The sequence below is a fragment of the Phenylobacterium sp. genome (assembly GCF_041919955.1).
In the GTDB taxonomy this organism is placed as follows: Bacteria; Pseudomonadota; Alphaproteobacteria; order Caulobacterales; family Caulobacteraceae; genus Phenylobacterium.
On the sequence record NZ_JAYRSU010000018.1, the window covers coordinates 55,474 to 98,662 of the forward strand.

Sequence of the window (43,189 nt, forward strand, 5' to 3'; positions counted from 1 at the left end):
TCCAGTCGGCTTCGGCGTCCGCCGCGAGCGCACGATACGGCAGGTTGAAAGGGTCGTCCCAGGCGCTGCCGGCCGCGCGCAGGCGCTGGTCGTTGAACACAGAGATCTTCCAAGGCTCGAAGTAGCCTTTTGCATTGTGCTCGTCGCCCGGCATGACGTTGTCGGGCAATTCGGCCCCGGCCAGGGCCAGGAGCTGGGCCGTCGCAGACGTGCCCGAGCGGTGCATGCCAAGCACCAGATAGGCCGCGCGCTCGGAGGTCTGTCGCATCGTCGCCTGTCCCGCCTGCCGCCCCCGCGGCCCGAAGTCCGCTCCGCTGTATGGCCGCTCGCGCCAGGCCGCAAGGGCGGGGCGGTTGATCGCCCGGGCCATCTGATGCAAACCCGGGGCTCGCGTCGCAGGAGAAAATCGCAGCATGGCCGCAACGGCCTCAACCGACAGCGTCCATCGCCTGCTGGTGGTTGCGGTGGACAGCGACTTCTATCGCCAGGTCAATGCCGATCTTAGCTACGGCGAGATCGACCCTCCGCGTCACTACGATCTCGTGGGCTGGCGTGAAGGGCGTGACCCGACGCCCTGGTTCTCGACGAACGCCTATCTGGACACGCACCCCGACGTGGCGGCCCGCGGCGAGAATCCATTTTTCCACTATCTTTCGCGCGGTTGGCGTGAGGGGCGCGAGATCGTCGCCTCAGCGCACTCGGCCGCCTATCACGCGCTTAGCGACGACGAGCGGGCGGCGCGCAAGCCGCCCAGCTTCACCAAGGATGAGCTGGCGGCTGCAGCCGCGGCGTTCGACGCCCGCTACTATCTGGCGACCAATCACGACGTGGCCGGTTCGGGCGTCGATCCGCTGGACCACTTCCTCGTCCACGGTTGGCGCGAGCGGCGCGATCCCAGCCACGACTTCTCGGTGGCGGACTATCTTGCGCTGAACCCCGACGTGGCGGCGGGCGGGGCGCATCCGTTCCTCCACTACGTGATGCAGGGGCGCAGCGAGGGGCGGGCGACCAAGGCCCATCGGGATTTCCGCGCGGCGGCCTTGGAACATGTCAAACCGTTCGCCGAGCGCCTGGCCGACTCCCGCCGCTGGGCGCGGCCGGTCGAGCTTTCGGCAGCAGAGGCGTTGGCCCGGGCCTTGGCCGCAGCCGAGCGCGGCGGTCTGCACCTGACCTTCAGCCAGGACGACTACAGTCGCTCCGTCGGCGGCTCTCAGCTCTGCGTCCAGCGGGAATCGGCCAGTTTCGCGGCGATGGGGCGCAACCATCTGCATGTCCACCCCGCCAACGGCTGGCCGACGGTGCGTAGCGGGCCGACCGACACGCCGATGGGCGTGCTGCTGAACGGCCGGTCGGTCGGAGTCTTCACGCCGTCCGCCATCGTCGAGGCGCTGAAGCACGCAAGGCCGGACGGTCCAGGCAGTTTCGCCATACACAACATGCTCGGCCATTCCAGCCGCGACGTCGCCGACATCGTTCACGCAGCGGGCATGAGCCGCGGCTTCTTCTGGCTGCACGACATGGGCGCCCTCTGCGCCGGCATACATTTGCTGCGTAACGACATCGAGGACTGCGGAGCGCCGCCCCAGGGCAGCCAAGCCTGCGCGATCTGCGTCTATGGACCGGCCCGGGCTGTGCACGTGGAGGAGCATCGCCGCCTGTTCGAGCGGCTGGAAATCACCGTTGCGGCCCCCTCGCAACTCGCTCTCGACGCCTGGCTCGCCGGCGGATCTCTGGACATCCAGGGACAGGTCGTCCTGGCGCACGCCCATCTGGCGGAGACAGCGCAGCCGCCGCTCCCCGCCAGCGAGGAGGGCCCGCTGCGCATCGCCTTTCCCGGCTCCCCGACGCTGCACAAAGGATGGCCGATCTTCCGCCATCTGGCCGCCCGCTTCGCCGATGATCCGCGCTACGAGTTCCTGCATCTTGCCTCCAAGCCGGTGGCCGGATCGCTGGCTCGCCACGTCCCGGTGACCGTCACCGCGGACCGACCGCTGGCGATGCGCGAGGCGATGCTGGCCAACGCCGTGGACGTCGCCATGATCTGGTCGCTCTGCCTGGAGACCTTCTCGTTCGCCGCGTACGAGGCGGCATCGGCCGGCGCAGCGGTGCTGACGGGGCCCGACAGCGGCAACGTCGCCGCCTTCGCCGGCCAGGGCCATGGCCTGGTGCTGCCCGACGAGCAGGTCCTGGAGACGTGGTTCGAAACCGGCGAGATCTGCAAGTTGGCGCGCGCCGCCCGCGACGCCCGCATCTACGACCTGGCCTTCAGTCGACTGACAGCGCAACTGGTGGAGCAGGGCGCGTGAGGGTCACCTGCTTTTCCAGTTTCACCTTCGGCTACCTCGACCGGGCGAGGGTGCTGTTCAGCAGCCTGAAGCGGTTCCATCCGGACTGGGACCTCGTGGCCCTGATCACCGACGAGCCGCCGCCGGGCTTCACCCTGCGGATCGAGGAGGAGCCGTTCAACCGGGTGGTCTACGCCCATGAGCTTGGCGTCGAGGACTTCCGATCCTGGCTGTTCAAGCACGACGTGGTGGAGATATGCACGGCGGTGAAGGGGCCGTTCCTGCGCCAGGCGTGCGAGAGCGCGGACGCGGTGATCTATCTCGATCCCGACACGGCGCTGTTCGAGAGCCTGGAGCCGATCCTTGAGCGGTTGGAGCGGGACGACATCCTGCTGACGCCCCACCTGCTGGATCCCAACACCGACCGGCAGGCGATCCTGGACAACGACCTCTCCGCCTCGCGGACCGGGATCTTCAACCTCGGCTTCGTCGCTATTCGGGCGGCAGGCGAGGGGCTGCGTTTCGCCGACTGGTGGAAGGCGCGGCTGCTGGAGTTCTGCTACGACGACATTCCCAGCGGCCTCTTCGTCGACCAGAAATGGTGCGATCACGCGCCGGCGCTGTTCGAGAAGGTCGGCGTCGTGCGCGATCCCGGCTGCAACGTCGCCAGTTGGAACCTCAGCCAGCGGCGGGTGGAGATCGGCCGCGACGGGGCGATCACCGTCAATGGCGCGCCATTGCGCTTCTGGCATTTCACCAAGCTCGGCCCGACCGGCGATGCGATGACGCGTCGCTACGCCCAGGGCTCGCATGCGGTCGATGAGATATGGCGGTGGTATAAGGAACAGGTGGCCGCCTGCGCGGTCCCCGCGCCGCCCGGATATTGGGCCTACGGGGCCTACTCCGACGGCGTTCCGATTCCACGGGCCCACCGACTGATCTGGCGCGAGCGGGCCGATCTGCACGCACGCTTCCCCGATCCCTTCGACGCCGGCGGCTATCGGCGGTGGCTGGAGGAGCACGAAGACATGGAGCCGGCGTGACCGAGGTCATCACCGCAAAGGCGGATCCGGGCGAGGCGCTCGTGGCGAAGATCGAGCGGCTGGGGCGTCTCTACGTCGCCGCCCGCGAAGGCTTCCAGCGTGATGAGGCCGATTCCGCCATGAGCCGCGCGCAGCTCGGCCTGGCGCTCGCGGACGCCTTGCAGGCGCGCGCCGATGTCGAGCGTGAGGCCAGGCGCGTGGCGCTGGCCGGCTATATGGCCGCTGCGCGGAGCCATCGCCGGCCGCGACGGCGCGGGGGTGTTTCGGTCCGCTTCGAGAAGGCGCTGGACAAGCTCCGCTCCGCTGGGCGGGCCCTGGTCATCGCGCGGTCCGGGCTCTGGGATCGGCGGCGCGGGGGGCTTGCGGCCATGGCCTCCTACGCGCGGCGCGGCCCCGATCCGGCTGCGCAGCCGGCCGCGCTGTTCGATCAGGCCTGGTACGTCGCGCGCCGCCGCGACCTCGCCGGCTCGCGAAAGTGCCCGCTGTCCCACTATCTGCTGTACGGCGCGGCCGAGGGCGCGAGCCCTCATCCGCTGTTCGACACGGCGTTCTACGCCGCCCGCAACGGCCAGGTCCTGGCGGAAAGCGGTCTGACCGCCCTTGAGCATTTCGTGCGGGTCGGCGCGGCCGAGGGGCGCGACCCGCATCCGCTATTCAGCATCGAGCACTACGCTCGCCAGGCTCCGGACCTGATCGGCTCTGGCGCCAACCCGCTCGAGCATTATCTGGCCGAGGGATGGCGGCGGGGCCTTAGCCCGCATCCGCTGTTCGCGCCGGATTTCTATCTCGCCCAGATGCAGGGCTCTCCGATCGGCGAGGTCGCACCGCTCGTGCACTATTTCGTCGAGGGAGCCGCCCGCGGGCTTCGGCCCCATCCGCTGTTCGATCCGCAGTGGTACGCGACCGAATATCCCGAGGTTGCGCACGGCGGCTTCGAGCCGTTGAGCCACTATGTGATCGCCGGCGGCGTCGAAGGACGCCACCCAGGGCCCTGGTTCGACGCCCAGCGCTACATCGCTCTGCGCGGCGACCAACTGGCGGCCGGTCGCAATCCGCTGGTCGACTATCTTCAGGGCGGCGCCTGGTCGATCAGCGAGCCGTGGCCGGGCCGCACCTCGCTCGGCTTTCTCTCATCGGCCTCGGAGATGGCGCTGCGGGGCATGACGCCCCTCGAGCACTGGGCGCGCCAGGGAGAGCTTCAGACGCCCAGCGCCTGAAGCTGAGCGTGAATGTCTCGGTAGTAGCCCTCGACATAGTGGAACGGGCTCAGGCCCCAGCGATGGCCCGCATCCGCAACCTGCAGGTCCGGCGGCGCAGCGACGCGAGCGGCCCCAGGCAAGAGGGCGACAAAAGTCTCCTGGTAGCGCCGCAGCGCCGCGTTGTGGGCCTCGATCGCCGCCGACTTGCCCGTGAAGATCTCGACCTCATGCGGCAGGGGCGCGACCTTACCGTCCCTGTCGATGAAGGTCGTAGCCCACTGCGCCTCGTGGAGGATGAGCTGCGCCTCGGCGAGCGGGGTTGCGGCGATCAGGGCCGCCATCTCCCGCATCGCCTGTCGCCAGAGCAGATCGCTGGCCGTGGTCGTGCGGCGGATCGTCCGCGCGCCTTCGAAAGCCGGCTGGCCGAGGAAGCCGCTGACGTCGAGCTCCCAGCTGTGGGTCACCAGAGTTCCGCCGACCGATAGCATGTCGAGGCGCTCGTCTATGAAGTCGAAGACAAGGTGCGTCGGGCGATAGGCGATAAGCGCTCCTAGCGCGGTCTTGGTCAGGTCGGCGACCATCGAGCGATAGGGAAAATCGGCCAGGCCCGGCGCCGGCGGCGCCAGATCCACGCCAGGCAGCGGCGCGGCGAGCAGGCTCGGAAGGCTGGTGCGGCAGATGTAGAGCAGATCGTCCGGCGGCGCTTCGCCCACGATCGGCCACACATCGCGCGTAATGCAGCTCCCGATCACGGCGACCTTGGGCAAAAGCAAAATTCCTCACGTCTCAGGCGAACTTCGTCCGCCCCCAAACAAGCCGCGCGCGAATCCTAAGCGGCCTCGTGCGCCATTGACATCCTTAAGAGGCCCGAGCATGTCTCGCGCGTTTTTGGCGCAAACCGCCTTGGACTTCGAGCACCCAAATCGGCCATGGTCAGACCGGCCATCGGCGGCGAGCATCCACGGAACAGCGCGGCGCGCATGAAGATCTTCAATCCGCTGGCGGATATGCCTGACAATCCGCTCACCCGCGCGATCAAGGAAGGCTACACGCCCCTTGCCTATGCGGGCCTCTTCAGCCTGGTCTCCAACCTGCTTTACCTGGCTCTGCCGATCTTCACCTTCCAGATCTACGGGCGGGTGATGTCGAGCTACAGCGTTCCGACCCTGCTGGTCCTCACCTTCATGGTGCTGCTGGCCTTCCTGGTTTCGGGCCTGATCGACGACTACCGCGCCAAGGTGCTGATCAACTACGGCGTGGCGATGGACCAACGCGTCTCAGGGCGCGTTTTCTCAGCGCTCTTCGACACGGTGATCCGCGGCAATCCGTCGGCCCGCTCTCAGGCGCTGCGCGATCTCGACACCTTCCGCCAGATGATGACCGGGCCGGCTTTCGGCACGGTCTTCGATCTGCCCTGGATGCCGGTGTTCATGATCATCCTCTTCGTCATCGATCCGATCATCGGCGCGGTGACGCTGGCCGGCGCAGGGCTGCTGATCCTCATCACCATCATCCAGGACCGTGCGACGCGGCCTGCGCTGAAGGAAGCCAACGACGCGGCCCTCCGCAGCTACGCCTTTACCGATGCGGCTCTGCGCAACGGCGAGGTGGTGCGCGCCATGGGGATGATCGAGCCGCTCGGCTCGCGCTGGGCGACCTTCCGTGCGGTGACCATGGAGCGCAGCGCGGGCGCGAGCGAACGCGCCAGCGTGCTCGGCAATGTCAGCAAGTTCACCCGCCAGGGCATCCAGGTGCTGATCATCGCCCTGGGCGCTTATCTGGTGGTCAAGGGCAAGATCCACTCAGGCCTGCTATTCGCCAACATGATCCTGGCCGCTCGGGCCCTGCAGCCGATCGAGCGTCTGGTCGCCTCGTGGGATGGGCTCAACAACGGCTACCGGGCTTATGAGCGGCTCAATGCCCTGTTTGCGGACTACAAGCCCAACAAGGCGGCGACCGCGCTTCCCAAGCCGCTGGGCCAGCTGTCGGTGGAGGGCGTCAATTTCGCCCCGCAAGGCGCGACGCGCTTCGTGCTCCAGGGCCTGAATTTCAAGATCGAGCCGGGCGAGATGCTGGGCGTCATCGGCCCGTCCGGCGCCGGCAAGTCCTCGCTTGCCCGCCTGCTGGTCGGCATCTGGCAGCCGAACACGGGCAACGTGCGTCTCGACGGGGCCGACGTCTATTCATGGGATCGGTCCGAATTCGGCCGTCACGTCGGCTATCTGCCTCAGGACACTGAGCTGTTCGCCGGCAGCATTCGCGACAACATCGCCCGCTTCCGCGCCGACGTTGACGACGAGCAGGTGGTCAAGGCCGCCCAGGTCGCCGGCGTGCACCAGCTGATCCTGCGCCTGCCCAACGGCTACGACACCGACCTCGGCGAGACCGGGCATGTGCTCTCGGCGGGGCAGCGACAGCGGGTCGGGCTAGCGCGCGCCCTGCTGGGCCAGCCACGCCTGATCGTGCTGGACGAGCCGAACGCGGCCTTGGACGCAGAGGGGGAAGAAGCCCTGGTCAGCGCCCTCGATGCGCTGAAGGCCGGCGGCTCCACGATCGTCATCGTCTCGCACAAGCCCAGCGTTTTCCGCTCCGCCGACAAGATGCTGATGCTGCGTGACGGACGCATCGAAATGTTCGGTCCGCGCGACCAGGTGATGGCGCGCGTGGTTCAGCCTGCAACTCCGCGCGTGATCGAGGCCGGCCGATGAAAATGGATTTCCACGCGCCCAAGCCCTATGTCGCGCCATCGTTCGACGACAAGGATTTGGTCCCACTCGATCCCGAACTCGAACGTCGCATGCGCCGCCCCATCGTCGCCGGTGCGGCGGTGGTGGGCGTGTTCGTGGTCGGGCTGACCCTGTTCTCGGCGGTCGCCAAGATCGACAGCGCCGTGGTCGCGCCAGGCATGGTGCGCGTCGAGGACAACCGCAAGACGGTGCGCCACCTCCAGGGAGGCACGGTGCGGCAGATCCTGGTCAAGGAAGGTCAGCATGTCCGCAAGGGCCAGGTGCTGCTGACCTTCGACGAGGTGCAGCCCAAGGCCAGCAACGACGTCTTCCAGAACCAGCAGGACGCGCTGATGGCGCAGTCGGCGCGGTTCCAGGCCGAGGCGACAGGGTTGCGGACGGTGACGTTCCCGGCGGAGCTGACCTCTCGCACCAACGATCCGCGCGTGGCGGGCATCATCCGAGACCAGGACTTCCTGTTCACCTCGCGTCTGCAGTTCTACGAGACCCAGAGCGCGGTGCTGTCGCAGAAGCTGCAGCAGCTTGAGACCCAGATCAGCGGCGTCCAGGCCCAGGTCGACGCCGTCAACGAGTCCGATCGTCTGACCAAGGAAGAGCTGGCCGGCTACCAGACGCTCTACGAGAAGGGCTATGCCCCCAAGACCTTGATCCTGCGCTATCAGCGCACCCTGGCCGACCTGGCCGGGCGAAAGGGTTCGCTGCTGGCGGAGATCACGCGGCTGCGCGAGCAGATCGGCGAGACCCGCCTGCAGATCACCACCCTGAAGGAGCAGCGCATCAGCCAGGCCGCTGAGGGCATGCGCCAGATGCAGAGCGGCCTGGCCGAGGTGACGCCGAAGCTCGCCGCCGCACGCCAGACGCTCGACGCGGCGACCGTGCGCTCGCCGGCCGACGGCTACGTGCTGGACCTGACGCAGTTCACGGTCGGCGGCGTCGTCGGTCCGGGCGAGCGTCTGATGAGCGTGGTGCCCGCCAATGCGCCGCTGATCGTCACGGCCCGAATCAAGCCGCAGGACATCGACGTTGTGCACGCGGGCATGAAGGCCCGTGTCCGACTGTCGGCCTTCAACTCGCGCCGCACGCCGCCCGTCGAGGCGACGGTGGTCACGGTTTCGGCCGATCAGCTGGTGGATGAGAAGACGGGCGAGGGCTATTTCCGCGCCGACCTCAAGATCCCACCGCAGGAACTCGTAAAGCTTCCGAAGGGCGACAAACTCAGCCCGGGCATGCCGGCGGAAGCGATGGTGATCACCGGCCGACGGTCGATTCTGTCCTATGTCGTCAGTCCGCTGACCGACACGATCCGCGACGCGCTTCGGGAAGACTAAGCGTTAATAATTGGTGTCCAATGGAGGCGGCGCAGCCGGGGTTTTCACCCGTTTTTGGTGTTGCGCATCCCCCCTGGTTCCGATACGTCTTCCTCGGGCTCGTTTAACCTTCGCCACGACCCTGTTGTGGCGTCGGATAGGACCGCTGGGACCGCTCCATTGGAAAATGGTGGCCAGGCGTTTCGGGGGTCCATGTGACACAGACTGGAGAGAAACATGGCTAACTATAGCTTCGATACGATCACCGCCGCAGAGGCGTTGGCGTATACGTCGGCTGACACCCTGACCTTCCCCACGGGCGCGAGCGCTGCGAACGTTCAGGTGCTGTTCGTTCCGGCTCCGGGCTTCCCGGATCCGACCCCGGCGACCGTGAAGATCACCTATGGTGCTCGCACCGTGGTGTTCGGTGTCGGCATCTATGGCGAAGGCGACCAGGTCGGCGAAATCGTGTTCCCGGACGGCTCGATGCTGTTCGTCGGCGATGCGGGCGTCGGTGAAACCGTCGCTGGCACGAACTCGAACGACGGCCTGTTCGGCAACGGCGGCGACGACAACCTGTCGGGCGGCACGGGCAACGACTTCATCCAGGGTAACCTGGGCAACGACACGATCAACGGCGGCGCGGGCAACGACACCCTGCTCGGCGGCCAGGGCGCCGACAACATCGTTTCCGGCGATGGCGCGAACTTCGTGAACGGCAATATCGGCGACGACACCGTAGTCGGCGGCGCTGGCAACGACACCCTGCTGGGCGGCCAGGACAACGACACCATCTCGGGCGCTGCGGGCGCCGACTATCTGTCGGGCGATCTCGGCAACGACACCATCGACGGCGGCGATGGCGCTGACTACGTCGCTGGCGGCGCGGGCACCGACAGCCTGACGGGCGGCGCTGGCGCCGACACCCTCGATGGCGGTGATGATGCGGACACTCTCATCGGCGGTGATGACGCGGATTCGCTCATCGGCGGCGCTGGCGCTGACAGCATCGTCTCGGGCGCGGGCGCGGACACCGTTCTCGGCGGCGCCGGTAACGACACCATCACCAACGCCGCGGGCGGTGCGGACTCGATCGACGCCGGCGACGGCGACGACAGCGTGACCGGCGGCGCCGACGCCGACACCATCATTGGTGGCGCTGGCGCGGACACCATCGTGGCCAGCACCGGCAACAACTACGCCCACGGCAACACCGGCAACGACAGCATCACTGCTGGCGCCGGCAACGACACCCTGCTGGGCGGCCAAGGCGATGACACCATCGTCGGCGGCGACGGCGTCAACTACATCCATGGCAACATCGGTGCGGACGTCATCACCGGCGGCGCCGGCGCCGAAACCCTGCTGGGCGGCCAAGGCAACGACAACATCGCGGCCGGCGACGGCGCTGACTATGTCAGCGGCGATCTGGACAACGACACCATCGATGGCGGCGCCGGTGCTGACACGATCTACGGCGGTCAAGGCACCGATCAGATCGATGGCGGCGCTGGGGATGACGTTGTCGACGGCGGCGCCGATAACGACACCATCACCTCGTCAGGCGGTACGGACACGATCAGCGGCGGCGACGGCAACGACGTCGTCACCCTGACGGGCGTTGGCGGTCTGGTGAACGGCGATGCCGGCAACGACAGCCTGACGGGCGGCGCGGTCGCGGCGACCATGTTCGGCGGCGACGGCCTCGACACCCTGGTCGGCGGCGCCGGCAACGACAAGCTCGACGGCGGCGCTGGCAACGACAGCATCTCCTCGGGCGGCGGCAGCGACACCATCTACGGCGGCGACGGCAACGACACCCTGGTCCTGACCGGCGGTTCGAGCGTCCTGGCCGACGGTGGCGCGGGCGACGACAGTGTCGTGGGTTCGACTGGTGTTGACTACGTGACCGGCGGCGTTGGCGCCGACACCATCGTCAGCAACGGCGGCGCCGACACCATCCTCGGCGGCGACGGCGGCGACAGCCTGACCGGCGGCGCTGGCGCCAGCTCGATCATCGGCGATGCCGGCAACGACACCATTGTCGGCGGCGCGGGCGCTGAGACCCTCGCTGGCGGCGACGGCAACGACGTGATCTCGACCGGCGGCAATGCGGACGTTGTCCGCGGCGGCGCTGGCGATGACTCGATCACCGGCAACACGGGTGCGGAAAACCTCACCGGCGGTGAAGGCGCCGACACGATCATCGGCGCCGCTGGCGCGGACACGATCACCGGTTCGGCCGGCGTTGATGTGCTGACGGGCGGCGCCGATGCGGACCGCTTCGTCTTCGCGGCGGGCGACAGCTCCTCGGCGGCGGGCGCTCAAGACACGATCACTGACTTCGTGGCGGGCACCGACACCATCGCCCTCGGCGTTGCTGGCACCACCAGCAACTTCCAGGCGGCGGTGATCGGCACCACCTACGCGGCGGCTCTGGCCGACGCGACGGCGCTGATCACTCAAGGCGCTCGTGACGTGGTTCTGATCGAAGTCGGCGGCGACACCTTCGTGTTCGCCGACAGCTCGAACAGCAACACGGTGAACAACGTGATCAAGCTGACCGGCACCGCGCTCGGCATCACGGAAACCGACTTCGTCGCCTAAGCTGACGAAGACGTTCTACTGGGAAGGGCCGCCGAAAGGCGGCCCTTTCTTTTTGCGCCCAGCTCCTGCGATGCCCGGGGGACCTCATTCGAGAGCCCAAATCCGTGCACAGAGCTCCCGTCCTCGCCGGCATGCCGCAAGCTTTCCAGGCGGCGTCACCGGTCGCTCACGGCTCGCATGGCGAGCCGCGCCCTCCGGTTTCGCGTGCGACCAGGCCGTTGCGGGCGCATGGCCCGCCGCCACTCCGCTGAGCGGGCTGTCCCGCCGCCCTCAACCGACGCGATGACGCTCTACGAAGCCGACGACATCCCCGCTCAACAACTGCGGGATGTTTTCCAACACCTTCTCAGCCGGCCAGTCCCACCAGCGGATGGCGAGTAGTTCGCGCACGAGCTCTTCGTCAAAGCGGAATTTGACCACCTGCGCCGGATTGCCGACCACGATAGCGTAGGGCGGAACATCCTTGCCCACGACGGCGTGGGCTCCGATGACCGCGCCGTCGCCCACCTTGACGCCTGCCATCAAGGTCGCGTGGCTGCCGATCCAGACGTCGTGCCCAACCACCACATCGCCCCGGCCGACGGCGAAATCGGTCACCGGCGGAGCCTCCCTCCAGCGCTCGAACGCAGGAAATGGGTACATGCTCACCCAATCCGGCCGATGATACCCGCCCAGGAAGATCTGGACGTTGTCGGCGATGGAGCCGTACTTCCCACAAATGAAGCGGTAGCCCTGTCGCCAGTACCGCAGCGTTGGAACCCCATACGTGTGGTCGCCAATGACCGCAGCGCCGTGCTGTATGAGGGCGCTTAGCGCGTCCTGGGTGTAGGTTGGTGCAGGCATCTGTTCCGGTTCTCCAAAGCGACGATCCCCCGCCGCCCCACTGCCAACAGGCTCCTTCGCGCCGATACGAAATCGGGCGGCGAAGCAAATGCTTCGCCGCCCGATCAAAGCGACACAGCCATGGAGAGCAAGGCTGACAAAGAACTGTAACTCATGCGCAGCTTCAAACAAAGCGGGTCGGACCTCGTGGCCCCGCAGCTAACGGATTTGTGAGCGCCTCCCCCCGACCGCCACAAGCCTCCGGGGCGCGTCCCAGCCCTCCGGCGCGGCCAAGCCCTATTCGAACAGGATGCCCGTGAGATCCATCAGGCGCGCGGCGTCGTCGGCATAAATCTCGCGAAGGAAGGCGACATCGCCCGCCGCCAGCCGGGTGCCGACATCTCGCCCGACATGCACCTCGCGAGGCTCGACCCGCCGGACGTGGTGATTGCCGAGGAAGGCGGCCACGCGAGTAAGCGCGGCGGAGGGGGCGGTGCGCAGGTCCTCGGCCTTCAGGACCAGCACCTGCTCGCGCGGAAAGAGATCCAACAGGCGAGCCATCTGCTCACCGTAGAAGCCCCTTTCCACATAGGAGAATTCGCGATGGACGCCCCATGGGGCGGCCTTGAACAGCCGGGTGCGACCTTCGCGGATGCACCACGAGAAAGGCCGGGTCTCGACCCCCCGGACCGTTTCCATCCGCCAATGGGACCAAGCCCGTTCGACCGGATCGCGCAGCATGACGATCAGCTTGATAACGGGGTTGTAGACCGAAATTCGCTCTAGGCTGCGCGGCCAGTAAAGGTAGATCGGCGTCGCCTCGCCGCGAATCGCCCCAGGCCTCCAGTCGAAATGCGCGTGGTAGGGGGCGTAGTCGGGGGCGTCCCAGTTCATGGTCTCGTCGTCGAAGAAATGGACCTCTTTGATGCCCGAGACCGCGTAGGCGGGATCTTCGGAAAGGAAGTCATGTAGCGCAGTGGTGCCGGCCTTCTGCGCGCCGACAACGATGAAGTCTATGCGCGCGTGCGCCATACGAGTCTCCGGGCTGGTCGCGCCTACGGCGCCACAATGCCTTGAATACACGGCTTCATCGGGTCGACGACACGCGATAAGAAGCGTGCGGTTCTGGATGAGCCAGAATCGAAAAGCAGACGTGGCCGAGCGCATCGCCGGCCGCGACCGGAGCGCGTCCATACATGAAGGTCGTCCTGCTGGCCGGCGGTCTCGGCACCCGGATTTCCGAGGAAAGTCACCTCAAGCCCAAGCCGATGATCGAGGTCGGCGGCCGGCCGATCCTGTGGCACATCATGAAGCTGTTCTCGCATTACGGCTTCAACGATTTCGTCGTGTGCCTTGGCTACAAGGGCTATGTGGTGAAGGAGTATTTCGCCAACTACGTCCTGCATAACGCCGACCTGACGGTGGACCTGGCCAAGGGCTCGGTCGAGTACCATGCCACCAACCATGAGCCGTGGCGCGTGACCCTGGTCGACACCGGGGCCGAGACCATGACCGGCGGCCGGATCAAGCGCGTCGCCGATTATCTGCCCAAGGACGAGCCCTTTTTCCTGACCTATGGCGACGGCGTCGCTGATATCGACATCGGCGCGCTGCTGGACTTCCACAAGGCGCACGGCCGCCAGGCCACCGTCAGCGCCGTCTCGCCGCCTGGACGCTTTGGCGCCTTGGAGATCGTCGAGGGCGCCGTGCAGCGCTTCATCGAGAAGCCGCCGGGCGACAACGGCCTGATCAACGGCGGGTTCTTCGTGCTGGAGCCTTCGGTAATCGACCGGATCGCCGATGATTCCACGGTCTGGGAACTGGAGCCGCTGGAGGGCTTGGCGCGCGAGGGCGAACTGATGGCCCGCCCGCACGACGGCTTCTGGGCGGCGATGGACACCCTGCGCGACAAGAACACGCTGGAAGCCCTCTGGGCGTCGGGCAAAGCCCCGTGGAAGCTCTGGAAATGACGCGGCCCAATCCCGCCTTCTGGTCGGGCAAACGGGTCCTGCTGACCGGGCACACGGGCTTCAAGGGCTCGTGGGCGGCGATGTGGCTGGCGCGAATGGGCGCACAAGTCACCGGGCTCGCCCTGCCGCCTGACCAGGAGCCGGCGCTGTTCGACCTGGCCGATGTCGCGCACGTGGTCGCTTCCAGTCGCTTCGTCGACCTGCGCGACGGCGAGGCCGTGGCGCGCGCGCTGAAAGGCGAGGCGTTCGACCTGGTGCTGCACATGGCGGCCCAGCCGATCGTACGGACTTCGATCGAGGATCCGGTCGCCACCTTCGCCGCCAACGTCATGGGCACGGCGCACCTGCTCCAGACCCTGCGCGGGCGGGCCGAGCTGCAGGCGGTCTTGGTTGTGACCTCGGACAAGGTCTACGCCAACAACGAGCAGGGCCGGGCCTTCCAGGAAGGCGACGCTCTGGGCGGCAAGGATCCCTATTCGGCCTCGAAAGCTGCGGCCGAGATCGTCACCCAGAGTTTCGCGCGCAGCTTCTTCGACAAGGCCGGCGTGCCGGTCGCGACCGCCCGCGGCGGCAATGTCATCGGCGGCGGCGACTTCTCGCGCGACCGGCTGGTCTCCGATATCGTCCGTGCCGGCCGCAGCCAGGGCCAGACGGTCCTGCGTCATCCGGAAGCGACGCGTCCCTGGCAACACGTGCTCGACTGCGTGGCGGGGTACCTCGTCTATCTCGAGCGGCTGGCGACCGACCCGGCCGCGCCCCGAGCCCTGAACTTTGGCCCCCGGCCGGGCGGCGCGGAGGTCACGGTCGGCGAACTCGCCACCCGCGCCACCGCCGCCCTGGGCGCCCAGCCCTGGCGCCACGAACCCGATCCTAATTCGATCGAGGCCCGCAGCCTCGGCATCGACGCCAGCCGCGCTCGGCAAGTCCTGGGCTTCGAGAGCCGGCTGGATGCGCCCGTCGCCGTCGACTGGACTATGGACTGGTACCGCGCCCAGGCCGAGGGCGGCGACGCCCTGAACCTCGTCCGCGACCAGATCACGCGTTACGAAAGCCTCCGATGACCGTTCCCGCTTGCCGCTTCTGCCGCGCGCCCCTGACCCAGACCTTCCTCGACCTGGGCAGACAGCCGCTGGCCAACTCGTACCTGACGCAGGCCCAGCTCGAAGCCGGGACGGAAGGCTTCTATCCGCTGCACACGCGCGTCTGCGGGACCTGCTTCCTGGTCCAGGCCGACGATCCTGTGGCCGCCGACGCCATCTTCGACGACGGCTACGCCTATTTTTCCGCCTACTCGGAAAGCTGGGTCGCCCACGCCAAGCGCTATGCGGAAGCGATGAGCGCCCGGTTCGCGCTGGGGCCGCAGTCGCTGGTGGTCGAGGTCGCCTCCAACGACGGCTATCTGCTGCAGCATTTCAAGGCCATGGGCGTGCCGGTATTGGGCGTCGAGCCCACGGCCAACACGGCGGAAGTCGCGATCAAGGAGCGCGGCATTCCCACCGAGGTGGCGTTCTTCAACGACGCCACCGGTCGGGCGCTGAAGGCCCGCGGCGTCGCCGCGGACCTGATGGCCGGCAACAACGTGCTGGCCCACGTGCCCGACATCGGCGACTTCGTGGCGGGCTTTCAGCACGTGCTCAAACCTGAAGGCGTGCTGACCTTCGAGTTCCCGCATCTGCTGAACCTGATCGAGAAGGTGCAGTTCGACACCATCTACCACGAGCACTACTCGTACCTGTCGCTGCTGGCGGTTGAGAAAGTACTTCGGGCCAATGGCCTACGGCCGTTCGACGTCGAACGACTCTCCACCCATGGCGGCTCCCTTCGTCTGTTCTGCGCCCATGATGCGTCGAGCCACGCCGAGACCCAGGCCCTGCGCGATCTGCGCGCTGACGAGGCCGCGGCCGACCTCGACAAGCCGGCGGGCTATGAGGGCTTCGCGGCGCGGGTCGAGGCGGTGCGGGCAAGCTTCCTGGCGTTCCTCGCCAAGGCCAAGGCGGAGGGCAAAACGGTCGCGGCCTACGGGGCGGCGGCCAAGGGCAACACCTTCCTGAACTATGCGGGCGTCACCGCGGCCGATATCGTGGCGGCGTTCGACGCCAATCCGCACAAGCAGGGCCGTTTCCTGCCCGGGGCCCATGTGCCGATCCACGCGCCGGCCAGGATCGCCGAAATCCGCCCGGACTACGTGGTCATCCTGCCCTGGAATCTGAAGGACGAGATCATGGGCCAGCTGGCCTACATCAAGGACTGGGGCGGCCAGTTCGTGATCGCCTCGCCGGACACCAGGATCGTCGGCTGATGCGGTTCACGGCGACGGAGATCGAGGACGTCGTCATCGTGGACATTGAGCCGGCGAGCGACGCGCGCGGCGCCTTCGCGCGGCTGCACTGCCCCGACGAGTTCGCCGCCGCTGGTCACCCGTTCGTCCCGCAGCAGACCAGCCTCTCGCGCAACCTCAAGGCCCATACCCTGCGCGGTTTGCACTACGAGGCGGCCCCGCATGAGGAGGCGAAGCTGGTGCGTGTGACGCGCGGCGCCATCTTCGACGTCGCCGTCGATCTGCGGCCTGCCAGCCCGACCTTCCGTCGATGGACGGGTACCGAGCTCACGGCCGAGAACGGCCGGGCCCTGCTGATCGGCAAGGGCATGGCCCACGGCTTCATCACCCTCGCCGACGACACCGACGTCCTCTACCAGATCGACCGCATCTTCGAGCCAGGCCACGGCCGTGGCCTGCGCTGGGACGACGCGGCTTTCGCGATCGCATGGCCTGCGCGGCCCACGGTGATTTCGGACCGGGATGCGACCTATCCGGACTTCACCGGCTGATGGCGAAGATCCTGCTCACCGGAGGAAGTTCGTTCAGCGGACTCTGGATCGCCGAAGCGCTTGCCGGCGCCGGTCATGAACTGGTCGCGGCGGTCACGCGTCCGACGACAGGTTATGATGGCCTGCGCGCTGAACGGATGGAGCGCCTGGCGAAGATCGCGCAGGTCGTCTACGCGGCGCCGGTGGCGTCCCCTGCCTTCCTCGAACTGGCTGGTGCGGGCCATGATGTGCTGGCCCACCATGCGGCCGACATCCCCAACTACCGCTCGGCGAGCTACGATCCGGTTGAAGGGTTCGTCCGCAACATCGCTGGCGTTCAAGCGGCGCTGGAAACCTTCGCCGGCGCGGGCGGCCAAGCCGTGATTGCGACTGGGACCGTCTTCGAGGGGGGCGAGGGTGGGGCTGGCGACAACCTCGCCGTCAGCCCATATGGCCTGTCCAAGTCGTTGACCAATGAAGCGGTGCGCCACATGGCGCGCTGGCGTGGGTTGCGTTTCGGCAAGTTCGTGGTCTCGGGGCCCTTCGGTCCGCTCGAAGAGGGCCGGATGGTCTGGTCGCTCATGCAGCGATGGTTCGAGCGCGAGGCCGGCGTGGTTCGCACGCCGCGGTACGTTCGCGACAACATACCGGTCACGCTGCTGGCGAGGGCCTATGCGGCGCTTGTCGAGGAGCTTCTGGACAGCGACAGTCCGGCGGAAAAGATCGCTCGCCCGTCGGGCGTCGTGGGTTCCCAGGAGGCCTTCGCACGACTCCTGGCGACGGAGCTTGGTCCCCGACTGGGACTGGCCTGTCAGTTGCAGATCCTGGCCCAGCCTGAGCTCGTCGAACCGCTCAGCAGGATCAACGACCAGTCATGGCTTGCGCCGGGCTGGGCTGACGACGGCTTCTGGGACGACTATGCGGCCTATTATCAAAGGGTGGCGGCCTCGGGTTTGCTGAGTGCGCCTGCGTGATCGGAGCGGTAATCCATGACCGCTTCGGCGATCATATCGAAGTAATCCGCCGCGAATTGCTTGATGTCGCCTAGCGGACTGGCTCTTAGCCGCGCCCGCATGCCACGCCGCAACTCACCAATTCGAGTCGGATTGGCGGCGAGCTTGCGCGCCACCTCCATATAATCCTCGACCGTGTCGGTGCAGAACTCACCTAGGCCGGCATTTTCAAGGACAGAATAACTCAGCCGCTCGAAGACGGCAGGCCCACGTTTGGCGATGACGGGAACGCCCATCCAAAGCGCTTCGCAGGTCGTCGTTCCCCCGGTCTGGGGGAATGCGTCCAACGAGATGTCCATATCGTTGTAGAAGGGGAGGTGGCGACCGCGAACCGCATTGAAGATTACGCGCTCGGCGGCCACGCCACGCGAGGCGAATATCTTGCGGATGTTTGCCTGAAACGTTGGCGAGTCGCCTTCCGGGCGGACGAACAGGAAGCGCGATCCTGGGGTCTCGGCGACGATCTGCGCCCAGGTTTGGAGAACCTTGCGGTTGTATTTGTAGGGATTGTTGGCCGTGCCGAAGGTTATGTAGCCGTTGCGGTCGACGGGCGGCTCTGGTGCGACCGCGGGCTCTTCGCGGAAGGCGCGCGCACCCATGGTGTACCAAGCCTTGGGCAGGACGAGCGGCTTTTCGATGAGGAGATTTGGATCCTCCGGAAGCAGATAGGGATCAACTACGAGATAGTCGATCGTGCTCGGGCCGGCGGAGTGGGGATAGCCAACCCAGCTGGCCGAGAGCGGCGCAGGTTTGAAGGCCATAACGCCCAACTTGTTCATATGGGTGGAGCCGCCCAATTCGAACAGGATGTCCAGCTGGTCGTCCGCGATCATCTGGGCCGCGTCGCGGTCGGATATGTCCTTGTTCCACCGAAAGGCGTCGACCCACTTTGTGATCGATTGCTGGGTGGGATCCTCCTGCCCCTGATAGAAGGAGTAGCAGTACACCTCGAAGCGCTCCCGATCGTAGTGTTCGAAGAGCGGCAGGGCGAAATAGGCCACCGGATGGGCCCGCAGGTCGGACGACATGAAGCCGACCCGGATCTTGCCGTTGGGCCTACGCGGCGGGGACGGGCGTATCGGATTGCGGGCCGCAGCGGCCTCGGCCTTACGACCCCAGATCCGATGCTGTTCGATAAGCTCGTAGCGGTCGGCCGGAGCTTCCACCCTGGCTAGATGGGCGAAGAGCGCCGTGTGGCGGCCAGCCTCGGCCCAGGTCCGCCCGATCTGAGAGAACGAGCCGAGCTTATCGATCCCGTCATAGTCGGCGACACGCGTCATCAACTCGTACGCGATCTTTAGATTGCCCGCTTCTGGCGGCATCTGCGGCAGCACAGCCTGCAGGATACCGTAGGCTTCTTCCAGATTTGCCGCTTCGTCGCCATGGCGTGACCGCCCAAGGCTTTCGGCCAGCAGCACGCGATATCTCGGTTCGTGAGGCGCAAGCTCGACGGCCTTGCGGAGGTACTCGTTCGCGCGAACCCGATCGTAGTCGGTAATGTTGTTGCCCAGTTGATAATAGAGGTTTGCTTGGTCGGGGTTGGCTTCGATCGCCTGGAGTAGGAGTTGCTCTGCGCGCCGTGTTTCTCCCGCGCGCCGGAGTGCGATCGCCTGGGCTTCGGTGAGGCGGACATCGGCTGGGTTCGCCGCGAGGGCCTGAGCAAGCAGCTCGTTTGAGGCCTCGAGGCCGTGGAGTTCGTGGGCCAGGCTGACGATGTCGAGCCAGGCGTCCACAAGCTGGGGCTTCAATTTCGTCGCGAGCTTGAACCGTGTCTCGGCCTTCTCGAGGTCTCCGGCGAACCAGAACGCCCGGCCTAGAGCGCGCTGAAGGTCGCCATCCGCGGGAGATTGCCGCACCAATTTGGTGAAGGCGTCGATGGCCGCGGGATTCTTGATATCGTTGTAGACGTTTCCAAGGTTGTTCAGAATGGAACGATCCTTGGGCGCTAGGCGGCTGGCCCGGCTCAAGATCTCAAGAGCCTCCGCATGGCGTCCCAGGCGTCGCAGCGCAACGCCGCGGACGTTCATCAACTCGGCATCGCGTGGATAGATCTCCAGTCCCCGCGCGCTCCAAGTCTCGGTCCGGTCGTAGAGCTTCCGCCGGACCAACATCGTCGCATAGTTCCGATAGACCGACGCGGGCGCTTTCGGATCCTCCGTCAGCAGGCGCTCGATGATCGCCGCCCCATCTTCGAAATTGCCGGCCTTGAGGGCCGCTTCGGCGGGGGCGAATCTGTCGAGCGACATCGAGGCTTCCTGTTGCGCGGTCGCCGTAGGCGATCGGCGCGCAATCTAGTCAGAGCCCTGGGCGGCGCCAACTATGGCGCGCTTATCCGTCGCGGAAACGCCACTTGAGGCCGAGGATCACCGCCGACAGCGCCAGACAGACGGTGTTCGCCGCCATGACCGGCCAGGACCTGGTCAGCACGCCATAGGCGATCCAGAGCGAAAAGCCGGTCACCGTCACCACGTACATCCGCAGACTGATGGAGGAGGCGTCCCGCTCGCGCCAGATCTTCACGATCTGGGGGGTGAAGCTGGCCATCGAGCAGAGGGCCGCGGCGGTTCCGATGAGGTCGGGCAGGGAGAGCGCCATGGCCAGCAGAACGGCTCTGCAAGGCCGAGGTTGCAGGTCGGCCAAAGGGCGCGGAGCCCGTGGCTCCGCGCCCCTGCGTGTCCTGCCGGCTAGGGAAGGATCAGCGCGGTTTGTAGATGCGGTCGAAGACTCCGCCGTCGCCGAAATGCAAGGCCTGAGCCTTCTTCCAGCCGCCGAAGGTGTCGTCGATGGTGACGAGCGGGATCTTCGGGAACTTCTTGGCCCACTTGGCCGCGGCCTCCGGATTGCGCGGGCGGTAGTGGTTCTTGCCGATCAGGTCCTGGGCGAGCGGGCTGTACAGGAAGTTGAGATAGCCCTCGGCGATGGTGCGGGTCTTCTTGCGGTCGACGACCTTGTCGACGATCGCTACCGGCGGCTCGGCCAGGATCGAGACCGACGGATAGACGATGTCGACCTTGCCGGGGCCCAACTCCTCGATCGCCAGGTAGGCTTCGTTCTCCCACGACAACAGCACGTCGCCGATGCCGCGCTGGACGAAGGTGGTGGTCGAGCCGCGGGCGCCGGTGTCGAGCACCGGTACGTGCTTGTAGAGCTCGGTGATGAAGGCCTCGGCCTTGGCGGCGTTGCCGCCCGGCTGGCGCAGGGCCCAGGCCCAGGCGGCCAGGTAGTTCCAGCGCGCGCCGCCCGAGGTCTTCGGGTTCGGCGTGATCACGTCGATCCCCGGCTTGATGAGGTCGCCCCAGTCCTTGATCTTCCAGGGGTTGCCCTTGCGGACCAGGAACACGATGGTCGAGGTGTAGGGGGTCGAGTTGTTGGGCAGGCGCGATTGCCAGTTGGCCGGCAACAGCTTGGCCTTGGCGGCGATTTCGTCGATGTCGCTGGCGAGCGCCAGGGTGACGACGTCGGCCTGCAGGCCATCGATCACCGAGCGGGCCTGCTTGCCCGATCCGCCGTGGCTCTGCTGGATGACGATGTCCTGGCCGACCTTGTCCTTCCAGTACTTGGCGTAGGCGGCGTTGATGTCCTTGTACAGTTCCCGCGTCGGGTCGTAGCTGACGTTCAGCAGGGTGACGGCCTTGCCCTGGGCGGCGGCGGGGCCGGCCAGCAGGGCGGGGGCGGCGGCGGCGGCCACGCCGGCGGTCCCGGCGGCGAGCACGCCGCGGCGGGACGGGTCTTGTCGGTTCTGGCTCATGGTCGAGGTCCCGTTTTCGTTCGAGAGTGAGGGGCGAGGCGGAGCCCGCGGCCGCTGCGGCGCCGCCTCGCCGAAGGATCAGAAGGCGTACTGGGTGCGCAGGGAGTAGATCTTGAAGTCCTGCCCGATCTGCGCGCCGGCCGGCGGGGTCAGCGCCCCGGCGCCGAAGACCGTGCCGCCGGGCGACAGGCGATCGACGGAGACGTCCTGATAGGCCGCCTGAAGACGCAGCACGTTGTTGACGTACCAGTTGAGACCCAAGGTGAAGATCTCCTGTTCGCCGCCGCGGATCGCCGAAGCCGCCGGCGCCGTGCCGGGCGCGCCCGCGAGGTAGTTCAGGTCCAGCTTGGAATAACGCAGGCCGAGCTCCCAGGCTCCCCACTGACCTTTCTTCAGATCGAAGGGCTTGGCGGGGCGCGGGGCGTCGAAGGTGCCGGCGCTGTAGCGGCGCGGTTCGCCGGTGATGGTCCAGGCGCCCTGGACGTACCAGCCGGAAAAGTCGGGATCGCTCAGCGCGCCCTTACGGTCGACCTTGATGTCGAAGTATTCAGTCTGGACGTAGAGGTTCTTCCACTGGGCGCCGAACTCGCCGCCCCAGACGGTCACGCCATCGGCGTCGATATTGCCGGTGTCGACCAGACGCGCGCCATCGACGCGGATTTCCGGCCGGTCGCGCAGGCGCACCGCGGTGACGGCCGGCGCGCCGGCCACGTCCGGGCCGCTGGCGGCCGGATTGAACACGATCGAGGTGTTCACCCCGACGTGAATCAGGGCGTCGTCACGGCGGAAAGGCACATAGGTCAGGCGGCCGACGAACGCGGTCTGCTCGTCGTAGGTCGAGGTCCCGATGAGATTGCCGGTGATGGCCGCCGTGCCGGTCCAGTTGTCGCCGCTGGCCAGCAGGGCGACCGCGGTGCGGCCGTCGCCGGCGGCGATGCTGCGCACCGTTTCCGACGGGGAGGCGCGCTCGACGAACAGCGAGCCGTTGGTGGAGACCGCTTCCTCAAGGCCTGACGGCGGCGAGAAGGCGCCGACCCGCAGCTTCAGGTTTGCGACGGGGAAGCCGTACTGCACCCAGGCGGCGCTGATCTTGCCGGCTTCTTCCGTGCCCGAACCGCCGAAGTCGTAGAGGAAGTTGTAGTCGAACGCGCCGAAAGCCTTGCCTTCGATCCCGAGGCGGGCGCGGCGGAAGTTTGCGCCGTCCGACAGGTCGCGGGCGTGGTCGGCTTCCGCCGCGTCGCCGAACGAGCCGCGGCGGAAGTCCGTGCCGAGAGGGCCGGCGGCGGCCTGGTCGTAATAGGCCGCGTCGAGCTGGAACACGCCGCGGAACGAGGCGGTGAAATTGCCGTCGGCGGTGGCGATGGTCGGTCGGCCGTTCGCCAGCGATACGGTCGTCGCCGTCGCTTCCTTGCGCACGTCGGCGATGTTGTTGGCGGTCGAGGTCTTGAGGTCGGCGAGCTGCGCTTGCAGCGCCTGGAGTTGTTCCTCAAGCGCCTTGATGCGCGCGTCAGTCGCCTCGTCGGCCATGGCCATACCCGGCCACGCAAAGGCGAGCGCAGCCGCGCCGCTCACGAGTTTGGTTTTCCACGTCATGTGGTTCTTGCCCCTCTTTGTGTTGGAGTTCGTCTCAAACTCGACGGCTTAAAGGCCCGATAATTCCTATCGGTAAAATCGAGTTTGACTTCAAGCGGTCGCAGATTTCCTGACAGCGCGACATCAAGTCGGCCATTCCCTTGGGTCCCTGTCATTGGGGTGACATAAGGGTCGGGCTTCGTTTGGTTTTGTGATCCAGGATCGATTCGCCTTGGCGCTGCCGCCTTCGCCTCATACGCCGCCGGCATGGCTTGGCCCCGTGAGCCCGGTGCTGGTCGCGGGGGGCGCGGGCGTCGTGGCCATAATCGGCTTTGCGCTTCTGACGGGTGCGGACGTTCGAGCGGCGTCATGGATGCTGCTGGTGGTGGCCGGCGTCACAGGCCTCGCCGCCTGGCATGTGGCCGAGCGGGTCGGCGCGGTGGCGCCCCAGGCGGCGCTGGGCGAAGGCCCGGCGCACGAGGATGCGCCGCCCTACGCCAGCCTCATCAACGCCTTGCCCGATCCCGTGCTGGTGGTCGCCGCCCATGAGCCCGATGACCTCACAGGGCGGCGTTTCGTGCTGGTTAATTCGGCCGCCCGCGAAACCCTCCGTGTACAATATGACGCAGGCCTTCTCGTGACCGTCGTGCGCGACCCGGACGTGCTCGAGGCGGTCGACGAGGCGCTGTTCGGCGGGCTCGAGGCCGAGGCCGTCTACGAGATGGGCGGCGCCCAGGAGCGAGTGATGCGTGCGATCGCCAAGCCGCTCGGCTCGGCGCCCGACGGCGCCAAGCTTGCCCTGCTGGTGCTGCGCGACGAGACCGATATCCGCCGGGCCGAACGCACACGTGCCGACTTCCTGGCCAACGCCAGCCACGAGCTGCGCACGCCGCTCGCCTCACTCTCCGGGTTCATCGAGACCCTGCGCGGTCACGCACGGGACGACGCCGGGGCGCGCGAGAAGTTCCTGTCGATCATGCAGGCCCAGGCCGAACGGATGTCGCGCCTGATCGACGATCTGCTGTCGCTTAGCCGGATCGAGCTTAACGAGCACATCGCCCCGCACGGCGAGGTGGATCTGGTGATGGCGATCCTGGACGTCATCGACTCGCTGGGCCCGCTGGCCCGCGACCGTGGCGTGCGCATCGAGCCGGTCGACCTGCCGCCGCGCGGCGAGGTGCTGGTGGCCGGCGACCGCGATCAGGTCATCCAGGTGATCCAGAACCTCGTCGATAACGCCGTGAAGTACACCCCTTCCGGCCAGGCGGTCCGCATCGGCCTGCGGCCCGACGTGTCGCAGACGGAAGCCTCCACGCCGGCCGACCCGCGCGCGGCCCGCTTCTCGCTGCTGACGCCCGACCGCGCCGCCGACCGCTATGCCGCGATCCGCGTCGCCGACGCCGGCGTCGGCCTGGCGCGCGAGCACCTGCCGCGGCTGACCGAGCGCTTCTATCGGGTGGAGGGGCAGAAGAGCGGCGAGCGGTCCGGCACAGGCCTCGGCCTCGCCATCGTCAAGCACATCGTCAACCGCCATCGCGGCGGCCTGGCGGTCGAGAGCGTCCAGGGCGAGGGGGCGACCTTCACGGCCTACTTCCCCCTCGTCCGCGCCGAAGCCTAGAACTTCACTGACAGCGACGCGCCGTAGGTCCTCGGCTGGCCAGGGAAGCGGACCACGACGTTCGCGTTACTGCTGACCGCGGTCCAGTAGTACTCGTCCGTCAGGTTGCGGCCCCAGACCGACAACTCCCAGCGGTCGTCCAGGGCGTGGACGCCCAGGCTGGCGCCCAACAGGCCATAGTCCTTGATCTCGAAGCGCGGATCGCCTTCCAGGTCGGCGTGCGACTTCGACTGGTAGCGGCCGGTCACCGCCGCCTGGAAGCCAAGGCTGTCCGTCAGATCGCGGCTGTAGAGCATGGTCAGGCCGCCCTGGAACTTCGGGCTGTAGAGGAACGGCTTGCCGTCGAAGTCGGCCGGCTTTCCGGCCGCGTTGACGCCTGTGTAGCCCTTGACCTCGGTATGCAGGAGAGTCGCTGAACCGATGAAGGTCAGGGCCTGCGTCGCCCGCCAGGTGATTTCGCCGTCGAGGCCGTAGGCTTCTGAGCTCGGCACGTTCTGCAGGCGCGACAGCGCGGTGTAGATCGGGTCGGCGAAATAGACGCTGAGCTGCTTGTCCTCGTAGTCGTAGTAGAAGGCGCTGAGATTGGCCTGGATGCGGCGGTCGAACAGCCCGGCCTTCACCCCCACCTCGTAGGCGGTCAGCAGCTCCTGCTTGGCTGGTGCGTTCTGGGTCGAGATGTTGGCGGCGTTGATCGGCGTGGCCCCAGCCTTGGCGCCGCGCGAGATCGAGCCGAACACCAGCACGTTGTCGGCCGGCGTCCAGTCCAGGCCCAGCCGCCAGGCGACGTTGTCCTCGTCCAGGGTCGAGATCACCGGCCCGAACTTGCGGGTGGCGGGGTCGAAGGTGACGCAGCCGCCGCGACTGATCTCCGAGACCAGGCCGTAGGCGGCGAAGAACAGCGCCCGGTTCACCACGTTGACATTGGGCAGCATGCTGCCGTCGACGTCTCGCGAGCAGCCCTCGTACTCCTGCTTGTCCTGGGTGTATCGGATGCCGGCGGTCAGCTTGAACGCCTCGCTCACCCGATACTCGCCGTTGGCGAACAGGCTCCAGGTGTTGGTCTCGATCCGCCCGATGTCCTGATAGGTACGGAACGCCTGGGAGAGTTGTTGGGCGGTGTAGCCGCCGCTGTTGAAGGGCGTGCCGAGCAGGGTCTGGCCGACCGTGCGCACCAGGGTCACGTTGGCGTTCTGTCCCAGCAGGGTGCGATTGCTGTCGAGGATGCGGTCGCGGGCGATGTAGCCGCCGACCAGCCAGAAGGTCTTCTCGCCCGCGCCTTCCAGGTGCAGTTCCTCGGCGATGGATTCGATGTCGCCGCGCGCGTGCTGGATCAGGATCTCGTAGGGCGCGCCGCTCCAGTCGAACTTCGCGTTGCGCTTGAGCTTGTTGTAGCTGGTCAGCGAGATCAGCCGTGTGTCGCCGCCGAGGTCCCAGGCCACGCGCACCTTGCCGGCATAGAAGTCGTTATCCTCGCGCAGCGGCCCGTCGATGCCCGCGCCGATGCCGATATTGGCCGCCCGCACCGACAGCGGCGCCCAGTCGGCCTGGCTCGCGTCTGTGGGCGGATTGGCGGCGATATAGGCGGCGAGGCCCGGGGCGTTGAACGGGCTGCCGGCAGTGGCGGGCGTGAAGCCGATCCCCTGGGCGGCCACCGTGTCGCTCTGATTCTTCCAGGCGGTCAGCGAGATGTCGATGTCGACGCTGTCGCTGGGTTGGATCGCCAGCGAGCCGCGCAGGCCGTAGCGGTCGACCTTGCCCTGGCGCTCGCCGCGCGAGCGGCTGACCTGCCAGCCCTCGTCGCTGTTCTCGACGCGGAAGGCCACTCGGCCCTGGATGCGCTCTGCGAGCGGTCCGCTGACATAGCCTTCGAAGTTCAGGGTCTTGTAGTTGCCGACCTCGGCGGTCAGCCCGGCCTGCAAGTCTTCGGTCGGCTTGCGGGTCACGAAGTCGATCAGGCCGGCGGTGGTGTTGCGGCCATAGAGCGTACCCTGCGGCCCCTTAAGCACCTCGACCCGCTCCAGATCGAAGATCGGCCCGGTGTTCATCATCGGATAGGCGTAGGCGACCTCGTCGGTATAGGTGCCGACGGTCGAGGTGGCCGACATGTTGATGGTGTTGAAGCCGATTCCTCGCAGTGTGTAGGTCGGCACCCCCTGATAGCTCTGCGAGACCGTGAAGCTGGGTGCGAAGGTGGTCAGGTCCTTGGCGTCGGTGACGTGCAGCCGCTCCAGCGTCTCGCCGCGGATGGCCTGGATGCCCATGCCGACCGTGTTGGCTGTCTCTTCCCGCCGCTGGGCGGTGACGACGATGGTTTCGACCTCGGTGGTCGCGCCGCTCGACTGAGCCGCCACGGGCGTCGCCGCCAGCATGGCCGCGGCCGATGCGCCCAGCACTAGGACGCCGCGCAGATTGCCCGACATGGTGTCTTCCTCCCTTCGCCGCGCGCTGTTTTCCGCGTGCGTGCGCCTATCCTGGCCGGAGCGTGCGGGGATAGGGGAGCGCCGCCTAGCTGACGGAAATGATAGGGGCCGCGGCGGCAGGGGCCGCAGTCGTAATGAAACTGTCACGGAACTGTCGCGGAGGGACAGCATAAGGCGGGCAACTTCCGGCCCGGGCGGGGGAGGGGCTTTGAAGGCCTCGGTCTCGCGCTCGCGCAACGGCATGGACCTCCGATGCTCACCTGGATCGCCTTGACGGCGCTGCTTCTGTTCTCCCTCGCCACCTACATGGCCGGCCGTCGCCGCGCCGTGGCGGCCGCGGGCGGCAGACCTGCGCAACTCCACTCTCTTCCCGGCTACTACGGCAGCTACGCGGCCCTCTGGGTCGGCGTACCCGCCGCGCTGCTCATCCTGCTCTTCGCCATGTTCGGCGGCCGGCTGGAGGCGGGCCTGCTCCGCACCGACCAGCCCGCGGCGGTGCAGCAGCTCACCGCGCCCCAACAGGATGTCTTTTATGACGACGCCCGCGCCATTTCCCGCGGCGGCACGCCCAGCGAGACCGTCTATGACGGCGCGCTGAAGACCGCGCTGGACGCCAAGGTCGTCAAGTCCAAGCAGATCAACAGCCTGATCGAATACGGCTCGATCGCCTTGGGCGCCATCGTCGCCCTGGTGGGCGCCTTCATCGCCTATCCGCGCATCTCGCCGCAGTTCCGGGCCCGCAACAGGGTCGAGGGCTGGGTCGCCGGTCTCTTCATCGCCTGTTCGGTGACGGCCATCCTGACCACGGTCGGCATCGTCGCCTCGCTGGTCTGGGAAAGCTGGCGGTTCTTCCAAGCCGTGCCGATCCACGAGTTCCTGTTCGGGACCGAATGGAACCCGCAGATCGCCATGCGCGCCGACCAGTTCGCCGGCGCCGGCGCCTTCGGCGCCGTGCCGCTGTTCGTCGGCACTTTCCTGGTCATGGTGATCGCCATGCTGGTGGCGGCCCCGATCGGGCTCTACTCGGCCATCTACCTCTCGGAATACGCCGGCAAGACGACCCGCGCGGTGGTCAAGCCGCTGCTGGAGATCCTCGCGGGCGTCCCGACCGTGGTCTACGGCTTCTTTGCGGCCCTGACGGTCGGCCCGCTGTTCCGCGCCTTCTTCAACTGGATCGGCGCCCAGCTGGCCGGCGGCGCGATGGACGGTCTCGCCCAGTACCTGATGCAGGTGCAGAACCAGATGGCGCTGGTGGCCGGGGCGGTGATGGGGATCATGCTGATCCCCTTCGTTTCCTCGCTCAGCGACGACATCATCAACGCCGTGCCGCAATCGCTGCGCGACGGGTCGCTGGCCATGGGCGCGACGCGCTCGGAGACGGTGAAGAAGGTCGTCCTGCCCGCCGCCTTGCCGGGCATCATGGCCGCCCTGCTGCTGGCGGTCTCCCGCGCGGTCGGCGAGACCATGATCGTCACCATGGCCGCCGGCCTCCAGGCCAAGACCACGCTCAACCCCCTCGATACGGTCACGACCGTCACGGTCCAGATCGTCACCCTGCTCACCGGCGACCAGGAGTTCGACAGTCCCAAGACGCTGTCGGCCTTCGGCCTGGGCCTCACCCTGTTCGTGGTGACCCTCGGCCTCAACATCATCGCCCTGCGCATCGTCCAGAAATACCGGGAACAGTATGACTGACGCCGCCATCCCCGCCGCCGCGAGCGGCGCCAGCCTTCGCCAGGCCGTCGAAGCCCGGCTGAAAGAACGCCACGCCCAGGAGATGCGCTTCCGTCTCTACGGACGCATGGCCATCGTCATCGCCCTCTCGTTCCTGGCCATCCTGATCGGCCGGATCGTCCACCAGGGCTACACGACCTTCGTCGACTACCAGATCAGCGTGCCGGTGAAGCTGGACGCCAGCCGCATCGACGCGGCCGATCCGGCCGGCGCCAACTACGACCTGATGGTCGCCGAGTCCGTGCTCGCGAAGCTTGGCGAGACCGACGACGAGTTCGGCGGCAAGTCCGGCAAGGTCATGGAGCTGATGTCCAACGACCTCGGCTTCCAGCTCCTGAAGATGGTGCGCGAAGACCCCTCGCTGATCGGCAAGACCATCACCGTCACCGGCCCGCTGAAGTCCGACGCAGCGCTCTACTTCAAGGGCGAGATCAAGCGCGCCACGCCGGAAGGCGAGCGCAAGCTGGACAACCAGCAGCTCGACTGGATGGACAAGCTGAAGGCGTCCGGCGCCGTCACCTCGGGCTTCAACATCGGCTTCCTGACCCGGTCGGACTCGACCGAGCCGGAACAGGCCGGCGTGCTGGGCGCCATCGTCGGCTCGCTGATGATGCTGCTGGTCACCGCGGTCCTGGCGATCCCGATCGGCGTGCTCGCCGCAACCTATCTGGAAGAGTTCGCGCGCAAGAACCGCTGGACCGACCTGATCGAGGTGAACATCAACAACCTCGCGGCCGTGCCCTCGATCGTCTACGGCCTGCTGGGCCTGGCGGTGTTCATCAACTGGCTGGCCGTGCCGCGCTCCTCGCCGCTGGTCGGCGGTCTGGTGCTGGCCTTGATGGCGCTGCCCACCGTGATCATCGCCACCCGCTCGGCGCTGAAGGCGGTGCCGCCGTCGATCCGCGAAGCCGCTCTCGGGGTCGGCGCCTCGCGCACCCAGACGGTCTTCCACCATGTCCTGCCGCTGGCCATGCCCGGCGTCATGACCGGCTCCATCCTGTCCCTGGCTCACGCCCTGGGCGAAACCGCGCCGCTGCTGATGATCGGCATGGTGTCGTTCGTGCCCGGCGTGCCCGAGGGGTTCACCGGTGCAGCCACCGTGCTGCCCGTCCAGGTGTTCATCTGGGAGAACGCGTCCGAACGCGGCTTCCATGAGCGCACCGCCGCGGCCATCATCGTGCTGCTGGTGTTCATGATCATCATGAACCTGGCCGCGATCCTGCTGCGGCGCCGCTTCGAGCGGCGGTGGTGACGCCGATGCGCCAGTTGCTTTCGAGGTTTTCCATGCCCAGCCAGCGAGATGACGCCATGGCTCACGACACCACCGCTCCGGTCCACATCGCCGTCGACCGTCCCCACGCCACGCCGACCAACGCGCCGGTGAAGATCCGCGCCCGCGACGTCAGCGTCTTCTACGGCGAGAAGCAGGCGCTGTTCGACGTCGCGCTCGACGTGCCCGAGAACTCGGTCACCGCGCTGATCGGCCCGTCGGGCTGTGGCAAGTCGACCTTCCTGCGCTCGATCAACCGGATGAACGACACCATCCCGGGCGCCCGCGTCACCGGCCGCATCGAGCTGGACGGCGAGGACGTCAACGACCGCTCCATCGACCCGGTGGTGCTGCGCGCCCGCGTCGGCATGGTGTTCCAGAAGCCGAACCCCTTCCCGAAGACCATCTTCGAGAACGTCGCCTACGGCCCGCGCATCCACGGCACCGCTTCGTCCAAGAGCGAGCTGGAGGGGATCGTCGAATCCTCGCTGAAGCGCGCCGGCCTGTGGGCCGAGGTCGCCGACCGCCTGCACCAGCCCGGCACGGGCCTGTCCGGCGGCCAGCAGCAGCGCCTGGTCATCGCGCGGGCCATCGCCGTCTCGCCGGAAGTGATCCTGATGGACGAGCCCTGCTCGGCCCTCGACCCGATCGCCACCGCCCGGATCGAGGAGCTGATCGACGAACTGCGCAACCAGTACTGCATCGTGATCGTGACGCACTCGATGGCCCAGGCCGCGCGCGTCTCGCAGAAGACCGCGTTCTTCCACCTGGGCAAGCTGGTCGAGGCCGGCCCCACCAGCGAGATCTTCACGAACCCGCGCGACAGCCGCACCCAGGACTACATCACCGGCCGGTTCGGCTGAGGGACCTTCCATGAACGAGCACATCGTCAAATCCTACGAAGACGAGCTGAACACGCTCACGGCCGACTGCGCCCGCATGGGCGGCATCACCGAAGCCCAGGTCCACGACGCCTTGGACGCGGTGGTGAAGCGCGACCAGGCCATGGCCGAGGCCGTGGTGGCCCGCGACGAGCGGCTGGACAGCCTGGAAGCCGATATCGAGCGCAAGGCCATCCGCCTGATCGCCCTGCGCCAGCCGATGGCCAACGATCTGCGCAAGACCGTTGCGGCGATGAAGATTGCGTCCAACCTCGAGCGCTGCGGCGACCTGGCCAAGAACATCGCCAAGCGCACCATGATCCTCAACGAGGCCGAGCCGATCAGCCCGCTGACCCGCTCGATCGAGCGCATGGGCCGCCTGGTGCTGGGCCGGCTGAAGGACGTGCTGGACGCCTATACCGGCTCGGACCTCGACCGGGCTCTGGCCGTCTGGTCGCGCGACGACGAGGTGGACGAGCATTACAACAGCCTGTTCCGCGAACTCCTGACCTACATGATGGGCGACCCGCGCACGATCACCGCCTGCGCCCACCTGCTGTTCGTGGCCAAGAACCTCGAGCGCATCGGCGACCACGCGACCAACATCGCCGAGATCATCCACTACGAAATCACCGGCGAGGAGATGATCTCCGCCGACCGGCCGAAGACCGACGCCCTGCAGGCTTGAAGCCGCCTGCCGTTCGTTGAAGGAGCTGCCGTAAGTTGACCCCCTTTATTCTCGTGGTCGAGGACGAGGACGCCCTCTCGACCCTCCTGCAGTACAACCTCGACAAGGAAGGCTACGACGTGGTCGTGGCCGCCGATGGCGAGGAAGCCCTGACGCTGGTCTCCGAGCGACTGCCGGACATCATCATCCTCGACTGGATGCTGCCCAAGATCTCGGGCATCGAGGTCTGCCGGCGCCTGCGCCAGCGCTCGGAAAGCCGCAACGTGCCGATCATCATGCTCACCGCGCGCGGCGAGGAGAGCGATCGGATCCGCGGCCTGGACACCGGCGCCGACGACTACATCGTCAAGCCCTTCGCCATGAGCGAACTGTCGGCCCGCATCCGCGCGGTGCTGCGCCGCATCCGGCCGGGTCTCGCCGAAGACCGCGTCCACATCGGCGACTTGACCATCGACCGCGTCGCCCACCGGGTGAAGCGTGCGGGTAAGGAGATTCATCTCGGCCCCACCGAGTTCCGCCTGCTCGACTATCTGATGCAGCATCCGGGCCGGGTGTTCAGCCGCGAACAGCTGCTGGACGCGGTCTGGGGCTCGGACGTCTATGTCGAGGCCCGCACGGTCGACGTCCATGTCGGGCGCCTGCGCAAGGCCCTGAACCGCGACGAGGCCATGGCCGATCCGATCCGCACCGTCCGCTCGGCCGGCTATTCGCTGGATATGGACGCCTAGCGCCGCCCAACGCGCCCGTTCTCATGTGTCATCCCGGACGCCGCGCAGCGGCTGTCCGGGATCCATGAACACCTGATCGCTCAAGCTAGGGCTCGGCCTCACCCCATTTCTCCGAGACGGTGCGAATTGGTCCTGGTCTTGCTCCGCAAACCGGGATGACGCCGGGAAATCGAACCTAGGCCTCTTCGCGCTTGTAGATCGACCGCTTCGGCCGCTCCAGAACACGCCGCACCATCGGCTCGAACGCCTCCAGCGGCATGGACGTGAACTTCGGGTCGAAGCTGTTCTGGTCGTACAGGTGGCAGAACTGGGCGGTGTATTCGAAGTCCGGATGGCCGCGGAACTGCTCGCGCATGTCGCGGTCAAGCCCCAGGTGATGGAAGAAATAGTAGCCCTGGAAGATGCCGTGCTTGTCGAGCATCCAGTGGTTCTGTTCCGACACATAGGGCTTCAGGATCACCGCCCCGATCTCGGCATGGTTGGCCGGGCCCAGCAGGTCGCCGATGTCGTGCAGCAGGGCGCAGACCACGTATTCCTCGTCGCGGCCGTCCTGGAACGCGCGGGTCGCCGTCTGCAGCGAGTGCTCCAGCCGGTCGACCGGATAGCCTCCGAAGTCGCCGCCCAGCATCTTCAGGTGCGACAGCAGCCGGTCGGGAAGCTCGCGATTGAACGGGCCCGCCGCGCGCATGATGGCCATCCAGTCGTCCTGGGTGCCCTCGGTCATGGCGGTGAACTTCGCCTGGGCCTGGATTTCGCCGTCGGCCATCGCAACCTCCCTCAAACGCTTGTTTTGCGCATCGTGCGGCCGGCGTCGTCGAAGGTCAACGCGCCTGCCCGTTTGGCGCGCGGATGGGCGTTTCGTGGGCCGCCCCGCTGGCCTCCCAAGCGGCAGGGCGGGGCGGGCCAGGCCGTAGGATTACGCGCTGCGCGGCGTTCAGACCTGGGGCAGGCTGATCCCAAAGACGGGGTCGGGCGAAGGCGGCCTTCTCATGCCCATCTTCTATGTACTGGTTCCGGACGATCTGGCCGACCGCTTTGCGAGCTATGCGGCCGCCCATGGCGGTCGGTCGGCCGCCGTGCGCAAGTTGATCTCGGACGTCGCCGAGCGGCCCTGCGCCCAGGTGGTCGCGCTGTTGCCGCCGGGCCGCCGGCGGCGCCTGACCGTGGGCCTTGCAGACGTCGATCTGGCCATCGTCTCGGCCGCAGCTGCAGAGCGGGGCCTTTCGCCCAATGCGTGGGTCTCGGCGCTGGTGCGCCGGCGCCTGACCGATCGGCCCTGTTTCAACCGCGAGGGCGAGCGCGAGCTGGCCGCGATCCAGCTCCATCTGCGACGGATCTGCGCGGCCCTGGCGCAGATCGCTCGAGAGGCGCCCGGCGCAGGGCTGCCGGCGAGCGAGCGCCAGGCCCTGGAGCATCTTCGCCATGACTTGCGCGATCAGCTTGCGGGGCTGCGCGCGGCCCTGGCGGGCAATCTCGAAGACTGGCGGGTGGACTGGTGAGCGGTACCTGGTCGCCGCGCGGCTTTCAGGAGGCGTGGGGCCAGCGGCCCGGGCCGGCGAGGACGCCGCCCGAGGTCTTGCCGTCCGGAGCGCGCAACAGCGGCCGCGCACGGCTTGAACGGCTGGTGACGCGGGCGCCCGAGGTGGTGATCAAGATCAGCGGGCGCATCCACGGCCGCGCTCAGCTCAAGGCCCATATCGACTACATTTCCCGCAACGGCCAACTCGACTTAGAGGACGACCAGGGATGGGCTCTGAAGGGATCGGCGGAGCAAGGCGAGCGGGTCGCCGACTGGGCGGCGGAGGCGCAGATCGATCGCCGTCGCAACGCGCGCTCGCCGCTGGGCCACAGCCTGGTGCTGTCGATGCCGGGCGGCGTCGAGGCGGCCCCGGTGCACGACGCCGCCCGGGCCTTCGCGCGCGACACCTTCGGCGAGCGGCACGAATATGTCTTGGTGCTGCACACCGACAGCGGCCATCCGCATGTCCACATGGTGGTCAGAAGCCACGGCCTGGAGCGGCAGAGGTTCAATCCAGGGCGCGGGGAGCTTCAGGCCTGGCGCGAGGCGTTCGCGGCGCGCCTGCGCGAGCGCGGGGTCGAGGCGCAGGCCACCTGGCGTTTCGAGCGGGGCGTCACCCGACGGCGCGAGCCTCTGGCCTTGCTCAAGTTGGAGGCGCGGCGCGCGGCCGGGGAGGCTGCGCGGTCGTGGACCTGGGAGGGGGCCCTGCACGAGGCGGCTCTGGCGGCGTTCTCCAAGGATACCGGGAGCCGGCCCTGGGAGGGGGCGATCCTCAATCGCCAGACGCGCGTCAGAAGCGACTATCTGGCGGCGGCCAGCCAGCTTGCGGCCTCACCGAACGTTTCGGACCAAGTCCTTGGAGAGCAGCTCAAGGCCTTTGTTCTTGAGATGCCCGCGCCGGACACGCGCCGTCTGGCGCTTGCGCGCCAACTGCGCCGTCTTCATGACGACGTCAGCCCGTCCCCGAGCGTGGCCCAGACGCCGGACCTCGCCGCCCGCTCTCACCTGGCGGTGGTTGAAGCCGTGCTGACCGCGACGATCGTCGATCCGGCTCTGCGCGAAGAGGCCCTGGCCGCCGCGCGGCGGCGCATCGCCTATTGGTTGGAGCGCGGAGCCAGCTTCACTACCGCCCGGGTCAAGCCCGACGCCCGCGACAAGGACAGGTCCCACTAAAGTGCTGCCGAGCGGGCCAGTTCGGCCAGCCGCTCGCGCGAGACCGCCTCGACGAGGTCGCGCAAGGCCGCGGCCTGCGTCGCCAAGGCCTCCAGGTCCTCAGACCCGATCTCGTAGCTGGTCGAATAACGCGCCTCGACATAGGCCCGCTTGAGCAGTTCGAACCGTCGGCGGTCCAGCCGGCTCTCCCGCGGCCAGGCCGCAATCAGCCGCGGCTCGCCCTGCTCAGCCAGCGAGCGCAGGAACTTGATGTTGTGCGACCTCGGAAAATACAGTGTCCGCACCAGCAGGAAGCAGGCATAGGCGGTCTCGACGGCTTGGTGCAGGTTGAAGGCTGCTTTCTTCGACCAGCTTGGATCCGCCTGCATCTCCGCACGCGCAATGTCGGCCAGCTTGAGCCATTGGCTCAACGAGCGCGAGTGCTCTTCAAAATACCCCTGCGCCAGCGCGTAGGCATCCTTCGGCGTCGGCGGCGCAGGCATGGCCAGCGGGTGGTTCGGCAGCTCGTAGAGCACCACCCCGTCGCGGGCGATGTCGGTGAAGAAGTACTGCCCCTTAGAGAGCGCTTCGTTCACCTCCTGCATCGTGTGGACGATGATGTTGACCGTGCGGCCCACCTGCGGATCGCGCAGGATCTTGTCCTCGGCCACGTACCAGTAGTCGGCGATGTCGGTCAGCTTCTCGTGGCTGACGATGATCAAGAGATCGTAGTCCGACTGATAGCCGTTCTGCGGCTCGTCCACCCAATCGTTGCGGGCATAGCTGCCGAACAGGATGATCTTCAGCACCCGCCCCTGCCGACGGAACGGCTGGGTGCCGCCGGCCACCGCCGCCTCGAACTCGGCCAGCAGGGTCTGCGTCACCCGCTCGAGTTCGCGCTGCTGCAGGGCCGGAAGATGATCGAGGTCAGTTCTCATTCCGTTCGAGTCTCGCCAATCGTCCACCCTCTTGGCAAGTCCTATCGACGGTTGCGCGACAGCCGGGCGTTGAGAACATGCTTGAGGCACGCGCCGGCGCCTTTGGCCCGAAGGCTTGGACATCCGCGCCGGCCGCCCGACCAGGACGCAGACTTGCAGCGTCAACACCGCCCCGTCTACCGCCCGCTATCGCGATGACCGGGTTGGGCTCATAGCGGTCGATCACGGCGCCGCTCTCACGCAAGGAGCCTAGTGTTCTCGCCTGCTTATCGGGTTAGGGGGCTTTGGGAATCGACCGGCGGCGTCGTTATCAGCGCGCGCTCGCCTCCTGTTAAGTCGCACCCGCCCCACTTATCGGGTGCGAAACCATGGCCAGCTAACGCTCCCGCCGTCTTGCGGACGGCGGGACGCGCGCCGAGGCGTCGGAACTAACCGACAGTTAAGACCAGCGGTGCGGGGTTCGCCAGTCCGTCGCCGTTGGTGAAGGTGAGCGTGGCCGTGCCGGCTGTGAGGAAGGTCAGGTACAGCGTGGCCGACGTCGTTCCGGCTTCGATGGTCAACGGGCTTTCGCTGAAAGTCCCCGCCACGCCCGACAGGCCGGGCGTGATGACCGCTCCCGCCAGATTGGCGCCATTCAGGCCGATCGTGATCGGAACTGTCTGCCCCACTGTGACGAGGTTCGCCAACACCGCCGTCGCGGGAGCCGCATTGACCTGTAGCGGCTGGCTGGCCGGCGCGATCCCGGCGGCGGAGATTGTGATGGTCTTCGCGCCGGTCGAAGCCGGGGTATAGCTGAAGGTCTTCGGCGTGGCCTCCTCCTCGGGCGGGAAGGTCAGGCTCGCCGGTGAGAAGGTCCCGCCCGCGCCGCCGTCGGACAAGGTCACAACGGTGGCGGTTCCCACCGCGCCGTTCAGACCAACGGTATAGGTGGCCGGCAATCCGACATTCCCATTGGGAGCCCCGCTCAAGGCCAGGGCCGTGGCGTAGACATACGATGGCCAAGCGGGCGCAGAACTCGCGCCGCTGGTCACGGTCCCGGCCCTGCGTGCGATCTTTGGCCCCGAGCCGCGCTGCAGCACCGCCGCGGTGCTGTTCCAGTCACTGGCCGCGCCTGTAACCCAGCAGAGCGGCGGTTCGCCGAAAACGCCCGAGCCGTCAGGGAGCATCTGGAGCGCCGTGAGCTTCGCCCGGTTGGCGACGTCGCTCAAGTCCAGCAACTTGTTGTGGAAGAAAACCCCGCCAGACTCGCCGCTAAAGCCATATAACATCCGGTATGTTGCGGACTTGTCGAACCCGATGAACCGATCAGTGATACCTGCGGCCGCGTAGCTGGTGTTGCCGGCTGTGTTGCCGACCTGGAGCGATGAGATTGGTTTCGACTGGTCGTCGACGTAAAACTGAATTATCGGCGAGTCGCCCTGCGAGGTGTCGATGCTGATCTTGTAGTCGTGGGGATCGGTATCGATAGCGGGCGAGTTGAACTGAGCGAGCGTCTGGTTGCCGCCGTTCCGTACCCGGAACCGCAGGCCGCCGGTGCTGAGGGTTTCAATAGAGAGATAGATGGAGCCGGTCGTCGGCCCCACAATAGTGGTCGTGCTCCAGGTCCCCTTCTTGAATTCGGGGAGGAAGATTGTCGCGAACCGAGACGCCGCGCCCCAAGCGCCCGAGACATGCTGTTCAAACTGATCGTCGGAGGTGAACACGGCGACGGTCCAGGCAGGCGAGCGCAGGGTGCGGGTCGTCCAGGTCGAGGTAATGCCGCCGCCCAGGTCGAAGGTGACGGTCTCGCGCGTGAAGTAGTCGCCGCTGACCGTCCGACGCAGGCGCAGGTATTTGTTCGCCGGCACGCTCGTCGCCGCGGTGAATGGCCCTTGTGGGTTCGCGCCGGCGCTATTGTCGCCGTAGAACAGCTCGACGCCTGGCGGTGGGGTGATGGTTCGCGTCGCACTGTCGGTGACCAGTTGGCTCCAGTCGCTCTGGGCGACGCTGCCGATCGGCACGTCGAACGTGTTCGGGAAGACGACATTGGCTAGATTGTCGACGATCTGGGTCGCGCCAATCCGGCCGTAGCCGAGTGAACGCCTCATCTCGCTTGTCAGCGCGCCGCTCCATGGACTGGTGTGGGTGCTGATCGTCGAGACCTTGTTGGTCGGCGACTTACCCGCGATGTTCGCGTCGTTGGACGGCAGGACGTTGGTCACGAGGTTGTTCGTCCAGGTGAAAGTTTCGTCCGGATTTGACGCGCAGCCGTCCAGCACACAGTGGTCCACGAGGCCGGTTCCGCGCACCACCATGGCGTCCGCATTGCCGCTGACCATGCCCCGCCGCCGCATGAACATGTCTCGCGTCACGGTGGTGTCGTAGGAGTTCGACCAGTACTGAAAGGCTGCCGCGCTCTCGCCGTCCATCTCGAAGATGTTGCCGGTAATCAGCATGTCGTGGGTCACGTGCGCAGTCAGTGGGCGCGTGGTGTTGACAGTTTCGTTGTAGCGGACGGTGCAGTTGCGATTGACATCGCCGCCGAAGCTTCCCCCGACAACGGTGGTCGAGGCTGCGGTGTCCAAAGTCGCCGTCGTGGCGGTGATCGAGCCGATCTTGGCGATGAGATCCTCGCCACCGACGCCAGCGCCAGTGACGCGGATCTCTCGGCCGGGTTGGTAGAAGTCCCCTACGCCCTTGTCGGCGGGCAGGTCGGTCAGGGTGGCGACCGTCGACCCGGAGGAAATGTCGGCCTTAAAGATGTAGCCGGCCACGTAATATGCGCGGCCGTTCCCGTGCGTCGACTGGCACGTGTCGCTGATGTTGTGCTCATCCAGGGTGTAGCGGGCGTTGACCATGTAGTAGCCCGTAAAGCCCATATTGCGGATGTAGTTCGCTCGCAGCACGTGACGCCAGTTCTCCACCGCGGAGAAGCGAAAGGCGGACGAGCGGAAGATCAGCTGGCAAGTGCAGCGCTCGACCTCCCAGTCCGATGAGATGCCCGATCCGAGCACCCGCACAGCGGCCGCCTGCGAGACGTCGCTCGCCATATAGGCGAAGTCACAGGCGTGCACGCGGCCCACCCCGGCGATGCTGACGCCGCTATTGGTCGCGACGTCGCCGAAGACACCCCCGCCCTGGTCGTTGCTGGAGGCCGTGTAGCCACCCGAGATCTTCAGCCGGAAGGCGGCGAAGTTGGCGTACTCCGCGTCCAGCACCTTCTTGCCGAGCGAACGCTCCAGCGGCTGAGCGCCGTTTGACAGCCAGGCGAAGGTGTTCACGCCGTCCCAGGCGCGCTGGCCCGGGGCGTTGATCAGCGCGGGGTGGCCGGCGATATTGAACGCGCTCGCTCCGTATTCGTCGATCAGGATCTCCACCGGGAGGGTGAAGGTCAGGACCCCGGTCGCGGGGTCGTGGGTCGTAATCGTCGCCGGCCGGATATGGTTGGCGCCAGCCCATGCGAAGATGATCCAACCCTGGAAACTGATCCCCGGAAACTGCGAGGCGAGCTCAGCCCAGGTGAGCTGGTAGGTGTAGCTGCCGGTCGCTTCGGCCAGCAGGACGATGTTGGCGCTGGCCAGGCGGCGCATCCCTCGCGAGCCATCGACCCGCGGTTCCTGGCTGTCGATGAACTTGTTGGCCCCGGCCGGCGGATACTGCGCCGGAAACACCATCTCGGATCCGTTCCGGAACGGCTGGCTGTGGGTGCTGCCGAAGGGATACTTCTGGATGTTGGCGAGGTTGGGGTTGCCGTAGACCTCCCCCGAAGTCGCCGCCGTGCCGGCCGGCGCGATCGCCAGCGTGGACAGCTCGGCCTTGGTCGGGCCGCCGTAGCTCGGGAGGCTGGCGTAGAGGCAGTTGTCGACCGCCGAGAAGCCGGTCGACCGGACGATCTGGCCGGCCTTGAGCACGATGAGATGCTTCTGCGTCGCGATCGGCGGCGCGGCCTTCAAGGCCGCCGGCCCGTTGGTGGCGTCCGGATCGCCGGGCATGTGTTTCCAGGCGGTGGCCGGGGTCAGTCCGTCGCCAACGTCGTCCGGTCGCGTGTTGTCCACGTAGCGGACGTTGGGCGGCACCTCGATGTGCAGCGTAGCCTGATGGGTATCGTAAGGCGCTTCAAGCGCGTAGGTGAAGGTGAACACCAGGGCGTAGGTTCCCGGCGCCAGGCCCACGCCGGCGTTGTCGAGCATGCCCGTCCCGGTGTTGAAAGCGAACTGGCCCGCGCTGTTGCCGGAGGTAAGGGAGATGGCCGTTGGAATCGGCGCCGGCGTCACCACGCCATGGTCGTCTACGCGCTGGGTCGCTGCGACATCGATCGGCCAGTCGCCCGGCGCGGTGTTCTTGTCCCGAAAGATCGTGGCGTCGGCGAGCATATTGCACCTGCTGAGTGAATTTTCACGACACACCCTCTGGTAGTACTTATTAATGAAAAGCTATTGAAGATTGTGAATTTGCGGCGAAATGCGGGTCCGCCATGAGGGGGGAGCCGCGAGGAATTTTCTGAAGCGCGCGTTGAGACAAGTCCGCCTATCGCGTTGGACGCGGTGTCTTCAGGCCCTCCCATCGCCGGCATGCGCATGCCCACGTCCCGCGCCGGCGCCAATGTCCGTAGTGGCGCCAAGCCGACACCTCCGAAGCCGACGTTGGCAATCCCGGCGCGTGCGCGTGTGTGCATGGAAAACGCGCGCGCTGGTCGCCAGAGATTGAATATCATGCTCCCCGGTCCGCTGGTCGAGGAAGCCAAGGCGCTCGGCCTTAATCTCTCTCGGGCCTGCGAGAGCGGTCTGGAAGCCGCAGTTGCGGCCGAACGCGCACGTCGCTGGCAGGCGGATAACCGCCCATTCTTCGATTGGTACAACGCCAAGGTCGAGAAGGATGGCCTCTTGTTGGCCGAGTACCGGCAGTTCTGATGAAGCATGCGGTCTACCGACTTGCGAACGGCGTGTTGGTGGTGGACGTGCAGTCGGATCTCCTCAACCCCACTATTACGCGCGTGGTCGTGCCGCTCGTTGCGCCGATAGACCTGAGGGGTGGCCAGTCCGGACGGCTGACGCCCAGCTTTGAGGTTGAAGGCCAAAACGTCATGCTTCTGCCGCTGCAGATGGCGGCCGTACCTCTTCGTGAACTGGGCGACCAACCGGTGCGCTTTCTCACCGAGGACGAGGCCTACGCCGTTAGAAGCGCGCTCGGCGTGCTGTTTGAAGGCGTCTAGCAGCGTCCGTTCCGCTGCTGACCATCAATTACCGCTCTGGGCGCAAAGTCGAAGCTGCCTTGCCCGATATAAAAACCCCGCCGGCTCGCACCGGCGGGGCTTCGCAGTCCTGCTCTCCAACCCCGCCCTCGGCAAGCCGAGGGGCGAAGCGTAAGCGTCAGTAGCCCTGGATCTTCGCGTACCGATCGCGATGGTACGACTGGCTGCCGAACGCCGCTTCCACGGCGCGGGCGCGCTTCATGTAGAAGCCGGCGTCGTGGGCGTCGGTCATGCCGATGCCGCCGTGCATCTGGACCATCTCGTTCGAGACCAGGTGGAAGGTGTCGCCCATCTTGGCCTTGGCCAGGGAGACGAGTTCCGGCACGTCCGGGCTGCCGGCGTCGATCGCCTGGAGGGCGGCTTCGACGGCCGAGCGGGCCAGTTCCAGGTCGGTGAACATCTTGGCCGCGCGGTGCTGCAGGGCCTGGAACGAGCCGATGACCTGGCCGAACTGGACGCGGACCTTCAGGTAGTCGAGCGTGGTCTCGAAGGCCTGGACGGCCGAGCCGAGCATTTCGGCGCAGATGCCGGCGCGGGCGCGGTCGAGGGTCTGCTCCAGCACGCCCCAGCCCTTGCCTTCCTCGCCCAGCAGGGCGCCCGCCGCCACCTCGACGTTGTCGAAGCTGATGTTCGAGGCGCCGCGGCTGTCGGCCAGCTTCAGGTTCTGCTTGGTCACGCCCTTGGCGTCGGCGGGCACCAGGAACAGGCTGATCCCGTCCTTGTCGCCTGGCTTGCCCGAGGTGCGGGCCGAGACGACCAGCAGGCCGGCGGCCGGGCCTTCCAGCACGAAGGTCTTTTTGCCGCTCAGGGTATAGCCCGCGCCCGACTTCGTGGCCGCCAGGGCGACCTTGTCCGGAGCGTGGTGCGCGCCTTCGTCGACCGCCAGGGTGGCGACCAGCGAGCCGTCGGCGATCTTCGGCAGGTACTCGCCCTTCTGGGCTTCGTTCCCGCCCAGGATCAGGGCGCTCGCGGCGGCCAGGCCCGAGGCCAGCAGCGGCGAGGCGGTGAGCGTGCGGCCCATCTCCTCGAGGATCAGGCCCATGGACAGGTAGCCGAAGTTCGACCCGCCGTATTCCTCGGGGATGATCACCCCGGCCCAGCCCATCTCGGCCTGCTCGTTCCAGGCGTCGGCGTCGTAGCCGAGTTCCACGCCGCTATCGCGCATCTTGCGGAAGGCGGTGACCGGGCTCTTTTCCTGGACCCAGCTCTTCGCCGCGTCGCGGAGCATGCTCTGTTCTTCGTTCAGAACGGCCATGTCTAAAATCCTATTCTCGAAAGTCTTTGGTTGTTCTGAGGGTTAGTTGTGCTGCGTCAGGTCGGGCAGGCCGAGGATGCGCTTGGAGATGATGTTGTTCTGCACCTCCTGGCTGCCGCCGTAGATCGTGGTGGCCTTGCCGCCCAGCCACGACCGCACCGCGGTCAGTTCCTCGCCGGTGAAGGCCTCGCCCTCCCAGCCCAGGCCCTGGTGACCCATGATCTCGAGGGTCAGCTCGGCCTTGTCCTGCATCCAGCGGGTGCCGGCGTTCTTCATGATCGAGGTGGCGGCCGAGGGGCCGGAATTGCCCTTGGCTTCCATCATCGCGCGCACGGCGGTCTGCTGGAAGGCGCGGCCGTCGATCTCGTTCATGATGATGCGGGTGCGCAGGTCGCTGTCGGCCAGCTTGCCGGTCTCGTCCACGCCCACATAGTCCTTGGCCAGCTTCGGCAGCGGCTTGGCGCCGCCGAACCCGCCGCCACCGCCCGCGCCCGACAGGCCCGAACGCTCGTGCTGCAGCAGGCGCTTGGCGATGGTCCAGCCGCCGTTCAGCGGGCCGACCAGGTCCTTCTTCTCGGCGCGCGCGTCGGTCAGGAAGGTTTCGCAGAAGGGCGAGTTGCCGGCGATCAGCGGGA

Annotated in this window: 35 protein-coding genes (1 of these 35 cut by a window edge); 21 read left to right on the top strand and 14 right to left on the bottom strand. The window is 67.0% G+C overall.

The features are described 5' to 3' along the window. Positions 1-268 carry the 5' end (the start) of a sulfotransferase family protein gene (locus ACE3T2_RS15225; RefSeq protein ID WP_374658796.1) on the bottom strand. Its footprint begins 752 nt before the window's first position, so 268 of the gene's 1,020 nt are visible here — the first part of the coding sequence; it begins with the start codon at positions 266-268; the stop codon falls past the left edge of the window. Positions 269-413: 145 nt separating this feature from the next. Between ACE3T2_RS15225 and ACE3T2_RS15230 the strand changes: the two genes are divergently transcribed. From ACE3T2_RS15230 to ACE3T2_RS15240, 3 genes are read left to right on the top strand one after another with little or no spacing between them, the layout of a single operon-like run. Beyond that, positions 414-2,306: a hypothetical protein gene (locus tag ACE3T2_RS15230; protein ID WP_374658798.1), complete on the top strand. Its 1,893-nt coding sequence runs from the start codon at positions 414-416 to the stop codon at positions 2,304-2,306. Then, complete coding sequence (locus tag ACE3T2_RS15235; RefSeq protein WP_374658800.1) at positions 2,303-3,328, top strand: hypothetical protein; 1,026 nt, start codon at positions 2,303-2,305, stop codon at positions 3,326-3,328. Before ACE3T2_RS15230 ends, ACE3T2_RS15235 begins: the two co-directional genes overlap by 4 nt. Next, positions 3,325-4,545: a hypothetical protein gene (locus tag ACE3T2_RS15240; RefSeq protein ID WP_374658802.1), complete on the top strand. Its 1,221-nt coding sequence runs from the start codon at positions 3,325-3,327 to the stop codon at positions 4,543-4,545. The genes ACE3T2_RS15235 and ACE3T2_RS15240 overlap by 4 nt, the downstream gene beginning before the upstream one ends. Here the strand turns inward: ACE3T2_RS15240 and ACE3T2_RS15245 are convergent. Then, positions 4,527-5,294 carry a DUF6270 domain-containing protein gene (locus ACE3T2_RS15245; RefSeq protein ID WP_374658804.1) on the bottom strand — a complete coding sequence of 256 codons (768 nt, stop codon included), beginning with the start codon at positions 5,292-5,294 and terminating at the stop codon, positions 4,527-4,529. The two genes, ACE3T2_RS15240 and ACE3T2_RS15245, sit on opposite strands and share 19 nt — an antisense overlap. A gap of 162 nt (positions 5,295-5,456) precedes the next feature. Between ACE3T2_RS15245 and ACE3T2_RS15250 the strand changes: the two genes are divergently transcribed. The 3 genes from ACE3T2_RS15250 (at position 5,457) to ACE3T2_RS15260 (ending at position 11,188) form a co-directional block, all read left to right on the top strand. Further along, positions 5,457-7,235, top strand: a complete 1,779-nt coding sequence (locus ACE3T2_RS15250; protein WP_374658806.1) for a type I secretion system permease/ATPase — start codon at positions 5,457-5,459, stop codon at positions 7,233-7,235. Continuing rightward, positions 7,232-8,602: an HlyD family type I secretion periplasmic adaptor subunit gene (locus tag ACE3T2_RS15255; protein ID WP_374658808.1), complete on the top strand. Its 1,371-nt coding sequence runs from the start codon at positions 7,232-7,234 to the stop codon at positions 8,600-8,602. The genes ACE3T2_RS15250 and ACE3T2_RS15255 overlap by 4 nt, the downstream gene beginning before the upstream one ends. Positions 8,603-8,860: 258 nt before the next feature. Continuing rightward, a complete protein-coding gene (locus ACE3T2_RS15260) occupies positions 8,861-11,188 on the top strand; it encodes a beta strand repeat-containing protein (RefSeq protein ID WP_374658810.1) in 2,328 nt (775 codons plus the stop codon). Positions 11,189-11,458: 270 nt separating this feature from the next. Here the strand turns inward: ACE3T2_RS15260 and ACE3T2_RS15265 are convergent, their stop codons facing one another. Both ACE3T2_RS15265 and ACE3T2_RS15270 read right to left on the bottom strand, forming a co-directional pair. After that, entirely contained in the window at positions 11,459-12,031 is a 573-nt protein-coding gene (locus ACE3T2_RS15265; RefSeq protein ID WP_374658812.1) for a CatB-related O-acetyltransferase, read from the bottom strand. Between the two features lie 276 nt (positions 12,032-12,307). Continuing rightward, entirely contained in the window at positions 12,308-13,042 is a 735-nt protein-coding gene (locus ACE3T2_RS15270) for a sulfotransferase domain-containing protein (protein WP_374658814.1), read from the bottom strand. A 164-nt stretch (positions 13,043-13,206) separates the two neighbouring features. On the opposite strand from ACE3T2_RS15270, the gene rfbF reads away from it, so the two are divergent. From rfbF to ACE3T2_RS15295, 5 genes are read left to right on the top strand one after another with little or no spacing between them, the layout of a single operon-like run. Beyond that, the gene (rfbF, locus tag ACE3T2_RS15275; RefSeq protein ID WP_374658816.1) at positions 13,207-13,980 is read left to right on the top strand and encodes a glucose-1-phosphate cytidylyltransferase; all 774 of its coding nucleotides are present in this window, start codon (positions 13,207-13,209) and stop codon (positions 13,978-13,980) included. Next, positions 13,962-15,041 (top strand): CDP-glucose 4,6-dehydratase, encoded by a 1,080-nt coding sequence (gene rfbG / locus ACE3T2_RS15280; RefSeq protein ID WP_374658818.1) that lies wholly within the window; start codon positions 13,962-13,964, stop codon positions 15,039-15,041. The genes rfbF and rfbG overlap by 19 nt, the downstream gene beginning before the upstream one ends. Continuing rightward, complete coding sequence (locus tag ACE3T2_RS15285) at positions 15,038-16,279, top strand: methyltransferase domain-containing protein (protein ID WP_374658820.1); 1,242 nt, start codon at positions 15,038-15,040, stop codon at positions 16,277-16,279. The genes rfbG and ACE3T2_RS15285 overlap by 4 nt, the downstream gene beginning before the upstream one ends. Continuing rightward, the gene (locus ACE3T2_RS15290) at positions 16,279-16,809 is read left to right on the top strand and encodes a dTDP-4-dehydrorhamnose 3,5-epimerase family protein (protein ID WP_374658822.1); all 531 of its coding nucleotides are present in this window, start codon (positions 16,279-16,281) and stop codon (positions 16,807-16,809) included. The genes ACE3T2_RS15285 and ACE3T2_RS15290 overlap by 1 nt, the downstream gene beginning before the upstream one ends. Beyond that, on the top strand, positions 16,809-17,762 hold the full coding sequence (locus ACE3T2_RS15295) for an NAD-dependent epimerase/dehydratase family protein (RefSeq protein WP_374658824.1): 954 nt from the start codon (positions 16,809-16,811) through the stop codon (positions 17,760-17,762). The genes ACE3T2_RS15290 and ACE3T2_RS15295 overlap by 1 nt, the downstream gene beginning before the upstream one ends. Here the strand turns inward: ACE3T2_RS15295 and ACE3T2_RS15300 are convergent. From ACE3T2_RS15300 to ACE3T2_RS15315, 4 genes are all read right to left on the bottom strand, one after another. After that, positions 17,720-20,047, bottom strand: a complete 2,328-nt coding sequence (locus tag ACE3T2_RS15300; RefSeq protein WP_374658826.1) for a tetratricopeptide repeat protein — start codon at positions 20,045-20,047, stop codon at positions 17,720-17,722. The genes ACE3T2_RS15295 and ACE3T2_RS15300 overlap by 43 nt on opposite strands. A gap of 82 nt (positions 20,048-20,129) precedes the next feature. Then, complete coding sequence (locus ACE3T2_RS15305; protein ID WP_374658828.1) at positions 20,130-20,396, bottom strand: SemiSWEET family sugar transporter; 267 nt, start codon at positions 20,394-20,396, stop codon at positions 20,130-20,132. Between the two features lie 100 nt (positions 20,397-20,496). Next, on the bottom strand, positions 20,497-21,549 hold the full coding sequence (locus tag ACE3T2_RS15310; protein ID WP_374658830.1) for a sulfate ABC transporter substrate-binding protein: 1,053 nt from the start codon (positions 21,547-21,549) through the stop codon (positions 20,497-20,499). Positions 21,550-21,627: 78 nt separating this feature from the next. Continuing rightward, a complete protein-coding gene (locus tag ACE3T2_RS15315; RefSeq protein ID WP_374658832.1) occupies positions 21,628-23,142 on the bottom strand; it encodes an OprO/OprP family phosphate-selective porin in 1,515 nt (504 codons plus the stop codon). A gap of 259 nt (positions 23,143-23,401) precedes the next feature. Between ACE3T2_RS15315 and ACE3T2_RS15320 the strand changes: the two genes are divergently transcribed. Further along, positions 23,402-24,739 carry an ATP-binding protein gene (locus tag ACE3T2_RS15320; protein ID WP_374658834.1) on the top strand — a complete coding sequence of 446 codons (1,338 nt, stop codon included), beginning with the start codon at positions 23,402-23,404 and terminating at the stop codon, positions 24,737-24,739. Here ACE3T2_RS15320 and ACE3T2_RS15325 read toward each other — a convergent pair. Next, positions 24,736-27,159, bottom strand: a complete 2,424-nt coding sequence (locus tag ACE3T2_RS15325; protein ID WP_374658836.1) for a TonB-dependent receptor — start codon at positions 27,157-27,159, stop codon at positions 24,736-24,738. The two genes, ACE3T2_RS15320 and ACE3T2_RS15325, sit on opposite strands and share 4 nt — an antisense overlap. 252 nt (positions 27,160-27,411) lie before the next feature. On the opposite strand from ACE3T2_RS15325, the gene pstC reads away from it, so the two are divergent. From pstC to phoB, 5 genes are read left to right on the top strand one after another with little or no spacing between them, the layout of a single operon-like run. Next, positions 27,412-28,854, top strand: a complete 1,443-nt coding sequence (gene pstC / locus ACE3T2_RS15330; RefSeq protein ID WP_374658838.1) for a phosphate ABC transporter permease subunit PstC — start codon at positions 27,412-27,414, stop codon at positions 28,852-28,854. After that, positions 28,847-30,145, top strand: coding sequence for a phosphate ABC transporter permease PstA (pstA, locus tag ACE3T2_RS15335; protein ID WP_374658840.1), 1,299 nt, complete (start codon positions 28,847-28,849; stop codon positions 30,143-30,145). The genes pstC and pstA overlap by 8 nt, the downstream gene beginning before the upstream one ends. Positions 30,146-30,177: 32 nt before the next feature. Beyond that, positions 30,178-31,026, top strand: a complete 849-nt coding sequence (pstB, locus tag ACE3T2_RS15340; RefSeq protein WP_374658842.1) for a phosphate ABC transporter ATP-binding protein PstB — start codon at positions 30,178-30,180, stop codon at positions 31,024-31,026. 10 nt (positions 31,027-31,036) lie between these two features. Continuing rightward, positions 31,037-31,732 carry a phosphate signaling complex protein PhoU gene (gene phoU, locus ACE3T2_RS15345; RefSeq protein WP_374658844.1) on the top strand — a complete coding sequence of 232 codons (696 nt, stop codon included), beginning with the start codon at positions 31,037-31,039 and terminating at the stop codon, positions 31,730-31,732. Between the two features lie 35 nt (positions 31,733-31,767). Then, on the top strand, positions 31,768-32,460 hold the full coding sequence (phoB, locus tag ACE3T2_RS15350; RefSeq protein ID WP_374658846.1) for a phosphate regulon transcriptional regulator PhoB: 693 nt from the start codon (positions 31,768-31,770) through the stop codon (positions 32,458-32,460). A gap of 175 nt (positions 32,461-32,635) precedes the next feature. On the opposite strand, the gene ACE3T2_RS15355 is transcribed toward phoB, so the two are convergent. Then, positions 32,636-33,226: an HD domain-containing protein gene (locus ACE3T2_RS15355; RefSeq protein ID WP_374658848.1), complete on the bottom strand. Its 591-nt coding sequence runs from the start codon at positions 33,224-33,226 to the stop codon at positions 32,636-32,638. 223 nt (positions 33,227-33,449) lie between these two features. On the opposite strand from ACE3T2_RS15355, the gene ACE3T2_RS15360 reads away from it, so the two are divergent. Then, complete coding sequence (locus ACE3T2_RS15360) at positions 33,450-33,959, top strand: hypothetical protein (RefSeq protein WP_374658850.1); 510 nt, start codon at positions 33,450-33,452, stop codon at positions 33,957-33,959. Further along, entirely contained in the window at positions 33,956-35,152 is a 1,197-nt protein-coding gene (locus tag ACE3T2_RS15365) for a relaxase/mobilization nuclease domain-containing protein (RefSeq protein WP_374658852.1), read from the top strand. Before ACE3T2_RS15360 ends, ACE3T2_RS15365 begins: the two co-directional genes overlap by 4 nt. Here ACE3T2_RS15365 and ACE3T2_RS15370 read toward each other — a convergent pair. Continuing rightward, on the bottom strand, positions 35,149-36,069 hold the full coding sequence (locus tag ACE3T2_RS15370) for a HEPN domain-containing protein (RefSeq protein WP_374658854.1): 921 nt from the start codon (positions 36,067-36,069) through the stop codon (positions 35,149-35,151). The genes ACE3T2_RS15365 and ACE3T2_RS15370 overlap by 4 nt on opposite strands. Positions 36,070-36,497: 428 nt before the next feature. Beyond that, positions 36,498-40,421, bottom strand: a complete 3,924-nt coding sequence (locus tag ACE3T2_RS15375) for a hypothetical protein (RefSeq protein WP_374658856.1) — start codon at positions 40,419-40,421, stop codon at positions 36,498-36,500. Between the two features lie 300 nt (positions 40,422-40,721). On the opposite strand from ACE3T2_RS15375, the gene ACE3T2_RS15380 reads away from it, so the two are divergent. Together ACE3T2_RS15380 and ACE3T2_RS15385 are read left to right on the top strand one after the other, a co-directional pair. After that, positions 40,722-40,958 (top strand): type II toxin-antitoxin system CcdA family antitoxin, encoded by a 237-nt coding sequence (locus ACE3T2_RS15380; RefSeq protein WP_374658858.1) that lies wholly within the window; start codon positions 40,722-40,724, stop codon positions 40,956-40,958. Next, positions 40,958-41,260, top strand: a complete 303-nt coding sequence (locus ACE3T2_RS15385; protein WP_374658860.1) for a CcdB family protein — start codon at positions 40,958-40,960, stop codon at positions 41,258-41,260. The genes ACE3T2_RS15380 and ACE3T2_RS15385 overlap by 1 nt, the downstream gene beginning before the upstream one ends. Before the next feature lie 157 nt (positions 41,261-41,417). On the opposite strand, the gene ACE3T2_RS15390 is transcribed toward ACE3T2_RS15385, so the two are convergent. After that, positions 41,418-42,554, bottom strand: coding sequence for an acyl-CoA dehydrogenase family protein (locus ACE3T2_RS15390; RefSeq protein WP_374658862.1), 1,137 nt, complete (start codon positions 42,552-42,554; stop codon positions 41,418-41,420). A gap of 42 nt (positions 42,555-42,596) precedes the next feature. Then, on the bottom strand, positions 42,597-43,189 hold a 593-nt coding region (locus tag ACE3T2_RS15395; RefSeq protein WP_374658864.1), incomplete at its 5' end, for an acyl-CoA dehydrogenase family protein.

What these genes read in the sequence shown, in the direction of transcription:
- ACE3T2_RS15230 (WP_374658798.1), top strand. Translation starts at nt 414, where the DNA reads ATGGCCGCAACGGCCTCAACCGACAGCGTCCATCGCCTGCTGGTGGTT.
- ACE3T2_RS15250 (WP_374658806.1), top strand. Translation starts at nt 5,457, where the DNA reads ATGGTCAGACCGGCCATCGGCGGCGAGCATCCACGGAACAGCGCGGCG.
- ACE3T2_RS15255 (WP_374658808.1), top strand. Translation starts at nt 7,232, where the DNA reads ATGAAAATGGATTTCCACGCGCCCAAGCCCTATGTCGCGCCATCGTTC.
- ACE3T2_RS15265 (WP_374658812.1), bottom strand. Translation starts at nt 12,031, where the DNA reads ATGCCTGCACCAACCTACACCCAGGACGCGCTAAGCGCCCTCATACAG.
- ACE3T2_RS15270 (WP_374658814.1), bottom strand. Translation starts at nt 13,042, where the DNA reads ATGGCGCACGCGCGCATAGACTTCATCGTTGTCGGCGCGCAGAAGGCC.
- rfbF (WP_374658816.1), top strand. Translation starts at nt 13,207, where the DNA reads ATGAAGGTCGTCCTGCTGGCCGGCGGTCTCGGCACCCGGATTTCCGAG.
- ACE3T2_RS15285 (WP_374658820.1), top strand. Translation starts at nt 15,038, where the DNA reads ATGACCGTTCCCGCTTGCCGCTTCTGCCGCGCGCCCCTGACCCAGACC.
- ACE3T2_RS15290 (WP_374658822.1), top strand. Translation starts at nt 16,279, where the DNA reads ATGCGGTTCACGGCGACGGAGATCGAGGACGTCGTCATCGTGGACATT.
- ACE3T2_RS15295 (WP_374658824.1), top strand. Translation starts at nt 16,809, where the DNA reads ATGGCGAAGATCCTGCTCACCGGAGGAAGTTCGTTCAGCGGACTCTGG.
- ACE3T2_RS15300 (WP_374658826.1), bottom strand. Translation starts at nt 20,047, where the DNA reads ATGTCGCTCGACAGATTCGCCCCCGCCGAAGCGGCCCTCAAGGCCGGC.
- ACE3T2_RS15305 (WP_374658828.1), bottom strand. Translation starts at nt 20,396, where the DNA reads ATGGCGCTCTCCCTGCCCGACCTCATCGGAACCGCCGCGGCCCTCTGC.
- ACE3T2_RS15310 (WP_374658830.1), bottom strand. Translation starts at nt 21,549, where the DNA reads ATGAGCCAGAACCGACAAGACCCGTCCCGCCGCGGCGTGCTCGCCGCC.
- ACE3T2_RS15315 (WP_374658832.1), bottom strand. Translation starts at nt 23,142, where the DNA reads ATGACGTGGAAAACCAAACTCGTGAGCGGCGCGGCTGCGCTCGCCTTT.
- ACE3T2_RS15325 (WP_374658836.1), bottom strand. Translation starts at nt 27,159, where the DNA reads ATGTCGGGCAATCTGCGCGGCGTCCTAGTGCTGGGCGCATCGGCCGCG.
- pstC (WP_374658838.1), top strand. Translation starts at nt 27,412, where the DNA reads ATGCTCACCTGGATCGCCTTGACGGCGCTGCTTCTGTTCTCCCTCGCC.
- pstA (WP_374658840.1), top strand. Translation starts at nt 28,847, where the DNA reads ATGACTGACGCCGCCATCCCCGCCGCCGCGAGCGGCGCCAGCCTTCGC.
- pstB (WP_374658842.1), top strand. Translation starts at nt 30,178, where the DNA reads ATGCCCAGCCAGCGAGATGACGCCATGGCTCACGACACCACCGCTCCG.
- phoU (WP_374658844.1), top strand. Translation starts at nt 31,037, where the DNA reads ATGAACGAGCACATCGTCAAATCCTACGAAGACGAGCTGAACACGCTC.
- ACE3T2_RS15355 (WP_374658848.1), bottom strand. Translation starts at nt 33,226, where the DNA reads ATGGCCGACGGCGAAATCCAGGCCCAGGCGAAGTTCACCGCCATGACC.
- ACE3T2_RS15360 (WP_374658850.1), top strand. Translation starts at nt 33,450, where the DNA reads ATGCCCATCTTCTATGTACTGGTTCCGGACGATCTGGCCGACCGCTTT.
- ACE3T2_RS15370 (WP_374658854.1), bottom strand. Translation starts at nt 36,069, where the DNA reads ATGAGAACTGACCTCGATCATCTTCCGGCCCTGCAGCAGCGCGAACTC.
- ACE3T2_RS15375 (WP_374658856.1), bottom strand. Translation starts at nt 40,421, where the DNA reads ATGCTCGCCGACGCCACGATCTTTCGGGACAAGAACACCGCGCCGGGC.
- ACE3T2_RS15380 (WP_374658858.1), top strand. Translation starts at nt 40,722, where the DNA reads ATGGAAAACGCGCGCGCTGGTCGCCAGAGATTGAATATCATGCTCCCC.
- ACE3T2_RS15385 (WP_374658860.1), top strand. Translation starts at nt 40,958, where the DNA reads ATGAAGCATGCGGTCTACCGACTTGCGAACGGCGTGTTGGTGGTGGAC.
- ACE3T2_RS15390 (WP_374658862.1), bottom strand. Translation starts at nt 42,554, where the DNA reads ATGGCCGTTCTGAACGAAGAACAGAGCATGCTCCGCGACGCGGCGAAG.